General features: G+C 67.7%; 41 protein-coding genes and 1 pseudogene. 22 read left to right on the top strand and 20 right to left on the bottom strand.

The genetic code is table 11. The annotated features are described in order from the left end of the window. Window positions 1-17 precede the first annotated feature (17 nt). Genes OQ789_RS11255 through OQ789_RS11235 form a run of 5 tightly spaced genes read right to left on the bottom strand, consistent with a single transcriptional unit; the run spans window position 18 to window position 4695 of the window. Window positions 18-566, bottom strand: a complete 549-nt coding sequence (locus OQ789_RS11255) for a YbhB/YbcL family Raf kinase inhibitor-like protein (RefSeq protein ID WP_324685740.1) — start codon at window positions 564-566, stop codon at window positions 18-20. Beyond that, window positions 563-1132 (bottom strand): 3-isopropylmalate dehydratase, encoded by a 570-nt coding sequence (locus OQ789_RS11250; RefSeq protein WP_324685738.1) that lies wholly within the window; start codon window positions 1130-1132, stop codon window positions 563-565. Before OQ789_RS11250 ends, OQ789_RS11255 begins: the two co-directional genes overlap by 4 nt. Continuing rightward, window positions 1129-2376 carry an aconitase/3-isopropylmalate dehydratase large subunit family protein gene (locus OQ789_RS11245; protein ID WP_324685735.1) on the bottom strand — a complete coding sequence of 416 codons (1248 nt, stop codon included), beginning with the start codon at window positions 2374-2376 and terminating at the stop codon, window positions 1129-1131. The genes OQ789_RS11250 and OQ789_RS11245 overlap by 4 nt, the downstream gene beginning before the upstream one ends. Beyond that, on the bottom strand, window positions 2367-3254 hold the full coding sequence (locus OQ789_RS11240; RefSeq protein ID WP_324685733.1) for an isocitrate lyase/PEP mutase family protein: 888 nt from the start codon (window positions 3252-3254) through the stop codon (window positions 2367-2369). Before OQ789_RS11240 ends, OQ789_RS11245 begins: the two co-directional genes overlap by 10 nt. Window positions 3255-3264: 10 nt before the next feature. Further along, complete coding sequence (locus OQ789_RS11235) at window positions 3265-4695, bottom strand: MmgE/PrpD family protein (protein ID WP_324685732.1); 1431 nt, start codon at window positions 4693-4695, stop codon at window positions 3265-3267. Between the two features lie 74 nt (window positions 4696-4769). Here OQ789_RS11235 and OQ789_RS11230 point away from each other — a divergent pair, with 74 nt between their 5' ends. Then, a complete protein-coding gene (locus OQ789_RS11230) occupies window positions 4770-5591 on the top strand; it encodes a GntR family transcriptional regulator (protein ID WP_420716094.1) in 822 nt (273 codons plus the stop codon). Here OQ789_RS11230 and OQ789_RS11225 read toward each other — a convergent pair. Then, a complete protein-coding gene (locus OQ789_RS11225; protein ID WP_324685731.1) occupies window positions 5588-6466 on the bottom strand; it encodes a ribokinase in 879 nt (292 codons plus the stop codon). The two genes, OQ789_RS11230 and OQ789_RS11225, sit on opposite strands and share 4 nt — an antisense overlap. A 156-nt stretch (window positions 6467-6622) precedes the next feature. Here OQ789_RS11225 and OQ789_RS11220 point away from each other — a divergent pair, with 156 nt between their 5' ends. From OQ789_RS11220 to OQ789_RS11175, 10 genes are all read left to right on the top strand, one after another. Further along, window positions 6623-8815 carry an adenylate/guanylate cyclase domain-containing protein gene (locus tag OQ789_RS11220; RefSeq protein ID WP_420716093.1) on the top strand — a complete coding sequence of 731 codons (2193 nt, stop codon included), beginning with the start codon at window positions 6623-6625 and terminating at the stop codon, window positions 8813-8815. Then, window positions 8815-10311, top strand: a complete 1497-nt coding sequence (locus OQ789_RS11215) for a mechanosensitive ion channel family protein (RefSeq protein ID WP_324685730.1) — start codon at window positions 8815-8817, stop codon at window positions 10309-10311. The genes OQ789_RS11220 and OQ789_RS11215 overlap by 1 nt, the downstream gene beginning before the upstream one ends. Continuing rightward, window positions 10308-11567 carry a glutamate-5-semialdehyde dehydrogenase gene (locus OQ789_RS11210; RefSeq protein WP_324685729.1) on the top strand — a complete coding sequence of 420 codons (1260 nt, stop codon included), beginning with the start codon at window positions 10308-10310 and terminating at the stop codon, window positions 11565-11567. The genes OQ789_RS11215 and OQ789_RS11210 overlap by 4 nt, the downstream gene beginning before the upstream one ends. Window positions 11568-11603: 36 nt before the next feature. Next, on the top strand, window positions 11604-12479 hold the full coding sequence (locus OQ789_RS11205) for a MoxR family ATPase (RefSeq protein WP_324685728.1): 876 nt from the start codon (window positions 11604-11606) through the stop codon (window positions 12477-12479). Window positions 12480-12489: 10 nt separating this feature from the next. After that, window positions 12490-13938, top strand: a complete 1449-nt coding sequence (locus OQ789_RS11200; RefSeq protein ID WP_324685727.1) for a VWA domain-containing protein — start codon at window positions 12490-12492, stop codon at window positions 13936-13938. A 232-nt stretch (window positions 13939-14170) separates the two neighbouring features. Continuing rightward, on the top strand, window positions 14171-14839 hold the full coding sequence (gene nadD / locus OQ789_RS11195) for a nicotinate-nucleotide adenylyltransferase (protein ID WP_324685725.1): 669 nt from the start codon (window positions 14171-14173) through the stop codon (window positions 14837-14839). Next, window positions 14836-15231 carry a ribosome silencing factor gene (rsfS, locus tag OQ789_RS11190; RefSeq protein WP_324685723.1) on the top strand — a complete coding sequence of 132 codons (396 nt, stop codon included), beginning with the start codon at window positions 14836-14838 and terminating at the stop codon, window positions 15229-15231. Before nadD ends, rsfS begins: the two co-directional genes overlap by 4 nt. After that, window positions 15228-15902, top strand: coding sequence for a glucosyl-3-phosphoglycerate phosphatase (gene gpgP / locus OQ789_RS11185; protein WP_324685722.1), 675 nt, complete (start codon window positions 15228-15230; stop codon window positions 15900-15902). Before rsfS ends, gpgP begins: the two co-directional genes overlap by 4 nt. Next, window positions 15892-16701 carry a diglucosylglycerate octanoyltransferase gene (gene octT, locus OQ789_RS11180; protein ID WP_324685721.1) on the top strand — a complete coding sequence of 270 codons (810 nt, stop codon included), beginning with the start codon at window positions 15892-15894 and terminating at the stop codon, window positions 16699-16701. The genes gpgP and octT overlap by 11 nt, the downstream gene beginning before the upstream one ends. After that, on the top strand, window positions 16698-17531 hold the full coding sequence (locus OQ789_RS11175; RefSeq protein ID WP_324685719.1) for a DegV family protein: 834 nt from the start codon (window positions 16698-16700) through the stop codon (window positions 17529-17531). Before octT ends, OQ789_RS11175 begins: the two co-directional genes overlap by 4 nt. 12 nt (window positions 17532-17543) lie before the next feature. Here OQ789_RS11175 and OQ789_RS11170 read toward each other — a convergent pair whose 3' ends face one another. The 8 genes from OQ789_RS11170 to OQ789_RS11135 all read right to left on the bottom strand — a co-directional run bounded on the left by OQ789_RS11170 (window position 17544) and on the right by OQ789_RS11135 (window position 30343). After that, window positions 17544-20444 carry an MMPL family transporter gene (locus OQ789_RS11170; RefSeq protein ID WP_324685717.1) on the bottom strand — a complete coding sequence of 967 codons (2901 nt, stop codon included), beginning with the start codon at window positions 20442-20444 and terminating at the stop codon, window positions 17544-17546. After that, complete coding sequence (locus OQ789_RS11165) at window positions 20441-20908, bottom strand: MmpS family transport accessory protein (protein ID WP_324685715.1); 468 nt, start codon at window positions 20906-20908, stop codon at window positions 20441-20443. The genes OQ789_RS11170 and OQ789_RS11165 overlap by 4 nt, the downstream gene beginning before the upstream one ends. A 139-nt stretch (window positions 20909-21047) precedes the next feature. Then, the gene (locus OQ789_RS11160; protein ID WP_324685713.1) at window positions 21048-22106 is read right to left on the bottom strand and encodes a dihydrodipicolinate reductase; all 1059 of its coding nucleotides are present in this window, start codon (window positions 22104-22106) and stop codon (window positions 21048-21050) included. A 69-nt stretch (window positions 22107-22175) separates the two neighbouring features. After that, window positions 22176-22826, bottom strand: a complete 651-nt coding sequence (locus OQ789_RS11155) for a GAP family protein (RefSeq protein ID WP_324685712.1) — start codon at window positions 22824-22826, stop codon at window positions 22176-22178. Window positions 22827-22855: 29 nt separating this feature from the next. Next, complete coding sequence (locus OQ789_RS11150) at window positions 22856-24592, bottom strand: AMP-binding protein (RefSeq protein WP_324685711.1); 1737 nt, start codon at window positions 24590-24592, stop codon at window positions 22856-22858. A 10-nt stretch (window positions 24593-24602) separates the two neighbouring features. Then, the gene (gene pe, locus OQ789_RS11145) at window positions 24603-25721 is read right to left on the bottom strand and encodes an acyltransferase PE (RefSeq protein ID WP_324685710.1); all 1119 of its coding nucleotides are present in this window, start codon (window positions 25719-25721) and stop codon (window positions 24603-24605) included. 56 nt (window positions 25722-25777) lie between these two features. Continuing rightward, window positions 25778-28789 carry an MMPL family transporter gene (locus OQ789_RS11140; protein ID WP_324685709.1) on the bottom strand — a complete coding sequence of 1004 codons (3012 nt, stop codon included), beginning with the start codon at window positions 28787-28789 and terminating at the stop codon, window positions 25778-25780. Between the two features lie 132 nt (window positions 28790-28921). Then, window positions 28922-30343, bottom strand: a complete 1422-nt coding sequence (locus OQ789_RS11135) for a condensation domain-containing protein (protein WP_324685708.1) — start codon at window positions 30341-30343, stop codon at window positions 28922-28924. A 294-nt stretch (window positions 30344-30637) separates the two neighbouring features. On the opposite strand from OQ789_RS11135, the gene OQ789_RS11130 reads away from it, so the two are divergent. Beyond that, window positions 30638-41761, top strand: a complete 11124-nt coding sequence (locus OQ789_RS11130) for a type I polyketide synthase (RefSeq protein WP_420716092.1) — start codon at window positions 30638-30640, stop codon at window positions 41759-41761. On the opposite strand, the gene OQ789_RS11125 is transcribed toward OQ789_RS11130, so the two are convergent. From OQ789_RS11125 to OQ789_RS11115, 3 genes are read right to left on the bottom strand one after another with little or no spacing between them, the layout of a single operon-like run. Next, window positions 41751-42194, bottom strand: coding sequence for a PPOX class F420-dependent oxidoreductase (locus tag OQ789_RS11125; protein ID WP_324685707.1), 444 nt, complete (start codon window positions 42192-42194; stop codon window positions 41751-41753). The genes OQ789_RS11130 and OQ789_RS11125 overlap by 11 nt on opposite strands. A 3-nt stretch (window positions 42195-42197) precedes the next feature. Then, window positions 42198-43304 (bottom strand): acyl-CoA dehydrogenase family protein, encoded by a 1107-nt coding sequence (locus tag OQ789_RS11120; RefSeq protein ID WP_324685706.1) that lies wholly within the window; start codon window positions 43302-43304, stop codon window positions 42198-42200. A 7-nt stretch (window positions 43305-43311) separates the two neighbouring features. Further along, window positions 43312-44472, bottom strand: a complete 1161-nt coding sequence (locus tag OQ789_RS11115) for an acyl-CoA dehydrogenase family protein (protein ID WP_324685705.1) — start codon at window positions 44470-44472, stop codon at window positions 43312-43314. 194 nt (window positions 44473-44666) lie between these two features. Between OQ789_RS11115 and OQ789_RS11110 the strand changes: the two genes are divergently transcribed. From OQ789_RS11110 to holA, 3 genes are all read left to right on the top strand, one after another. Further along, window positions 44667-45530, top strand: coding sequence for a ComEA family DNA-binding protein (locus OQ789_RS11110; RefSeq protein WP_324685703.1), 864 nt, complete (start codon window positions 44667-44669; stop codon window positions 45528-45530). Between the two features lie 50 nt (window positions 45531-45580). Continuing rightward, window positions 45581-47077, top strand: a complete 1497-nt coding sequence (locus OQ789_RS11105; protein ID WP_324685791.1) for a ComEC/Rec2 family competence protein — start codon at window positions 45581-45583, stop codon at window positions 47075-47077. Window positions 47078-47158: 81 nt separating this feature from the next. Next, entirely contained in the window at window positions 47159-48118 is a 960-nt protein-coding gene (gene holA / locus OQ789_RS11100) for a DNA polymerase III subunit delta (RefSeq protein ID WP_420716098.1), read from the top strand. A 31-nt stretch (window positions 48119-48149) separates the two neighbouring features. Here the strand turns inward: holA and rpsT are convergent, their stop codons facing one another. Further along, entirely contained in the window at window positions 48150-48410 is a 261-nt protein-coding gene (rpsT, locus tag OQ789_RS11095) for a 30S ribosomal protein S20 (RefSeq protein WP_324685701.1), read from the bottom strand. A 144-nt stretch (window positions 48411-48554) separates the two neighbouring features. Between rpsT and OQ789_RS11090 the strand changes: the two genes are divergently transcribed. Genes OQ789_RS11090 through OQ789_RS11075 form a run of 4 tightly spaced genes read left to right on the top strand, consistent with a single transcriptional unit; the run spans window position 48555 to window position 52790 of the window. Next, window positions 48555-50240 (top strand): circularly permuted type 2 ATP-grasp protein, encoded by a 1686-nt coding sequence (locus OQ789_RS11090; protein WP_324685699.1) that lies wholly within the window; start codon window positions 48555-48557, stop codon window positions 50238-50240. Continuing rightward, window positions 50227-51204 (top strand): alpha-E domain-containing protein, encoded by a 978-nt coding sequence (locus OQ789_RS11085; protein ID WP_324685697.1) that lies wholly within the window; start codon window positions 50227-50229, stop codon window positions 51202-51204. Before OQ789_RS11090 ends, OQ789_RS11085 begins: the two co-directional genes overlap by 14 nt. Then, complete coding sequence (locus OQ789_RS11080; RefSeq protein ID WP_324685696.1) at window positions 51204-52043, top strand: transglutaminase family protein; 840 nt, start codon at window positions 51204-51206, stop codon at window positions 52041-52043. The genes OQ789_RS11085 and OQ789_RS11080 overlap by 1 nt, the downstream gene beginning before the upstream one ends. Before the next feature lie 51 nt (window positions 52044-52094). Next, window positions 52095-52790 carry a hypothetical protein gene (locus tag OQ789_RS11075; protein ID WP_324685695.1) on the top strand — a complete coding sequence of 232 codons (696 nt, stop codon included), beginning with the start codon at window positions 52095-52097 and terminating at the stop codon, window positions 52788-52790. Between the two features lie 6 nt (window positions 52791-52796). Here OQ789_RS11075 and OQ789_RS11070 read toward each other — a convergent pair whose 3' ends face one another. Next, window positions 52797-53639: a ribonuclease Z gene (locus tag OQ789_RS11070; RefSeq protein WP_324685693.1), complete on the bottom strand. Its 843-nt coding sequence runs from the start codon at window positions 53637-53639 to the stop codon at window positions 52797-52799. Between the two features lie 168 nt (window positions 53640-53807). Here OQ789_RS11070 and OQ789_RS11065 point away from each other — a divergent pair, with 168 nt between their 5' ends. Further along, window positions 53808-54236, top strand: a complete 429-nt coding sequence (locus tag OQ789_RS11065) for a CBS domain-containing protein (RefSeq protein WP_324685789.1) — start codon at window positions 53808-53810, stop codon at window positions 54234-54236. Between the two features lie 59 nt (window positions 54237-54295). Here the strand turns inward: OQ789_RS11065 and OQ789_RS11060 are convergent, their stop codons facing one another. Then, window positions 54296-54898, bottom strand: coding sequence for a type II toxin-antitoxin system PemK/MazF family toxin (locus OQ789_RS11060; protein WP_324685690.1), 603 nt, complete (start codon window positions 54896-54898; stop codon window positions 54296-54298). Here OQ789_RS11060 and lepA point away from each other — a divergent pair. Together lepA and OQ789_RS11050 are read left to right on the top strand one after the other, a co-directional pair. Next, a pseudogene (gene lepA, locus OQ789_RS11055) lies at window positions 54880-56900 on the top strand (translation elongation factor 4). The gene OQ789_RS11060 and the pseudogene lepA overlap by 19 nt on opposite strands. Window positions 56901-56902: 2 nt before the next feature. Beyond that, the gene (locus tag OQ789_RS11050; protein ID WP_324685688.1) at window positions 56903-57661 is read left to right on the top strand and encodes a sensor domain-containing protein; all 759 of its coding nucleotides are present in this window, start codon (window positions 56903-56905) and stop codon (window positions 57659-57661) included. Window positions 57662-57671: the final 10 nt, after the last annotated feature.

Below are 57671 nucleotides of genomic sequence, written 5' to 3'. Positions count from 1 at the left end.
GGGGTGACTCGCCGCGCTCAGCGCTCGTAGGTTCCGGTCAGCGTGCCCCGCGCCAGCACGTGCCCGCGCATCGCGGCCAGCAGACCCTTGGTGGTGGTCACGGTGTCAGGAAGGACGGCGTCGAGCGCGAGCACATGAAAGCGGTAGCGGTGTGGCCCATGCCCGCGGATCGGTCGTGGCCCGGCGTAGCCGTAATGGCCCAGGTCGGCCTGCAGGAAGCGGATTCCCGGGCATCCGGGCTGAAGTGCGCCTGCGGCAACGCCGTCCACGCTCGGATCGATCACCGCGGCGGTGTGCACGAGGGGACGGGGGAGCGGAACGTCGACGTCGTCGATGACGAGCACCAGCTGACGCGTCCCGGCCGGCGATGCCGCCCAGCGCAACGGCGGCGACGCGTTGTCACCGACGCCCTTTCCCGCGCTGGACGCCGGCATGACGCCGCCCTCGGCGAAGGCGGGACTGGTCACCGTGATGGTGGTGGGGGCCTCCAATGCGCCGTCGGCGAGCGGACTTCGGTGGGCGCCCGCGCGCACGCCGCGGAGCAGCTTGCCCAGTCGCTCGATCACGCGCCGCTGCCCGCACCGCGCATCGCCACCGCGGGTGAGCGCAGCAGGTCGCCCAATTCGCTGGGCAGGTAGCCCTGGCGGGCGAGCCGTGGCAACACGCCGCCGCTCTCGATGATGTCGAGGATGAGGTCGGGCAGCTTGGGAACCGAGCCCGAGGCGCCGGTGGTGTCGTTGCGCCAGCTGCCATCGGCGAGATCGAACGTTCCGGTGTCGCCGTCACTGAAGGCCGAGGTGGCGTCGGGGACGGTGATCGCCGGCAGCCCGGAGTTCACGGCATTGCGAAAGAACAGCGAGTTGAATTCCTCGGCGACCAGTCCGGCGACGCCGAGCTCGACGAACAGCGCCGCCACCGGCCGCGACGAACCGAGCCCGAAGTTCTTGCCGGCCAACACGATATCGCCCGGGGACACCTCGTCGGTCCAGCCCGGCCGCACCTCGTAGAAGACGTGCCTGGCGGCCTCGGCCGATTCCATCTTCATGGCGAACGCCGGATACATGGCGTCAGTGTTCAGGTTGTCGCCGAACACCCAGACTTTGCCTTGAAATGCAAGCGATCGCAGCGTCATTCGATCACGCTCCTCGGGTCGCTGATGTAGCCGGTGACCGCGGACGCGGCGACGGTCGCCGGGGAGGCCATGTAGATCTCGGCCTCGGTGCTGCCCATGCGCCCGGTGAAGTTGCGGGTGCTGGCCGTGATGCACACCTCGCCGGGGCCCACCACGCCCATGTGGTAGCCGAAACAGGCTCCGCAGGTGGAGTTGGTGACGACGGCGCCGGCGTCGGCGAGGTCCTGGAGGTAACCGCGCCGCATGGCCTCGCGGTATACGGCCTGCGAGGCGGGCGTCACCAGCAACCGCACGCCCGGCGCGACGGTTTTGCCGCGCAACACCTGCGCGGCGATCTGCAGGTCTTCGAGTTGCCCGTTGGCGCAGGAGCCGATGAAGGCCTGGTCGATTTTCTGTTTGGCCAGTTGCGATACCGGAGAGCCGTTGCGGCTGACGGTGCCCGGCCGCGCCACGTAGGGTTCCAGCGCCGCCAGGTCGATCCGCCGGATGTCGTGGTAGGCGGCGTCGGAATCCGGTGTGACGGCGTCGAATCCGGTGACCCCGCGTTCGTCGAGGAACGACGCCAACACATCGTCGGGATCGAATGTGCTGAAGTCGGCCGACACCTCCGCGCCCTGGGTCGCGATGGTCCGCCGGTCGTGCATCGGGATGCCGGCCAGGCCGGGCCCGCCGAACTCGAGGTTCTGATTGGGCGCATCGCCGTACTCGTTGGCGATGTGCAGGAAGATGTCCTTGCCGCTCACCACGTCCGGTTTGGCGCCGTGGAATTCGTAGCGGATCGTCGGTGCGACTTGGAACCAGGTAGAGCCGGTGCACATGATCGAATAGATCTCGGCGGGACCCAGCCCGCGGGCTGCGGTGTTGTATGCGCCGGCCGCGCAGGTGTGAGAGTCGGTGCAGGCCAGCACTTCTCCCGGGCGGGCGAGCCCGTTCTCCGCGATCACCTGGTGGCAGATGCCGTGCCGGCCGACGTCGTAGAAGCGCTCGATCCCGAAGTCCGCGACGAATTTGCGGGCGTGATTGCCGCCCTCGGCATCCTTGATGGTCGGCGCCGGCACGGCGTGATCCATGATCACCGCGAGCTTGTCGGGGTCGTGAATCCTGTTGGGCTGTATCCACATGGTGGCGAACTGCAGGTCGATCAGCACCGTCATGTCCACGTCGACTACGACGGTGTCACCCGGTGCGATCGAGTCCAGCCCGGCCTTGCGGGCGAAGGTCTTTTCGATGATGGTCATGCCCATGTGCGGTCCTCGGTGTGTGCGTACTTGTCGTCGAGCGCGCGCCAGTCCGCCATGCCCACCAGGTTGAAGAAGTCTGCCGGGGAGGTCGGTAGTTGGGCGGTGAGGTCGGTGCCGTTGAGTTCGCACAGGCTCTGCAGCATGGCGAACGTCGTCTGTATCAACAGGTTGCTGGGGTGGATGGCGATCGCGTATCCCAACTCCTGCAGCCGCGACGCGGACTGCAGCGGCGTCAGGCCGCCGAGCACCAGGTTGATCAGCAGGGGAGCGTCCACTTCGTGTGCGATGCGCTCGATTTCGCCGACGTCCTGCGGCGCCTCCACGAAGATGATGTCGGCGCCCGCCTGCGCGTAATGGTTGGCGCGCTCGATCGCGACGTCCAGGCCGAGCGGACCGCGCGCGTCGGTGCGGGCCACCACCAGCAGGTTGTCATCGGATCTGGCGTCCAGTGCTGCCGCCAGCGTCTGTTCGAACACCGCGGCGTCGACGAGCTGCTTGTCCGGGAGGTGACCGCAGCGTTTGGGGAACAGTTGGTCCTCCAGTTGGATGGCGGCCACCCCGGCCGCATCGTAGGAACGAACCGTGCGCACCACGTTCATCGGTCCGCCGTAGCCGGTGTCCGCGTCGGCGATCAGCGGGACATCACCGAGGGCGCCGGTGATCATCCCGACCCGATCGGCCATCTCGGTCGCGGTGACCAGACCGATGTCAGGCAATCCAAAACCCGACGCCGCCACACCGGCACCGGTCATGTATGCGGCGGCGTGCCCGGTCCTTCTGGTCAGGTGTGCGGATATTCCATCGAAAACGCCTGGTGCGACGATGAGTTCGCGCTTGTCGAGTAAATCTCTGAGCCTCCGACGGGCCGGTGTTGTTGGCATCTTGCTCCTTTCAATCCAGCGCGCCCGCGACGGGTTCGGCAAGCAGGTCGATCAGGGTGTTGACGTCGGTCTGGTCGTCGAGCCCGACCACCGCGCGCTCGATCGCCCCGGCGCGGTCGTGGTTCATGACCCGGTCGGCCAGCGCGTGGAACTTGGCCACCAGTTCGTCGTTGGTGACCGGATCGTTGGGTGCGCCATGCGGCAGGGCTACTCGCGCGCGGTGCACGGTTCCGTCCCGGGCGGTCACCGCGACATCGGTGCGGAATTTCTCGGTGATGCCGGCGTCGGCCAGCGATTCGTCGAGGTGCACGGTCGTGGCGGCGATCAGCGACCAGATGTCGTCGGAATCGAGTCGGGCCGGGGTGAATTGTTCGGGCAGCACGTTGCCGTCGAGCAGCGCGGCCGCGGTGGCGTATCCAATGTTCATCTGCGCCCCGATCGGGGTGAGCGGGCGCTCCGGCGTCCACCAGCCGTGCTTGTACACGGTCTCCCCGACGGTGATGTCGACCGACGAGATATCGCCCGGCGCAATCGAACTCCGGAGCTCCCGGGCGGCGTCGATGGCACCGTGCAGCCCACCCATGGCGGCGTACGACTTGACCATGATGACGGTGGTCTCCCAGCGGTGGCCGAGTTCACCGCTCAGCAGCGCGGCATCCGGATCGTGACCCTCGCCGAAAACGCTGAGGAAGCCACCATATTCGCGCTCGAACACGCGCTTGATGCCGGTGTAGCCCGCTTGCGCCAGACCCGCCGCGTAGAACCCATTGCGCGCGGCCAGGCCGTGGTGCATGCGCTTACTCATGGCTTCGTACTGCGCGGCCATCAGACCCGCCGACTGGGTTGCGGCCAGACCCAGTGCGTCCTCCAGTTGCGCCGGAGGCAGGCCCCGCAGCTTGCCGGACGCCATTGCCGCCGAATGGGTGCCGAAGACCGGGCCCGAATGCCAGCCGCGGTCCAGCATCTGGGTGCCGTGCAGGGTGTAGCCCACGCGGGGTCCGACTTCGAACCCGGCTATGGCCGCGAGCAGCAGGTCGGCGCCGGTCGTTGGTACCGGGCGTTTTGACGCCGTCGACAGCAGCGCCGGGATGAGCAGCGAGCAGCTGTGCAGCGGGGCGAGCGGATGGAAGTCGTCGAGTTCGAAGCCCTGGATGAACGTGCCGTTGAGCACAGCGGCCGCGGGCGCGCTGGTCCGCTGACCGGTGCCGATGACGATGCTGTCGCCGGGGCCCTCGAGTCCCAAGACGGCGCCGGTGGCCACGCGTGACCACGGCAGTTGAGCTCCCACCAGCGCGCAGCCGATGCCGTCCAGCAGGAGGTGTTTGGCGCGGTCGACGACGCTGGCGGGCACGTCGTCGAGCGTCAGCTCGGCGACCCAGGTGGCGAGGCGCCCGGTCGGGCCGGCCGGATCGGTGGCGGCCGACTGATGCACCGCGATCATCACGACTCCCTGTCCACCGTTGACTAGTTGTTATATGTTTATAACAACTAGTCGGATCGCGCAAGGGAGGCGGTGTGAAAGCATTGATCACCGTGCAGCAGCGCAGCGACAAGGCCGGCCCGGTGTCCACGGCCGCCGGTGTGCCGTTGCACCGGCAGCTGTTCTTGGTGCTGCACGACGAGATCGATCGCGGGGTCATCGCCCCCGGCGACGCGTTGCCCACCGAGCAGACCCTGTGCGATCAGTTCGGGGTTTCTCGCATCACCGTGCGCCGCGCGCTGGCCGATCTCGCCGACCAGGGTTACATCGAGCGTCGGCACGGCGTTGGTTCGTTTGTGCGCCAACATGATCCGGCCGACGTGCCAGCCGGCCGCTCGTACTTGCAAGGACTGCGCCAGACCCAATTCGAAACCGAGGTCGAAGTGGTTGAACTGGGCACGCGGACGCCCGCACGGGTCATTGCCGAAACCCTCGGGCGCACCGGCGAGTTGCTGCACATCGTGCGGGTGCGGCGGCAACGCAGGACGGGCGAGCCGTTGATGGTGACCGACGCCTGGCTGCCCCCGGAACTGGCCCCGGTGCTCACCAAGTCCGCATTGCGGCGCGCGCCGCTCTACGATCTGCTGTCCGACAGTGGAATCACCGCGAACGGGGTGCGGCACGAAATCACGGCCGAAATCGCGGGACCGCGCAACGCGCACCTGCTCGACATCCCGATCGGTGCCGCCCTGTTGCGGGTCAACCGGCTCGTGTACGCGGCCGGCGCACCGCATCACTATTTGTCGGCGCTCCTATCGCCGAGCCGAAGTCGCGTGCTGCTCAGCCAGACAGCGGAGGAGATGGAGACCGGCGACGGGCTGAGAATCGCCCACGACGTCGGCGGGCAGGGCGGCTAGGGCGCGCCGCGGAGCGCCTTGTCGATGGCATCGACGTCCGGTGCGCAGTCACCCGCGCCGGCGACCAACGTCGCCAGCGCGCCCGCCGCGCAGGCCCGCTGTACCGCCAGGCGCCGCTGGTCCGGCGAGCCCGGATGGGGCGGCCAACTCGCGGCCAGCACGCCGGCGAACACGTCACCGGCCCCGGTGGTGTCCACCGCATCCACGGCCGGAGCCGCCACGGTGTACTCGCCGTCCGCGCCCTCGTAGCGGGCGCCGCGCGCACCCAGCGTGACCACCAAATGCTCTGGACGCCATGGCCATTCGACGGCCTCGTCTTGGTTGGTGATCACCACGTCCGCGGCGGCGGCCAACTCGCTCAACGGGCCGGGGTCCTGACCTGCCGGGGATGCGTTCACGACGACCACCGCCCCCGCCGAACGGGCGTGTCGCGCCGCCGCGACGGCCGTGGCCACCGGAATCTCCAACTGGGTCAGCATCACGTCGCAGCGGGCGACGACCGCGCGCGCACGATCATCGGTCAGCGTCAAACGGCCGTTGGCGCCCGGCACGACCACGATGGTGTTCTCGGCATTCGCGTCGACCACCACCACGGCCGTGCCGCTGGGGCCGGAAATTTCGGCGACGCCGTCCAGCCCGACGCCGTTCGCCTCGAGGTGTGCGCGCAATCGTCCGGCGGCCGCGTCGTCGCCCACCGCACCGACGAACTGCACCTGTGCGCCGGCCCGGGCCGCCGCCACGGCTTGATTGCCGCCCTTGCCGCCGGGGGCGTGCGTGAGCGACGACGCCAAAACCGTTTCGCCGGGCCGCGGAAGGGCCTCGACGGCCAACGACAGATCGAGATTCACGCTACCCACGACACAGACCCCAGCCATCACGCCGACGTTAGTCGGACCGCGATGCTAAAGCACACCAGGGCAACCGGCACTTTCGACGCGGAATCGCGTTCACGGCAAACCCCGAATATCTCGATGTCTGCGCGATATTCTGCTGCGTTAGCGGTGCTGGATCCCAGGTAAAGGGGCGGGCGATTGACCACGAGCGAGCTGACAGACGCTGCACCCCATACCGATCCCGAACCGGATGCACCGCCCACCGGAGGCCCGCGTCGGCCGGTGCTGGCCCGATTCCGGTTCGGCATCCAGTCCAAAATCCTGTTGACCATGCTGCTGTCGAGCATCCTGGGCGTGGCGGTGATCGGCGCCATCGGGGCGGCGTCCGGGCGCAACGCCTTGCGGCAGGTCGAGTCCGAACGGCTGATCGAGCTGCGGGAGTCCCAAAAGCGCGCGGTGCAGGCGCTGTTTCGTGAGGTGTCGAATTCGCTGATCACCTGGAGTGGCGGGTTCGGCATCAACCAGGCCGTAACGGCTCTGACGGCCGACTTCGCGCAGTTGAACAATGCGACGATCGCGCCGGCCCAACAGCAGGCACTGGTCGATTACTACGACAACGACATGATCAAACCGATCAAGCGCATCACCGGGGACACCATCGACATTAGGGCAGTACTGCCGAGTTCCAACGCGCAGAAGTACATTCAGGCCTATTACACCGCCGGTCCCCGGACCGGCCCCGACACGCTGCCGGTCGCGGACGCCGGCGACGGCAGCGCCTGGTCGGCGACCAACGCGCGCTTCGACTTCTACATGCGCGGCATCGTGACCCGTTTCGACTATCGCGATGCGCTGTTGTTGGACATGCAGGGCAACGTGGTCTACAGCGTGCTGAAGGGTCCCGATCTCGGGACTAACATCCTGACCGGGCCGTACCGGGAATCGAAGCTGCGCGATGCCTACCGGAAAGCTCTGGCGTCCAACGATCTCGACTTCGTCTGGATCACCGACTTCCAGCCGTACCAGCCGCAACTCGACACGCCCACGGCCTGGGTGGTGTCACCGATCGGCATGAACGGCAAGTTCGAGGGGGTGATGGCGCTGCCGGTGCCGGTCGCGAAGATCAACAAGATCATGACCGCCGACAAGCGCTGGGAGGCCGCCGGCATGGGGCCAGCGACCGAGACATACCTGGCCGGCCCCGATGACCTGATGCGCTCCGATTCACGGGATTTCATCGAGGCACCGACGGAGTACCGGCGCTCGGCGATCGATGGCGGCACGCCACCCGACGTGGCCGACCGGGCGATCCGGCTGGGCACCACCACCCTGGTGCAGCCGGTGGACACCGCCGGTCTGCGCGCCGCCAAACGCGGCGAGACAGGCGTGGTCAGCGCCACTGACTACATGGGCAACAAGGAGCTGGAAGCCTATGCCCCGCTGGACATCCCGAACTCGGACCTGCACTGGTCGATCCTCGCGACGCGCGACAACTCCGATGCGTTTGCCAGACTCGGCCGGTTCAGCAGGACGCTGGTGGTGGCCGTCGCCGCGATGGTCTTCGTGATCTGTGTGGCCTCGATGCTGGTCGCACAGGCCGCGGTGCGACCCGTCCGGCGCCTCGAAGAGGGCACCCGCAAGATCAGCTCCGGTGACTACGAGATCAACATCCCGGTCCGGCGGCGTGACGAAATCGGCGATCTCACAGCGGCTTTCAACGAGATGAGTCGCAACTTGGCGATCAAGGAGGAGTTGCTGAACGAACAGCGGCGGGAAAACGACCGCGTGCTGCTGGCTTTGATGCCCGAATCGGTGCTGCAGCGGTATCGCGGGGGCGAGGAGAACGTCGCTCAGAAACATCGCGACGTGGCCATCATCTACGCCGACATCGTCGGCTTGGACGAGATCTCCAGCACCGTGCCTGAAGACGAGTTGGTTGCCACCGTCGGCGATCTGTTCCGGCAATTCGACTCGGCCGCCGAAACCCTTGGCGTCGAACGCATTCGCACCTTCCACAACGGCTATCTGGCCAGCTGTGGGGTAGTCACCCCCCGGCTGGACAGCATCCACCGCGCGGTCGACTTCGCCCTGGCGATCGGCCGCATCATCGACCGATTCAACAGCCAGACCGGGCACCAGCTGGGCCTGCGGGTCGGGGTGAACACGGGCAACGTGGTGAGCGGGCTGGTCGGCCGCTCCAGCCTGGTGTATGACATGTGGGGCGGCGCGGTCAGCCTGGCCTATCAAATGCACAGTGGCGCACCCCAGCCCGGCGTCTACGTCAGTTCGCAGGTGTACGAGGCGATGCGGGACATCCGGCAGTTCACCCCCGCAGGTACCATCTCGGTCGGCGGTGCCGACCAGGCCATCTACCGGTTGCTGGAGCGCTGATGAATCTCTTCAGCTCGACGTGGTTCTACTGGGCGATCGGCATCGCGGTCGGACTGCCGCTCGGGTTGATCGCGCTCACCGAGTTGCAGGACGCGCTGCGGCGCAGGAACAGCCCGCTGGCCCGGCAGGTCGGCCTGGTGCGCAATTACCTGCTGCCCCTCGGTGCGCTGTTGCTGCTGTTGGTCCAGGCCTCCCAGGTACAGGCCGGCGATGTTCCGGTGCGCCTGCTGACCACGGTGTTCGGCGTGCTGGTGCTGGTGCTCGTGCTGTCGGGTCTCAACGCGACGATGTTCGAAGGCGCACCCGAAAAGAGTTGGCGCAAAAGGCTACCCACCATCTTTCTGGACTGCGCCCGGTTGGTCGTGATCGGTGTCGGTCTGGCGGTGATGTCCTCCTACATCTGGGGCGTGCGCATCGGCGGTATCTTCACCGCGCTGGGCGTCACGTCGGTCGTCATCGGCCTGATGCTGCAGAACTCCGTCGGCCAGATCGTGTCGGGCCTGTTCATGTTGTTCGAGCAGCCGTTCCGCATCGACGACTGGCTGGACACCGGCACCGCTCGCGGGCGCGTGGTCGAGGTGAACTGGCGGGCCGTGCACATCGACACCGGCAGCGGTATTCGGGTGATGCCGAACTCGATGCTCGCGGGCACCGCGTTCACCAACCTTTCCCGCCCGCCTGGCGCGTACAAGCTGGCGATGACGACCACGTTCTCCAGTGTCGACCCGCCGGACCGGGTGTGTGCGCTGCTGTCGCGCATCGCCCGGGAGTTGCCGCAGCTCAAACCCGGCAGCGTGGCGCGCACGGTGCCGAAAGGTGCGGGCGAGTACCGCACCACCGTCGGCGTGGACTCACCGGCGGCCGCCGGCGCCGCCGAGGCCACCTTCCTGCGCTGGGCCTGGTACGCGGCGCGGCGAGAGGGCCTGCACCTCGACGACGCCGACGACGACTTCTGCACCGTCGAACGAGTGGAGCATGCGCTGCACACCGTGGTGGCGCCGGCGTTGCGGATCGGCGCCGAGGACCAGCGGTCGCTGCGGTCCATGTCGAGGATCGTCCGCTACGGCACCGACGAGGTGGTGGAGTATGCCGGCCAGGTGCCGACGACCATGACGTTCTTGGTCTCGGGTCGCGTGCAATTGGCAGCGACCGCCGACGACGGCTCGCTGGTCCCGATCAGCACGCTGGACGAGGGGTCGTTCCTGGGGCTGACGGCGCTGACTCGGCAACCAAACCTGGCCAGCGCGTACGCGATCGAGGAGGTCACGGCGCTCGAGATCGATCGCGAACACATCGAGCATCTGGTGGCGCGTGCCCCGATGCTGCTGCAGAACTTCGGCCACATCATCGAAGAGCGGCGCAGCAGGGTGCGTAGTGCGCGGCAAGGTGTGGCGATCGCGAGCGCGGCGGTGCCGGGCGAAGCGGGTCGCCACCATCGGGCTAGCGATCGGGTCGGCTCACCCGGGGTTTTGCCGCCCGATACGCTGGTTCAATGAGTCTGCAAGCACCATCGCTTCCTGACTTGCGCCAGGAGGTGCACAACGCCGCACGCCGCGCGCGGGTGGCGTCACGTGTCCTGGCGTTGCTGCCGACGGTTGCCAAGGACCAGGCACTGCGCTCTGCGGCCGACGCGATTTCCGCCCACACCGAGCTGATCCTGTCGGCCAACGCCGAAGACCTCGACGCCGCCCGCGCGGCCGGCACGCCGACCGCGATGCTCGACCGGCTGGCACTGGACGCCACCCGGGTCGAGGGCATCGCCGCCGGCCTGCGCCAGGTCGCCGGGCTGCCCGACCCGGTCGGGGAGGTGTTGCGCGGTTACACGCTGCCCAATGGGTTGCAGCTGCGCCAGCAGCGGGTTCCGCTGGGCGTCGTCGGCATGATCTACGAGGGCAGGCCCAACGTGACCGTCGATGCCTTCGGGCTGGCCCTGAAGTCCGGCAACGCCGTGCTGCTGCGCGGGAGTTCGTCGGCGACGCGGTCCAACCAGACGCTGGTGCAGGTGCTGCGTGCCGCGCTGGTCGGTGAGGATCTACCGACCGATGCGGTCCAACTGCTTTCGGCCGATGACCGCTCGACGGTGACCCATCTGATCCAGGCCCGCGGCCTGGTGGACGTGGTGATTCCGCGCGGCGGGGCCAGCCTGATCAACGCGGTGGTCCGCGACGCGCAGGTGCCCACCATCGAGACCGGTGTCGGGAACTGTCACGTCTACGTGCACGACGGCGCCGATTTGGATGTGGCCGAACGAATCCTGCTGAATTCCAAGACCCGCCGGCCCAGTGTGTGCAACGCGGCCGAGACACTGTTGATCGACGCCGGGATCGCCGAAAAGGCGGTACCCCGGCTGGTGACGGCCCTGCAACAGGCCGGCGTGACCGTGCACGGTGGATTGTCCGGGGACGCACATGAGGATGACCTGCGTCGCGAATATTTGTCGATGGACATCGCGGTGGCGGTGGTCGACGGCATCGACGCCGCGATCGCGCACATCAACGAGTACGGCACCGGACACACCGAGGCCATCGTGACCACCAATATGGCCGCGGCGCAAAAGTTTACGGACGGCGTTGACGCCGCGGCGGTGATGGTGAACGCGTCCACGGCGTTCACCGACGGTGAGCAGTTCGGCTTCGGTGCCGAGATCGGGATCTCCACCCAGAAACTGCATGCCCGCGGTCCGATGGGGCTCTCCGAATTGACCTCGACCAAATGGATCGCGTGGGGAGACGGGCAAACTCGCCCGGCCTGATTCCCGCGTGACGACAGAGTCTTAGGAGAACCGATTGTGAGCGTGCCCGCCCGGTCCAGGCCGTTGTTCGACGACATCGACGATGTCTCATGGCGGCTGGCCGAGACCGGCTACCTGCCCGACACCGCCACCGCGACGGCTGTGTTCCTGGCCGACCGGCTCGGCAAGCCCTTGTTGGTGGAAGGCCCGGCCGGCGTGGGCAAGACCGAGTTGGCCCGCGCCATCGCCCAGGCCACCGGCTCGGGCCTGGTGCGCCTGCAGTGCTACGAGGGGGTCGACGAGGCCCGCGCGCTCTACGAGTGGAACCACGCCAAGCAGATACTTCGTATTCAGGCCGGTTCGGGGGACTGGGATCAGACCAAGGACGACGTGTTCAGCGAGGAGTTCTTGCTGCAGCGCCCGCTACTGACCGCCATCCGGCGCACCGATCCGACGGTGCTGCTGATCGACGAGACCGACAAGGCGGACATCGAGATCGAGGGCCTGCTGCTCGAGGTGCTGTCCGACTTCGCGGTGACCGTTCCCGAACTGGGCACGATCACCGCCGAGCGGACGCCGCTGGTGGTGCTGACCTCGAATGCCACCCGCGAGCTGTCCGAGGCGCTCAAGCGTCGCTGCCTGTTCTTGCACATCGACTTTCCCAGTCCCGACCTGGAACGCCGCATCCTGTTGTCCCGGGTCCCCGAGCTGCCCGGGCACCTGGCCGAGGAACTCGTTCGCATCATCGGCGTGCTGCGCGGCATGCAACTCAAGAAGGTGCCGTCCATCGCCGAGACCATCGACTGGGGCCGCACCCTGCTGGCGCTGGGCCTGGACACCATCGATGACGCCGTCGTCGCGGCTACGCTGGGCGTGGTGCTCAAGCATCAATCCGACCAGCAGCGCGCGACCGGCGAGCTGCGGCTGAACTAGGACGACTGCGATGCCCGCCCGCCGTATCCGGCCCTCCCGACCGCTCGCCCCGCACGGGCTGCCCGGTCACTTGGTGGGATTCGTGGAAGCGCTTCGCGGGGCCGGGATTTCGGTCGGTCCGTCCGAGACGGTGGATGCCGGCCGGGTGATGGCGACGCTCGGCCTGACCGACCGCAAGGTGCTGCGCGAGGGCCTGGCGTGCGCCGTGTTGCGCCGGCCCGATCACCGCGAGACCTATGACGCCATGTTCGACCTGTGGTTCCCCACGGCGCTGGGCGCCCGCGCAGTGGTCACCGACGACGACGCCGACGGCTCGCCCGACGACAGCGCGTTGCCGGCCGACGACGTCGAGGCGATGCGGCAGATGCTCGCGGATCTGCTGACCGAGAACCCCGACCTCGCCGACATGGATGAGCGCCTGGTCGCGATGATCGCCCGGATCGTCGAGGCTTACGGCAAATACAGCTCCAGCCGCGGCCCCTCGTTCTCGTCGTATCAGGCCCTCAAAGCGATGGCGCTGGACGAGCTCGAGGGTAAGCTGCTGGCCGGGTTGCTCGCCTCGTACGGCGACGAGCCCACCCCCAGCCAGGAGGAGATTGCCAAAGCTCTTGCTGCGCAGCGGATTTCCCAGCTGCGCAAGATGGTCGACTCGGAGACGAAGCGTCGCACCGCGGAGCAGCTGGGTCGCGATCACGTCCAGATGTACGGCATTCCACAGCTTTCCGAGAACGTGGAATTCCTGCGCGCCTCCGGTGAGCAGCTGCGCCAGATGCGCCGCGTGGTGGCCCCACTGGCCCGAACGCTGGCGACCCGCTTGGCGGCCCGCCGCCGGCGCACCAGGGCGGGGACGATAGATCTGCGCAAGACGCTGCGCAAGTCGATGTCCACCGGCGGGGTGCCGATCGACGTGGTGCTGGCCAAGCCGCGCCCCGCGCGGCCGGAGCTGGTGGTGTTGTGCGACGTGTCCGGTTCGGTCGCCGGTTTCAGCCATTTCACCCTGCTCCTGGTACATGCTCTGCGCCAACAGTTTTCACGGGTGCGGGTGTTCGCGTTCATCGACACCACCGACGAGGTGACGCACATGTTCGGCCCCGAGGCCGACTTGGCCGTGGCCATCCAGCGGATCACCCGGGAGTCGGGTGTTTACAGTCGCGACGGGCATTCCGATTACGGCAACGCGTTCGCGTCTTTCGTGCAGGCGTTCCCCAATGTGCTCTCACCGCGCACGTCGCTGCTGGTGCTGGGGGATGGCCGCACGAATTACCGCAACCCGGAGATCGAGCTGCTGACCCACATGGTGACCGCCAGTCGCCACGCGCACTGGCTCAATCCCGAACCCAGGCACCTGTGGGGCAGCGGCGACTCGGCCGCGCCGCGCTATCAAGAGGTCATCCCGATGCACGAGTGCCGGTCTGCCAAACAACTGGCCGCGGTGATCGACCAGTTGCTGCCCGTGTAGGGGTGCGGTCGCGTTTCACATCGGCCACACGCGTCACCGGCGGCGGCGATGTGCTTGGTGCCCGCCTCATAGCGACAATTGCGGGCCGTGGGGTGTCACGGCGTATTCGCCGGCCGTTTGTCGCTCTGAGGCGGGCACAACACATGCCACCCGGCGCAGAGGCTGGTGTGGCGCCTGTGATCAACGGCTGGGAAATCGGACCGTAACACCGGCTCAAGTAAGCTGGCACATCGTGCAAAAGCAGCTTCGCAGGTTAGGAGTGATGGGTGGGACGTTCGACCCCATCCATTACGGCCACCTGGTTGCCGCGAGTGAGGTGGCCGACCTGTTCGACCTCGACCAAGTGGTGTTCGTGCCCAGCGGTCAGCCCTGGCAGAAGGATCGGCATGTCTCTGCCGCCGAGGACCGGTACCTGATGACGGTGATCGCCACGGCGTCCAATCCGCGCTTCTCGGTCAGCCGGGTCGACATCGACCGCGCCGGGCCCACCTACACCAAGGACACTCTGCGCGATCTGAGCGCTCTGAACCCCGACTCCGAGCTGTACTTCATCACCGGGGCCGACGCGCTGGCCTCCATCCTGTCGTGGCAGGGCTGGGAGACGGTGTTCGAGCTGGCGCGCTTCGTCGGGGTCAGCCGGCCCGGCTACGAGTTGCGCCGCGAACACGTCACCGGTGTGCTGGGCGAGCTGCCCGAGGACGCGCTGACCCTCGTCGAGATCCCGGCGCTGGCCATCTCGTCGACCGATTGCCGCCGCCGCGCGGCGCAGCGCCGGCCGCTGTGGTACCTGATGCCCGATGGCGTCGTGCAGTACGTCTCCAAGCGTCGTCTCTACCGCAACAATGAGGGGCCGCCGGTGACGGTGAACGAAAAACGCCTTGCCACAGGGGAACACCCATGAGCGCCACCCAGGAGGCCATCGACATGGCGGCGGTGGCGGCCGGCGCCGCCGCCGGAAAGCTGGCCGACGACGTCGTCGTCATCGACGTCTCGGCGCAGCTCGCCATCACGGACTGCTTCGTGATCGCGTCGGCGTCCAACGAGCGGCAGGTCAACGCCATCGTTGACGAGGTCGAGGAGAAGATGCGCAAGGCCGGCTACAAGCCGGCCCGGCGCGAGGGCACCCGGGAAGGCCGCTGGACGCTGCTGGACTACCGCGACATCGTCGTGCACATCCAGCATCAGGACGAGCGGGACTTCTATGCCCTGGACCGGTTGTGGAGCGACTGCCCGGTGGTCCCGGTGGACCTGGACGAGGGTCGCGAGGACTCCGGCGAGTCGGGCGCGCCATGAGAATTCGTCGTCTGATCATGTTGCGGCACGGGCAAACCGAGTTCAACGCCGGTAGCCGGATGCAGGGCCAGCTGGATTCTGAACTCAGCGAACTCGGCCGGGCACAGGCGGTGGCCGCGGCCGAGGTGCTGGGCAAGCTGCAGCCGTTGCTGATCGTGTCCTCGGATTTGCATCGCGCCTACGACACGGCGGTCAGGCTGGGTGAGTTGACAGGCCTTCCGATTCGGGTGGACCGGCGGTTGCGGGAGACTCACCTCGGCGACTGGCAGGGACTGACCCACACCGAGGTCGACGCGCAGGCCCCGGGCGCGCGGCTGGCTTGGCGTGAAGACGCCACCTGGGCGCCGCATGGGGGCGAGAGCAGGGTCGACGTCGCGGCGCGCAGCGTGCCGTTGGTGGCCGAATTGGTCTCTGGCGACCCGGAATGGGGTGACCCCGACGGGCCGGATCGCCCGGTGGTGCTGGTGGCCCACGGCGGCCTGATCGCCGCGCTGTCGGCCGCGCTGCTGAAGCTTCCGGTTGCCAACTGGCCGATTTTGGGTGGCATGGGCAACGCCAGCTGGGTGCAACTTTCCGGGCACAGCGACGATCGCGCCGACGAATTCGACAGCATCCGTTGGCGTCTGGACGTATGGAACGCTTCGGCCCAGGTGTCCAACGATGTCCTCTGAGCAGCCGTCGCAGCCGACGCTGCTGATTTTCGCCGACTCCTTGGCCTATTACGGCCCCACCGGGGGGCTGCCCGCCAATGATCCCCGGATCTGGCCGAATATCGTTGCGGCACAACTTGGTTGGGACGTCGAGCTGATTGGGCGAATCGGTTGGACGTGCCGCGACATCTGGTGGGCAGCGACCCAGGACCCGCGGGCCTGGGCGGCGCTGCCCAGGGCCGGAGCGGTCATCTTCGCCACCGGCGGCATGGATTCGCTGCCGTCGGTGCTGCCCACCGCGCTGCGTGAGCTGATCCGCTACGTCCGGCCGCCCCGGCTGCGGCGCTGGGTCCGCGACGGCTATGGCTGGCTGCAGCCGAGGCTCTCACCGGTGGCCAGATCGGCACTGCCCCCGCACCTCAGTGCCGAATACCTCGAACAGACGCGTGGTGCAATCGATTTCAACCGCCCCGGCATCCCCATAGTGGCCTCGCTGCCGTCGGTGCATATCGCCGACACCTATGGCAGGGCCCACCATGGACGGGCGGGAACGGTGGCGGCGATCACCGAATGGGCGCAGAACTACGATGTGCCGCTGGTGGACCTGAAAGCCGCTGTCGGCGAACAGATTATGAATGGCCGGGGGAACCCCGACGGCATTCACTGGAATTTCGAGGCGCATCAGGCGGTGGCGGAGTTGATGCTCAAGGCGCTCGCTCAGGCCGGCGTGGCGACGATGCAGAGCGCGCAGCGCGATGAGGAGGAGCCGCGCAATCAGGCCGGCGTGGCGACCGAGAAACCCCGCGGGCCGCGCTCGTGACCGTCGTGGTGTTGACCGACTCGTCGGCACGTCTTCCGGCCGACCTGCGCGAAAAGTGGGGCATCCGCGTCGTTCCGCTGCATATCCTGCTCGACGGCCACGATCTGCGTGACGGGGTCGACGACATTCCCGGCGACATCTACAAACTCGCGGCCACCACCGCGGCGGCCACTCCGGCCGAACTGGCCGACGCGTACCAGCAGGCGCTGGCCGACAGCGGCGCCGACGGTGTTGTGGCCGTCCATATTTCGTCGGCACTGTCGGGAACCTGCCGGGCCGCCGAACGCACCGCAGCCGATCTGGATCCGAATGTGCGCGTCGTCGATTCCAAGTCGGCCGCGATGGGCCTCGGCTTCGTCGCGTTGGCCGCGGCGCGGGCCGCCGCCGACGGCGCGGACGTCAATACCGTCGCGGCCGCCGCGCGGGCCGCCGTCGACCGCGCACATGCCTTCATCGTGGTGCACCGGCTGGACAACCTGCGCCGCAGCGGACGGATCGGTGGGGCCAAGGCGTGGCTGGGCACCGCGCTGGCCCTCAAGCCGCTGCTACGCATTGATGACGGCAAACTCGTTCTGGCGCAACGGGTCCGCACGGTCAGCCACGCGACGGAGACGATGGTCGACCGGGTCTGCGGGGTCGTCGGCCACCACGCCGCGGCCTTGGCGGTGCATCACGTCGACAACCCGGACGGCGCCCACGACGTGGCGACGGCGCTGGGCGAGCGGCTGCCGGCGTGCGAGCCGGCGATCGTCACCGAGCTGGGTCCGGTGCTCGCGCTGCACGTCGGCGCGGGCGCGGTCGCGGTGAGCGTGGAGCTGCCGGCAACGTAGCGGCGGGTCGATTCAGGCGTGGACCGGGCGCCGGGCGTGGTCACCGCGCGGGTGCACGACTTGCGGCCACCAGAACCAGCGCCCGAGCAGCGTGGCGATCGAGGGCATCAGCAGAGTGCGCACGATCAGCGTGTCGAGCAGCAGACCGATGCACACGGTCGACCCGAACTGACCCAGCACCCGCAGATCGCTGCCCAGCATGGACGCCATGGTGAAGGCGAACACCAGGCCCGCGGCCGTCACCACGCCGCCGGTGCCGGCCATCGACCGGATGATCCCCGTCTTGAGCCCGCGGTGGATCTCCTCGCGGAATCGGGAGACCAGCAGCAGGTTGTAGTCGGATCCGACGGCCAGCAGGATGATGACCGACAGCGCCATCACGATCCAGTGGATCCTGATGCCGAACAGATCCTGCCAAATCAACACGGACAGCCCGAATGACGCCGCGATCGAGCTGGCCGCGGTGCCGACGATCACCAGCGCGGCCACCACACTTCGGGTCAGCAGCAGCATGATCATGAAGATCAGCGTCAGGGCCGACACCACGGCGATCATCAGGTCGTACTTCTCGCCGTCGGCCATGTCCTTGAATGTCGCGGCGGTTCCGCCCAGATACACGCGGGCATCCGACAGCGAGGACTGCTTGAGCGCCTCCTGCGCGGCGGTGCGTTCGGCGTCGACACGCGCGATGCCGTCGGGCGACATCGGATCGCCCTGATGGGTGATGAAGAACCGCGCCGACTTACCGTCGGGCGACAAGAACATCCGCAGGCCCGTCTGGAAGTCGGGGTTGTCGAAGGCTTCCGGTGGCAGGTAGAAGAAGTCGTCGTTCTTCGATGCGTCGAAGCTCTGACCCATCACGATCGCGGTGTTGCTCATCGCTTCCATCTGGTCGATCATCGCCTTGAACGTCTGGTAGAGCGTCAGCGTGATGCCCCTGGTGTTCTTCAGCGTGTTGATCAGTATGGGGAACAGCGCATTCAGGTCGTGTGTGGCTTTGGCGGTGTGCGCGATATCGGTGGTGAGGTAGTGGAACTGCTCGGCGAGCTGGTCGAACCCGTCGAACGTGTCGAAGAGAGACCGCAGCCCGATGCACAACGGGATGTCGTAGCAGTGCTTCTCCCAGTAGAAGTAGGTGCGCACCGGCCGGAAGGTGTCGTCGAAATCGGCGATGTGGTCGCGCAAGTTGTCGGTGATTTGTGACGTCACCGCCGTGGTCTTTGCGCTGTCGTCGGCGGCGCCGGCCAGGTCTAGCGACACCTCATACTGGCGCTGCGTGGTGTCGATCTGGGTCTGCAGGTCGTCGGCCATCTTGAGGATGTCCTTCATGCGCTCCTTGAGAAAGCCCATGTTCTGCATCGTGGTCTGGCTTTGGATGCTGTTCTGGAACGGAATCGAGCTGTGCTGGATCGGAATGCCCAGCGGCCTGGTGATGTCCTGGACCATGGCGATGCCGAGCGTGCGCATCTCGTTCTTCGCCACCCGGTCCAGCACCAGCATATCGGCGGGATTTCGCATGTCGTGGTCGGATTCGACCATCAACAAGTCGGGATTCATCCGGGCCTCGGAGAAATGACGATTCGCGGCCTCTTGCCCTTGATTGGATGGGGCCGACAACGGCAGGTAATGGCGGTCGTTGTAGCTCGTCTTGAAGCTCGGCAGGGCGACCATACCGACCAGCACGACGGCTGCACTGACGACCAAAATGGCTGCGGGCCAACGCACCACGGCGGTGCCCACCCGGCGCCACAGCCGCCCTCGCTTCGCCTGCTTTTCGAAGAGGTGGAAGCGACTGCCGAGAAAAACGACCGCGGGGCCCAGGCTGAGTCCGGCCAGCACCACGACCAGCATGCCGATCGCTACCGGCGCACCCATCGTGTTGAACCAGGGCAGCCGAGCAAAACTCAGACAGTAGGTGGCTCCCGCGATCGTCAGGCCGGAGCCCAAGACGACCGGGGCGACTCCCTTGAATGTGGTGTAGTACGCGGTTTCTCGGTCCTCGCCGGCGGCCAAGGCCTCCTGGTATCGGCCGACGAGGAAGATGCCGTAGTCGGTTCCCGCGGCGATCGCCAACATGGTGAGGATGTTGGCGGCGAACGTGGTGAGTCCGAATGCGTTGTTATACGCCAGAACCGCGACGACACCCCGCGCGCACGCCAGCGCCACAAAGGTCATGAACAGCTGGATCAGCGTGGTGACGATCGACCGGTAGACCAGCAGCAACATGATCGCGATCGCGCCCAAGGTGAACAGTGTGATCTTGGCCAGGCTGGCGTTACCGATGATGTGCATGTCGTCGGACAGCGCGGCGGGACCGGTGACGTAGGCCTTCACGCCGGGTGGCGCCTTGTTCTCGTCGATCACCTTGCGGACGGCGTCCACGGAGTTGTTGGCCTGTGTGGTGCCCTGATTACCGGCGAGGTTGACCTGTACGTACGCGGCCTTGGCGTCGGCGCTCTGCGCACCCGCGGCGGTCAGCCGGTCTCCCCAGAAGTCCTGGATGTGCTGGATGTGCGCGGGATCCTGGCGGAGTTGCCGAATCAGGTTGTCGTAGTACTTATGTGCGTCCGGGCCCAGCGGGTGCTGACCCTCCAGGACGATCATGACGGTGCTGTTGGAGTCGAATTCGTGGAAGTTGTGGCCCAGGCGCATCATCGCCTTCATCGACGGCGCGTCCAGCGGTGCCATCGGCGCCGAGTGCGCCTCTCCGACAACTTCCAGGCTGGGGACCAGCATATTCACCAGGACGGTCACCACCACCCAGCCCAAAATGATCGGTATCGCGAAGATGCGAATCGCATGGGGCAGGTAGGGCCGGTGGCCCCGCTCGGCCTTGGACAGGCCCACCGTTTTGATCGGGCCGGTGTCGGCGGCGCTCAGGTCGCGCTCGGTCTTGCTGTTCACATCGCTCATGCGGACTTCACCAGGCAGAAGGTCTGGGCGTTATGGCCGTCGGAGTTCTGGTCGTCGCGGACCACGCCGTCCACGGTGATCTTGCAGGTGATCCTGCTGCCATCGCTCTGCGCCATGATGTTGGCGCTCACCGAGGGCAGCGTGGTCGAGATCGTCGTGGACCAGGGCAGCGGGGCGTTGTTGACCTGGTGCGTGTTGGCGTTCTCGTCCCAGTAGTTGATGTTCGCCGTGGTGCCCGGGGATCCGGAGATTTCATAGACGACGACCTTCGGGTTGAACTGCACGATTTCGATCCCCTTGCCGGCGTTTGCGTTGAGATCCTCCGACCCGAAGATCTTGTGCAGTCGCGACACGATGAGCGCCGACAGCGACAGAACGATCACCAGCAGAAGTGGGATCCACCCCCGTTTCAGCAGGCGGGTCAAGATGCCGTGGCGGGGACCTGAATGTGGATTAGCCACCACCTGACCACCTTCCGCAAAGCTCATCAACCGTCGCCGGGCGACCCCGATGCCAACGGAACTTTTGCTCGGTTAGGAATACTAACCTTAGTGCACGCAAGCGTTCCTCCTGGGGCCGACAGGTGTGCCGAACGGCATACCGCTAGGAAGCCAGCCGACCCGTGACCGGCGGCAGATCCGCCAGCGTCACGATCCCGGGCGGGGCGGCCACCACCGCCGGGACGGCATTGGTAACGGGCATCGCGGTGTAGATCATTCCTAATCCCATGAATCCGGGCTCCGTCCAGTCCTTGGGCGGCAGGCAGTGCAACACCGTGCGCATGTTGGGCAGCCCGAACACCTGGATGACGTGGCCGTGCTCCAGCGGCTTGGGCGGCACGACGTGGGTGCCCATGGTCCAGTTGAACCCGACACTGACCGCGTTGCGCCCGCCGACCCAGCCGCGGTGGTAGCCGTAGACGCCGCCGACCGTTCCGGCGGGGATCTTCATGAAGCCCAGATCGGAGTCGCCGGTGGCCGCGGTGAAGGTGACGTCGAAGGTCATCTTGTCCAGCTTCGCCCCGATCGCGTCGGCCATCATCGCCGCCGACTCGGCGAAGACCTCGCTTTCCCGCCGGACGTTCTCGGCCAGCCCCGGGGTGTCGGGATCCTGCGAAAAGCCCATGGCCGTTTGGGTTTCCGCCGACTCGTAGGTCGAGCAGTCGACCGACTCCGTGATCCGGATCTCGTCGACGCGCTCGCACGATCCGGACAGCGCCATGCCCACCATGTTCGTCATGCCCGGGTGCGCGCCGCTGCCGAAGATCGTCGCATTGCCCCTGTGGCAGGCGTCCTCGATGCGCCGGCGATCCTGCGGTGTCTGCTTGCCGCCGGTGATCCACGCGGCGCTGGTGCACACGTTGACTCCCGATTCCAGCAGCCGCACCAGCTCGTCGACGCTGGGCCACAGCGGGTTGTAGCAGCACGCGTCGGCACCGAGGGCCAACAGCGCGTCGATGTCGTTCGTCGCCCGCACGCCGGTTGGCTCCGGCCAGCCCGCCAGGTCGGCGGCGTCGACCCCGACCTTGTCGGCGCCGTGCGCGTACACCCCGGCCAGTTCGAAGTCAGGCCGGCCGATGATGGCGTGCAGCGAACGCCGTCCGATGTTCCCGGTCGTCCACTGGATCACTCGCAGCGGGCGGTCGGTGCTTGCCTTACTCATCGCGGCTCCTTTGCCGGGGGCGGGTGGGACCCATTATCGATCAGCGGTGACGCGACATTGGGGAAGGGGTCAAAGCCCGGCCACCCCGACCGCCAGGAAAGTGCAGCCCGCCGCGGCCAGCAGGAATGCGACTTCGGCGCGGCGACGCGATCGGAGCCAGTCGTGTAGGGCCGTCACCCGGGCCGCGGTTTTCTCAGGCGCCAGCAGATACGCCAGCAACGGAACTTCTATCAGCGCGAAGGCCACCGCGTTGAACATCACCAGCACGGCGACTTGCGTCGGGGCCGTCGCGCCCGAGGCCAGAATGACGGCGAGCGCGGCGAGGTAGTCGACCGACGGCAACGCGATCCCGAGGCCGGCGATCCCCGCCACCGACAGCGAATGCCGGCTCAGCAATCGCTGCACCGGTGTCGCCAACTTCGTCGGGCTCCTGCCCAGCCGCGCGGGAAGGTTCACCGCCACCGCCACCGCGACCGCCAGCGCCAGGAGACCGACCAGAATCTGAACCGTGGGCAACGCGAAGTGGGAAGAGACCAGCACGCTGCGCCGCAACGCGAACAAGACGACCAGACCCACCGCCATTCCCATGGCGAAACCGCCGGCGAGAAACGCCAGCAGCTGCAGCGCCGGTCTGGGTCTGTTCAGCATGAGCACGGTCATGCCGATCCGGAACGGTTCGACACTGACGGCGAGGGCCATGACCAGGACGGTGACCAACATGGGCATTGTGGTGGCGGTCGCCGGCAGGCTCAGGCGTCCAACCGGGCGAATTCGTCGTGGCGGTACCGCTCGACGCAGGCGGCGCGCCGGATCTTGCCGCTCGTGGTGGTGGGGATCGTGCCGGGCGGCACCAGGACGAGGTCTCCGACGCTCACGCCGTGCTCGTTGGAGATGGCCGAGGTGACATCGGCTTTGATCGAGGTGAACCAGCGCGTCGCATCCTCGGTGGAATCGCCGCGCTTCTTGAGCTCGATGACCGTGACGAGCTTTTCGGTGCTGTTCACCGGAACCGATATCGCCGCGACCCGCCCGCCGGTGATCTCTTGCACCGTGGCCTCGATGTCCTCGGGATGGTGATTGCGCCCGCGGATGATCAGCAGATCCTTGATGCGGCCGACGATGAACAGATCACCGCGGTAGACGAAACCCAGGTCGCCGGTCTTCAGCCAGGGTCCGCTGGGCGTGCCCGGCGAGGGGTCGACCAGTGTTGCGCCGAAGCATTGCTGCTCGGATGGCGGCTTGCGCCAATAGCCGTCGGCGACGTTCTCGCCATGCACCCAGATTTCGCCGATGGTGTCCGGTGGGCACTCGCGGTTGGTGTCGCGGTCGACGATGCGCACCGCGGGGGTTCGCGGCACTTGGTATTTGACCAGCGATGAGCCGGTTCCGGGCGCGCATGGCCGGGCGCGACCCGCGGACAGCTCGTCGATATCGAAGTGCACGGTCGACGACTCACCCCAGGTGCCGCTCGCCACGAAGACGGTTGCCTCCGCCAAGCCGTAGGACGGGCGCATCATCTGGCCCCGAAAGTTGAAGTGGGCGAACCGATCTACGAAGCGGTGCAGAGTGGCCGCTTCGACGCGTTCGGCACCGCTGATGATGCCCAGCACCCCGCCGAGGTCGAGCCCGGCCAGGTCGCGGTCACTGGTTTTGCGGGCCGCCAAGTCGAAGGCGAAGTTGGGCGCCGCCGACCACGACGAAGGATTCGCCGCCAACGACCGCACCCATCTGGCCGGTCGTTCCAAGAACGCGACCGGGCTCATCAGCTCGCCGCGGTAGCCGCTCAGGATCGGTGCGCATACCCCCAGCACCAAACCCATGTCGTGGTAAAACGGCAACCACGACACCATCGTCGCGTTCGGCGGGGCCTTCAGGTGGGCCTCCGCGAAGAAGCTGCGCATCAGCTGCTCGAAATTCACTTGCAGGTTCCGGTGCGAGATCATCACCCCGGCCGGCGTCCGCGTCGAACCCGAGCTGTACTGCAGGTACGCGACGCTGGGCAAATCCGCTGGCGGAACAGGTGTTTGGCCCTCGGCGTCGAGGTTCGTCGAACCGATTTCGACGATCTCCGGAACGTGGTCCATGCGCGCGTGCTTGACGTAGCCGGCCACTTCGTCGGCGGCCGCGGACGTCGTGAGGACAACCGCGGGCGACGTATCGGCGAGGACCGCGGTCACCCGCTCATGGCTCGAGCCGCGATGCGGCAGCGGGAGCGGGACCGCGATGAGGCCGGCTTGCATGGATCCTAGGAACGCCGCGATGTAATCGAGGCTCTGGGGTGCCAGGATCACCGCCCTGTCGCCGACCGACCCGTGCCGGCCGAGGTCACGCGCTACGTTCAGGGTCCGGCGGGACAGCTGCGACCACGTCAGGCTCTCGGGCACGCCCTCCCAGTCGCCCTGGTAATCGGTGAACGTGTATGCGACGTCGTCAGGCCGCAAGCTGGCGCGTCCATGCAACATGGACAGAATTGATGACTGAGGCATAGGTCAGTGGTCAGCCCGCGCCATGCGACAAGACGGACGAGGCACCGGCGAGGATCTGCGCGAACGGGTCGGCGCCACCGCCGAAGGTCGCCTGGTTGGCCGGCGCGGTGACTTCGGCGGGGTCGAAGCCGTGCACGGGATCGACCTGAACCGGAGCCGTCGACGGGTCGTCGTTGCGCGAGTAGCCCGCGTTCACCCGGGGGATCAGGATGGCGTCGAGCTTGTTCAGCGTGTCTTCCGGGATCCCGATGTAGGCCAGCGGCATGACGAGCGGAAGGTGCTTTTCCGGGACCATGATCGTCGTCTCCTTGGCGCCCCGGGAGTTGATCGTGGTTCTGATGTTCTGCGGCGGCACCATACTCGGGTTCGTGAAGGCCACCGCGGTGTGACCGGTGGCCAAGCCCATGAGGGTGTTGGCGAACGCGAACATGTTGTCCGGCCGGTCGGGGAAGTCGGCGATCGAGTCGTAGGCGGCGACGAACTTGTTGGTGTCGTACTGACTCTCGTACGGCGGTGGCATGCGGTAGTCGAGGGCCGGAACGACGCTGCCGACGGGGAACATGGCGGTCAGGAAGCTCTGGCCGAAGGCGTGACGCCCGATCGGGTCGCCGAACGTGGCGAAGTTCAGCGTGCCGGGCGGGGGAGCGGCCGGGTCGGTCGCCAGCCGGGCCTGCTCGCCGTCGACCACGAACCCGCCCTCCGACAAGCCGATCGCGGTGCCGGGGCGGCCGGTCTTGATCGCCGCGTCGAGGTTGTTCACTCCCACGTCGACCGACTCGCCGACGCTGGGGCCGTCCAGACCCAGGCCGGGGAACAGGTCCTCGCCGATCTTGCCGATCCCCGGGAAGAGCCGCTCCAGCACGTGCCCCTGAACCTGGCCGGCCGGGTAGCGGACGATCTCGCGCTTCTGGCCGGGGAACCATTGGGCCCCCTCCTCGCGGATGTACTCGTCGTACGGGATGCCGAGGACGTGAGCGCCGCCGAGGGCGAACGCGGTCTGATCGCCCGGCGCCCCCGGGGTCGGCGGCCCGCCGATCGGCGTGTCATCGGCCGCCGCGGGTCCGACGCCGAAATACCCTGTGGCGCTGACAGCTAACAGCGCCGTCACTCTTGCGAGTAGCTTTTTCATTCCTGATCCTGCCCGCCGCGTTCGCCTCGTAGTCTCACACACCTCATATGTCATGGCTAACCGGGTTGCGTCTCGCCGTGTCGTGTCGGGGTCAGCCGCGGGCCCCCGCGCGCGGCCGCCCGGGAAGGCCACCAGTTGGCCCGGCCGACCAGTGCGGCGATGGCGGGAACCGTGACGGTGCGCACCAGGAAGGTGTCCAGCAAAATTCCCGCGCCGATCACGAAACCGCCCTGCACCACGGTGCCGATGTTGGAGAACAACAGGCCGCACATCGAGGCGGCGAAAATCAAACCCGCGGCGGTGATCACACCCCCGGTGGAACCCAGGGTGCGAATGATGCCGTAACGCACGCTATTCGGCGACTCGTCACGCATCCGCGAAATGAGCAGCATGTTGTAGTCGGCTCCCACCGCGACCAATACCACGAAGGCCAGCGGGGGCACGCTCCAATGCAATTGCTGGCCCAACAAGTATTGGAAAACGAGCACGCCGATGCCCACCGCGGACAAATACGAAATGACCACGGAGGCGACCAGATACAGCGGGGCGACGATCGCGCGCAGCAGCGCGATCAAGGTCACCAGCACGACGAGGAGGGTCACGGCGATGATGAACCGGATGTCGTGTTGGTAATAGTCGCGGGTGTCCTTCAGGCCGACTGTGAATCCCGCCATCGAGACCGTGGCGTCCGCCAACGTGGTGTTCGGCTGGGCCCCCCGGGCGGCGGCCGTGATCGCGTTGACCTGATTCATCGCCTCCGGGCTGAACGGATTCAGTTTGGTTTGCACCAGATATCGCACCGAGTGGCCGTCGGGCGAGATGAACACCTTGGCCGCTTTCTGGAACTCCTGCAGCTGCAGCAGTTGGGGCGGAATGTTGAATCCCGCCATCGCCGGTTGCGCCGCGTCACGCTTCAGTGACAACAGAAATGCCGCCGACTCACTCAGACCGGACCCGAGTCGTTTGACTTGGTCGACGAGTTGGGCCACCGCGTCGGCGACTTGCCTGCTGCCGCCGGCGAATCGGTTGGCGCCGTCTTGCAGATTGTTCAAATTCGACTGCAGGCCACCGGGTTTGTCCATTCCCATGGAGTGCAGCACTTTGGTGAGCTTTCCCAACGCGGTACGCAGGCGCTCGGTCGACGCCTTCAGCGCGCCCTTGTCCGGATAGTCCTGCAGCTGGTGGGCCAGGTCGTTGATCGCGTCCAGGTCTGCCTGATCGCGTGAGCCCACCAACTGCTCGAATGCCCCGCGGGTGTTGCTGCATGACGGATCGGCGTCGCAGACCGGGTTGCCCTGCAGCGCCGTCAGCACCGGGCCTATCCAGGCGAACATGTTCTTGGCGGCGGTGAAGTTCCACCCCATGGCATTGCTGAGCGCGTTGACATGGTCGACGAGCTGGGCGGCGATATCGACCTGCCTGACCAGCGCGTCGCCGGTGTACTGGTTCTTCGCCGACGAAAACGCGTTGTTGAGATCCTGCACGCTGGCGGCGAGTTGGGCGACCTGGCCCTGCACATCGCCGAGGCTGTTGGCCAGCGTGCCCGCCCCCGCGGCCAGCCGGTTGAGGTCGCCCGTGTGGTCGTTGATCAGGGTGGACCCGCCGGCCAGCAGGGTACCGATGGCCCCCGCCTGGTAGGTGGCTCTGAATTGCTCCGGCACGTTTCCGGTGGGACGCGTAATACCGCTGACCGCAGCGATATTCGGCAGTTGACTGACGCGGTCCGCCATCTGTTCCAGGTCCGCGAGGGCTTTCGGTGTCCGAAGGTCATGCGGCGACTGGACGAAGATGTATTCCGGGATCGACTGATTCACCGGGAAATGCCGGTCCAGGGCGGCATATCCGACAGAGCTCGGCGCCGATGACCGCAGGGCTTTGCGGTCATCGTAGTTGTAGCGCACCAGGCCGGCGCAACTGGCCAGGATGATCAACACCAGCACACTGGCGACGAGATTGACCATGGGCCGGCGCACGATGCGAATGCCCGAACGCCGCCAGAACCCTGCGGTCAGCTCGCGCCGTGGCTTGACCCAGCCACGCGATCCCGCGAGCACCAGGATCGCCGGCAGCAACGTCACCGCGGCGAGGAACGCGACGCCGATCCCGATCGCCGACGCCGCCCCGACGGTCTTGAATATGCCCATTCGGGCAAAGCTGATGAGCAGGAACGTGATTCCGACGGTGGCGGCCGATGCGCCGATCACCTTTCCGATCGACATCAGCGCGTGCCTGACCGCCTGATCGGAATTCGTACCCGAACGCACGAAGTCGTGGTAGCGGCTGATCAGAAATACCGCGTAATCGGTTCCCGCGCCGGCCATGATGGCGCTCAGAAAGACGATCGACTGATTCGACACGCCCGAGCCGGTGAGCAGTGAGTAGCCGGCGACCGTCGCCTGCGCGATAACCAGTGATACCCCGATCGTCAGCAGGGGCAACAGCATGGTGACCGCGCTGCGGTAGATCACCAGCAGGACGACGAGCACCAGAACGGCGATCGCCAGCTCGATCGGCATGCGATCCCGGTCGCCCTCGACGGTGAGGTCGGCGACGGTGGCCGCGGGGCCGGTGAGGTTCGCCGTCAGCGCGGTCCCGGTGACGGCGCGTTTGACGATGTCGCTGATCCGGTTGAAAGCGTCGTATGACCGTGGCGTGCCCAACTCGCCGGCAACGCCGACCGGCAGCACCCACGCCTTGCGATCCTTACTGGTCACGACCGGTCGAAGCGGCGGGGCGCTGAGGAAATCCTGCACCATCAACACGTCTCGCGTGTCCTGGTGCAGCGCGTCCACCACCTTGCGGTAGACGGCCTCGTCCGCGGGGCCGAGTCCCTTGTCGTTGGTCAAGACCACCAGCAGGAGGTCTTCGGAGCCCGACTCGTGGAACGCTTGCGTCATCTCTCGCGCGGTGACGTTCGACGGCGCGTCGCGGGGCAACAGCGCCAGCGGATGCTTCTGCGCCATCTCACCCAGCGATGGCAACGTCAGCGGGAGCGCGACCGCGATCGCGACCCAGAGCCCGATGACCACCCAGGGCCACCGCACCACGAAATCAGCTAACCGGCGCATAGCGGGCCTGTCCGGGTGGGGCGGTGGCATGCTCGATGGCCCCCGCCTGCGCTCTGCCGAGCCACGCGGGTTGGTGGTGTGCGATCGCGAGCCGCGCTGTGTGGATGGCCCTAGCCATTGAGGAACTCCACGCTAGGCGACGCGTCCCCAATGTCCACTACCGGCGACCCGCCCGCACACGGACTTCATCGCCGTCATGTAACGGCGCACTGACTTCTCGGCGACGGGATTGTCGGGATGCATGATCGCCATCACCGTACCCTCCCCGTATCGGAACACATAGATGGTCAGTTGATAGGAAGAGCGGGCATCGGGATAGATTCCGATATTGTCGGCAAGGCCCAGGTCGGCGGCGGCGAGAATTGCGTTGAGTGGGGCGGCGCCGCCATGGAAGAAGTTCGACACCGGAAAGTTCGGCCGAGGCCAGTTCAACCACGGCGCCAATTCCAATACGCGGTAGTACGGCACCTTCGCCATGTCCAGACTCGAATCGAACGAGTCCTGCGCCGCCCACGCGGCGTCGCCGAAAGAGGCCGCGGCAATGGGTACGGTGATCGGGATCAAGCCGGTGAACCAGCCCTGCGTCATGAAATTGTCGGCGGCTGTGCGCGAATCACGGGGCGTGAGCCCGTAATACGTGAGGGCGCCAGTGAATTCGTGCTCCAGCAGGGCGAAGCAGGCAAACAGGCCGCCGACGAAACGCGCGCCCGCGGCCGCGCAGGCTGATTCGAATCGCTCGGTCTGCGCCGGGTCCATCAGGAGTTCGGAGGTCATGCCGGAGCCGCACGACTCCAATGGGTTACCCAGGGGGAGTGGGAATTCGGGAAAACCGGAGTTATTGTTTTCCGCGAATTCGATCCATGCGCGCACTTCGGGTGAATCCGCGGTCAACGTCGACGTGTATTCGCGCTCGCGGGTGCAGAAATCATCGAAGCTGCCGGCGTCGGGAAGTGCGAGGGCGTCACCACCCCCGCTCAACGCCGTATACATCCCGTTGGCCTCCATCATCGTGGTGCCGATCAGTGTCGCGTCCCCGTGCACGTGATCCATCGCGGCGAAGAAAGTGAAATGGCCGTCGTGCTGCACGATCCCGAACGTGAAGCAGCCCCATTCCAGGGGATCGGGAATGGCCTGAACGTGAGCGTGTATCTCGTCAACCGACATCTGACCGTGCTCGATCGCCGTGAATTCGATATCGGCGGGATCGCTGATGGTATGCCTGACGAACTCTCCGTCATCGGTGCGCTCGAACCAGCTGCGGAAGGTGTCATGCCGGCGCAGGTATGCGTTGACGGCGTGGTCCATCGCTTCGACATCGCACGTCCCGGACACGTCACAGGTGGCGATGATCTGCCGGGAAAAGGTCAGTCCCGCGGCAGCCCGCTCCCAGTAGTTGCGAAGATGTTGACTCTGCATGTAGCTGATCGGCACCGAGCTGACAGGCGCTCGTCGGGCCTTCGCGCCGGCCGCGGCCGTCGGATGCCACGAGGTGACCGAACCCGGCGTCGCGGTCCATTCGTCGAGCGAGCCGATCGTAATTTTACCGATGCGCAAAAACACGTCCTCCTCGATCTGAACGGCTCAGGTACCGCCGCGGTCCGGCGAGACCAAGATAACGCCCCCGGCGATTGCAGTCGCAGGCGTGCACGGGCGACCGCCTACACTCAGTCACGGAGCTGAACGGCCGTTGTCACGAACGGTTGGGCGAGCGAGGCAGGACGGGGGCCGCATCGGCCGTCGTGCGCGGTGCGGGCGCTGCGATTGGGGCGCCGGCGTTCGGACATGATTCTGAAGCGGTAACCGGCCTCGCGCCTCATCAGCTCTTGACCGGGCAAGGAAGGCAGGACCATGGCATCCGTCGAAGACTTGCACGAGCGGGCACCTGGTTTTGCGATCGTAGGCTACGCGGCGCGCTTTCCGGGTGCGGCCGATGCGGACGAGTTCTGGGAGGTGCTACGGCACGGCCGGGACGCGATATCGGAGGTGCCGCGGGACCGTTGGGATGTCGACGAGTTCTTCGACCCGGAACCCGGGGCGCCTGGCAAGGTCGTGACCCGTCGCGCGGGCTTCATCGATGACGTGACCGGGTTTGACGCGCCGTTCTTCGGAATGTCGGCGCGCGAGGTCAGGTTGATGGACCCGCAACATCGGCTGCTGCTGGAGACGGCGTGGCGGGCCGTCGAGCATTCGGGAACCGCGCCAACGGCCCTGGCTGACAGCAACACCGGTGTCTTCGTCGGCCTGGCCACCCACGACTATCTGGGCATGGCGTCCGACGAGCTGACCTACCCCGAGATCGAGGCCTACATGGCCATCGGCACGTCAAACGCCGCCGCGGCCGGCCGGATCAGCCACCGGCTGGGGCTGCAGGGTCCGGCGGTGGCCGTCGACACCGCCTGCAGCTCGTCGCTGGTCGCGATCCACCAGGCCTGCCAGGCGCTGCGGTTGGGCGAATGCGACCTCGCGCTGGCCGGCGGCGCCAACGTGCTGCTCACCCCGGCGACCATGATCACGTTCTCCAGCGCACACATGCTCGCCCCCGACGGCCGGTGCAAGACGTTCGACGCGGCCGCGGACGGATACGTACGCGGTGAGGGATGCGGCGTCATCGTGATCAAGCGCCTCGGGGACGCGATCCGCGACGGCGACCGGATCCGGGCCGTGATCCGGGGTAGCGCCATCAACCAGGACGGTGCGTCGGGCGGATTGACGGTGCCCAATGGCGTTGCGCAGCAACGGGTTATCGCCGACGCACTCAAGCGTGCCGACCTCGAACCCCGTGATGTCGGTTACCTGGAGGCGCACGGCACCGGGACATCGCTGGGTGACCCGATCGAGGCCCAGGCCGCGGGCGAGGTGCTCGGTGCCGGGCGAGAACCCAACCATCCGCTGCTGATCGGTTCGGTGAAGACCAACATCGGTCACCTCGAAGCGGCCGCGGGAATCGCGGGCGTGATCAAAGTGATCTTGGCACTCGAGCACGAGATCCTGCCGCAGCACCTGCACTTTCAGAATCCGTCGCCCCACATCCCCTGGGACCGACTCCCGGTGGAAGTGGTCACCGAGCCCAGGCCCTGGGAACGCAACGGCACGCCGCGCATCGCGGGAGTCAGCTCGTTCGGGTTCGCCGGCACGAACGCGCACGTCATCCTCGGGGAGGCGCCCGAACCGGCGGCGCCGCCGACCGCCGCACCGGTTCCGGCCCCACGGCGCGGCGACCGGCGCTTCAGCATCCTGCCCCTGTCGGCGCGAACGCCCGCCGCGCTCGTGCGGCTCGCCGACGAATATCGCGACTGGTTGAGCGCGCACCCGGAGGCCACCCTGGCCGACGTGTGCTTCACCGCGGGGGCGGGGCGAGCGCACCTGGAGCAGCGGGCGGCGTTGGTGGTCAATTCGAGAGAGTCCGCCGTCGAGCTTCTCGGCGCGCTCGCGCAAGACCGCCCGGCACCCGGTTTGTTCCGCGGCGAATCCCACGACGTGCCGAAGGCGGCGTGGCTGTTCACCGGCCAGGGCAGCCAGTACCCCGGCATGGCACAGGAGTTGTACGACACCGAGCCGGTGTTCGCCGAGACGCTGAACCGATGCGCTGAGGCGGTCGCGGAAATCCTCGAAAAGCCTTTGCTGCAAGTGATATTCGATGTGGACGGCCCGGACTGTGACGCAACGCTGCGACAAACCTCGTATGCGCAGCCGGCGCTGTTCGCGGTGGAGATGGGCCTGGCCCGGCTCTGGCAGTCGTGGGGTTTCGAGCCTGACGTGGTGCTGGGCCACAGCGTCGGCCAGTATTCGGCGGCCTGTGTCGCGGGAGTGTTCGGCCTCGAGGACGGTGCGCTGCTGATCACCGAACGTGGTCGTCTCTTCGCCAGCCTGCCTTCCGGTGGCCGCATGGCTGCGGTGTTCGCCCCCGCCGAGCGGGTCGAGCGCCTGACCGACGAGTTTCCCGCGCTGTCGGTGGCCGCCTACAACGGTGCCAACACCGTATTGTCCGGCCCCGCAGCGGATCTGGAGCGGGCGGTAAGCCGGTTGACGGCCGAGGGCGTCAGGTGCGACTGGCTGGAAACCAGTCACGCGTTCCACTCGGCGCTCTTGGACCCGATCCTCGACGAATTCGAGTCGTATGCGGGGAGATTCGAGTTCGCGACGCCGCAACGAATGCTGGTCGACAACCGCACCGGGGCCACGCTCGGCCGCAGCGTCAAGCTGGACGGCGCCTACTGGCGCCGTCACGCGCGTCAGCCGGTGCAGTTCGTCAAGAGCGTTCGCACCCTTGCCGAGCTGAACTGCAAGGTGTTGCTCGAGATCGGTCCGCGGCCGGTGCTCACCGCTGCGGCCCTCGGCGCATGGCCCGACCCGGCCACCCTGCCGCGAGCGATCGCGTCGCTGCGCGAAAACACGGCCGACCACCGACAAGTCATCGAAGCCGTTGCCGAAGGGTACGTCTTGGGCCACGCGCCGGACTTCGGCGCGCTGAGTGACGCGCAGGCCCGGAAACTGGACCTGCCCACCTATCCCTTCGAGCGTCGTCAGTACTGGTTCCGGGACGGCCGGACGGACAGTGGCGACGACCAGAATGGGGCCGGCGCCGCCACCACCGAGGCGATCCGCCTGCTCGAGGACGGCCGGATCGAGGAACTCGCGACTCTGCTCGACGGCACCAGCGGTAATCGTCAGACCCTGAATGTGCTCAGCAAGCTCGCGGCTCAGCACAACCAGCAGCGCACGACCCGCTCCATCGCGGATGACCGCTACGAAATCTGCTGGGAGGCATCGACTGTCGCCCCTCGACCCACGGAAGCGGGCCAGGGAGGCACCTGGCTTCTCGTCGGTGCCGAGTCCCCCGCGCTGCAGCCGCTGGTCGATGCACTTGCCGCCCGCGGACAGGACTATCGGTTCATCGGCCTGCCGGCGTCCGACGCCGACGAAGAGCGGCTCGCAGATCTGTTGCGCGCCACCGATTCTGAGGGTTCGTTTCTGGGTATCGTCGACGTCGCGGCGGTGGACTCCGAACCGGCGCCGGCGATGCAGTCGCTGCTGCGGATCCAACACCGCGTCCTGGGCGGCACGCGGCGACTCTTCCGGGCGGCGGTCGCCGCCGACCTGCGCGCCCCCATCTGGATCGTGACCCGTGGCGCGCAGCGCGTCACCGGAGCGGACAGCGTCAGGCCCGACCAGAGCTGCCTGTGGGGCTTCGGACGCGCCGCGTCGCTGGAGCATCCACAGGTGTGGGGCGGCCTGGCCGACCTGTCGCAAGGCGACGCCGACGAGTGGACCCCATTCGTCGGGCGGATCACGGCGTCGCGCGACGGGGACTTGCGGGAAGACCAAGTCGCCCTGCGTGATCAGACCGTCTACGTGCCTCGGCTGGTCCGGCGTAGCGAGCCCCCGAGCGGGACATCGCTGCGACTGCGCGACGACGCGACGTACCTGGTGACCGGTGGGCTCGGCGCGATCGGGCTCGAGATCGCCGGATACCTGGCCGCGCACGGCGCCGGGCATCTGCTGCTGACCGGCAGGCGCGCGCCGAGCGAGGCCGTGCAGCAGCGCATCGATGGGCTGAGCGAACAGCACGGTTGCCAAATCCGGGTTGTCGCCGCCGATGTCGCCGATGCGCATGACGTCGCGCGCCTGCTGGCCGGCGTGCCGGCGGAACTGCCGCTGGCCGGCATCGTGCACGCCGCGGGTGAGATCGGCACCACCCCGCTGAGCAACCTGGACGATGCCGAGGTCGATCGTGTGTTCGCTGGGAAGGTTTGGGGCGCTTGGCATTTGAGCGAAGCCGCGGCCGCCCTGCAGCTGGACTTCTTCGTCAGTACCTCGTCAATCGCCTCGGTATGGGGCGGATTCGGTCAGACCGCCTACGGCGCGGCGAACGCCTTCCTCGACGGACTGGCCTGCCGGCTGCGCGAGCGCGGCATCTGCGCGACCAGCGTCAACTTCGGGCCGTGGGCGGCGGGCATGGCCGACGCGGAGTCCCGCGCACGACTCGAGCAGCGTGGGGTCCGGACGTTGTCGCCCGCCGATGCGCTGGCGGGCCTGGTCGACGCGGTGACGGCGCCCGGGGCGAAGGAGCTCGTGCAAGGAGTTGTGGCGCGGATCGACTGGGCCCGCTTCCTGCCGCTGTACGAGCAAGCGGGCAGGCGCGCGTTCCTGAGCGAGTTGGCACACGAGGTGGCCCGCTCGTCGGGCACGGCGGCGCCGGCACTTACGCCGTCGGGGAAGACCCCGCTGGTCGAGCGGCTCACGAACGCCCCTGTGCGGCAACGCAAGAAGCTGCTGACCGACTACCTGCGTGACGCGGTCGCCGAGGTGACACGGACCGATGTCGCCGAGATCCGGGACGACGCCGGGTTTTTCGATCTCGGTATGGATTCACTGATGGCCGTCGAAATGCGGCGCCGCATCGAACAAGGGGTGGGCGCGGAGATTCCGATCACCATGGTGATGGATCATCCGCGGCTGTCCGACGTGGCCGACTATCTGCTCGGCGACGTGCTCGGGCTCGGTGAGTCGGCCGCATCGGTGGCCCAGCCGGTGGCGACCGCGACGACACGCACGGACGAACCGATCGCGATCGTCGCGGTGTCGTGCCGGTTCCCCGGCGCGCCGGACCCCGACGCGTTCTGGGACCTGCTCTCCGACGGTGTCGACGCGATCCGCGAGGTGCCCGAGGAGCGCTTCGACATCGACGAGTTCTACGACCCGGACCCGGACGCACCCGGCAAGACGTACACCCGGTTCGGCGGGTTCCTGGACGAAATCGAGGGTTTCGACCCCGAATTCTTCGGCATCTCCCCGCGTGAGGCGGTCTGGATCGAGCCGCAACAGCGCCTGACGCTGGAGACGGTGTGGGAGAGCCTGGAACGCGCCGGATATTCGCCGGCGGCGTTGCGCGGCAGCCGAACCGCCGTCTTCATGGGAGTCGCGGCCAACGAGTACGCGCAACTGCTGTCGTCGGAGCCGATCGACAAGATCGAACCGCACTTCATCACCGGCAATGCGCTGAACGCCATTTCCGGTCGCGTTGCCTTCGCGCTGGGCCTGGAAGGACCGGCGGTGGCAGTCGACACCGCTTGCAGCTCGGCGCTGGTGGCGGTCCACCAGGCCTGCCAGGCGTTGCACGCCGGGGACTGCGACATGGCGTTGGCCGGCGGGGTGAACGTCTTGCTGAGCCCGGTCACGATCGTCGCCGCCTCCCGCGCGCGGATGCTTTCCCCCGTCGGGCGATGCAAGACGTTCGATGCCTCGGCCGACGGTTACGTGCGCAGTGAAGGCTGCGGAATTCTCGTGCTCAAGAGGCTCAGCGATGCCGAGCGCGATGGTGACCTGATCTGCGCGGTCATCCCCGGCAGCGCGGTCAACCAGGACGGTGCGTCGAGCGGTTTGACCGTACCCAATGGTGGTGCGCAGCAACGCCTTATCGGGACCGCCCTGGCCCGGGCCGGCCTGCAGGGTGGCGATGTCGACTACCTCGAGGCGCACGGGACGGGCACCCCGCTGGGGGATCCGATCGAGGTGGCCGCGGCCGCGGCCGCCTACGGCGCCTCGCGCGACGCGGACCGGCCGCTGCTGATGGGATCGGTGAAGACCAACATCGGTCACACCGAATCCGCCTCCGGCGCAGCCGGTCTGATCAAGGTGGTGTTGTCGCTCCAACACGCGCTGCTGCCGCAGAGCCTGCATTTCGATTCACCCTCACCGCACATCCCGTGGGATGTGCTGCCGGTGCGCGTCGTGGGCGAGCCGACACCGTGGCCCGCCAACGGCAGGCCGCGACGCGCGGGGGTAAGTTCCTTCGGTTTCACCGGGACCAACGCCCACGTGCTGGTCGAGGAGGCACCGGTTCGGCCCGAGGCCGCGGCCGGGGACTTCGAAGACCCGGCGAGCGATGTCGTGTTGGCGGACAAGGACACCCAGGCGCAGTGCGTCGGTGTGCTTCCGCTGTCGGCGCGATCGCCAGAAGGGCTGGTGGCGTTGGCGCGGCGGTACGAGGCCTGGCTGGGCGCCCATCCGCATGTCGATCTCGCCGAGGTATGCCTCACCGCCGGTGCCGGCCGGTCGCACTTCGAGCATCGCGCCGCGCTGGTGGTGGACTCGATCGAGAGTGCCCGTGTCGGTCTGGCCGACCTGGTCGAGGACCGTCCGCGGCCCGGTGTCGTCCGGGGCGAACAGACCAACCATCCGACGACGGCATGGTTGTTCACCGGACAGGGCAGCCAGTATCCGGGCATGGCGCGCGAGTTGTTCAACGCCGAGCCGGTTTTCGCGGAAACCGTAACGCGGTGCGCCGACGCGATCGGCGACATCCTGCCCCGCCCGCTGCTCGAGGTCATGTTCGCGACCGACCGCGAAACCGGTGGCAAAGCGGGAGAAGTGTTGCGGCACACGTCGTTCGCGCAGCCTGCGCTGTTCGCCGTCGAGATGGGTCTGGCCCGGCTGTGGCAGTCGTGGGGCATCGAGCCCGACGTCGTGCTCGGGCACAGCGTGGGTCAGTATGCGGCCGCGTGCGTGGCCGGGGTGTTCAGCCTCGAGGACGGCGCCCGGCTGATCGCCGAGCGCGGCCGGCTGTTCGGCAGCCTGCCCGAGGGCGGCCGCATGGTCGCGGTCTTCGCCGGCCCCAAGCAGGTCGAGGAGATCGCGGGCGAGTTCCCGCGCGTCTCGGTCGCCGCCTACAACGGTCCCAACACCGTGCTGTCGGGACCGGGTGAGGACTTGGAGAAGATCGTCCCCCGCTTCGAGGAGGAGGCGATCCGTTGCACGTGGCTGGATACCAGCCACGCCTTCCACTCGGAGCTGCTGGAGCCGGTGCTCGACGAATTCGAGTCCTGCGCGGCGCAAGTGCAGTTCGCGACGCCCTCGCTGTCGCTGGTCTGCAACCGCACCGGCGCCGTGCTCACGCCGCAGACGCCGCTCGACGCGCAGTACTGGCGGCGGCACGCGCGCCAGCCGGTGCAGTTCGCCGAAAGCGTGCACACGATTGCGGCGCTGGGGTGCTCGGTGCTGATGGAGATCGGCCCGCAACCGGTGCTGGCCGGCGCCGCGATGCAGGTCTGGCCGGAGCACCTGGCCGCGCCGCGGGCGATCGTCTCGCTGCGCAAGGGCGTCGACGACCGGCGGCAGATCGCCGAAGCGCTGGCCGCGGCCTATGTCGCCGGACACCGGCCCGATTTCGCGGCGTTGCATCGCCGGCCGCGACGCGTGCTCGAACTGCCGACGTATCCGTTCCAGCGACGCCGCTTCTGGCCCAGGACGGGAGCGATCGCCATGGAAGGCGGGTTCGGCCAAGCGGTGTGCGGAATCCTGGGCAGCGGCAAGGAGCTTGCCTGCGGCGACTCCGTCTACACCAGCAGGCTGTCGGTGAAGTCGCAGCCGTGGCTCTGCGACCACGTCATCTACGGTACTGTCGTTGTGCCCGGCGCGACGTATGCGGCCATGGCGCTGGCCGCGGCCGGGACTCCGGCACACGCGAAGGACGTCTTCTTCTACGAGCCGATCATCCTGCCCGAGAAGAGCTCTCGCGAGGTACAGCTGACCCTTCATCCGCTGGCCACCGACGGTGAGCAGCGCTTCCAGGTGCACAGCCGCCCGTACGGCGAACGCGGTGCCGAGTGGTCGCTGAACGCCGAGGGCACGGTCGTCACCGGCGCCGGCGAGGAGGTGGCGCCCGAGAGCGAGCCGGTCGACGAGGCGGTCGAACGCCTGGAACGCATGCGTCCGCAGGAGCTGTTCGAGACCTTTGCCGATCTGGAATTAGTTTGGGGCCCAACGTGGTCCGGTTCGCTGAAGTCGGTGTGGCTGGGCGACGGCGAGGCGATCGGCGACATTTTGGTCGGCGAGGAGCTCGCCGAGCAGCTCGGCACCGAGCCGATGCATCCGGTGCTGATGGACCTGTGCACCGGTGTCGCATTCCCCGCGTTCCCGGCCCTGCTCGCGGCCGAGCAGGGGGTGCACGATCTGTTCCTGCCGCTGCGGTACGGGCAGGTGACGCTGCGCGAGAAGATGCCGCGGCGGTTCTACTGCCGCGCGCGGTGGCATCGGGCCCCGCTCGACAACGAAACACAGGTCTTCGACATCGACTACCTCGACCGAGACGGCCAGCACCTCGGCGGGATTCGCGAGTTCACGGTGAAGCGCGCGCCGCGCGAGGCGCTGCTGCGCGGCCTTGGCGGTAACGCCACTCGGCTGCTCTACACGCTCGGGTGGCACGAGGTGCCGGTGTCGGGTGAGGAAACCCCGGCGGTGAGCGGCACCTGGCTGATCGCCGGTTTCGATAAGCTGGCCGCCGGGGTGCCCGGCTGCATTCCGTTCGATCGAAGCGTCGATGCCGAGCCGCTTGGTCAGGTGCTGGCGCAGGCGCACGAGCGCGGTCTCGGGTTCTCCGGCGTCGTCTGGCGCAGCAGCGCAATCGCCGGGGACGAGTCGGCCGCCGAAGCCGAGGCCCGGCTCGCGACCGAGATCGCCAACCTGCTCAGTGCCGTACACACGGTGCAAGGCGGCGAGGTGAAGCTGCCCGGGGGACTGTGGATCGTCACGGAGCGGGCCGTGGCCACCGAATCCGGCGAGCAGGTCGATCCGGTGCAGGCCTCGCTGTGGGGTTTCGGTCGGACCGCGATCAACGAAGAACCCGGGCTGCGTGCCAGGCTCGTCGACTGCGACGGGTCGCCAGAGGCCGTGCGCGTGGTGGCCAGGCTGCTGGCGACTCCGGTCGATGAGCCCGAACTTGCGGTGCGCCAAGGAAAGTTGCTGGCTTCGCGGTTGTTGCCGTGGTCGCGCAGTGGTCATCTCGCCGTGCCGCGCGCGGGCGACTACGTGTTGGCGCCCACCGAACGCGGTGCGATCGACAACCTGCGGCTGACCGAAAAGGACGTGCCCGCACCGGATGAGGGCTACGTGCAGGTCCGGGTGGAGGCCGCGGGCCTGAATTTCCGCGACGTGCTCAACGTCCTCGGCCTCTACCCTGGCGACCCCGGGCCGATCGGCGGCGATTTTGCCGGCGTCGTAACCCAATTGGGCGAGGGCGTCACCGGAGTCGAGGTGGGACAACGGGTTTACGGCTTTATGCAGGGGGCGTTCTCCAGCCGGTTCAACGTGCCCGCGCAGCTGCTGGCGCCGATCCCCGGTGGGGTGAGTGCGGTCGAGGCGGCGACGATCCCCGCCGCGGCGCTGACGGTCCGGCTCGCGTTCGACTGGGCGCAGCTCAAGCCCGGCGACCGCGTGCTGATCCACGCCGCCAGCGGTGGCGTCGGCCTGGCAGCCATCCAGATGGCCCAGCGGTGCGGTGCCGTCGTCTTCGCCACCGCCAGCACCTACAAGCGCGCCACCCTGCGCAAGCTGGGTGTGAAATACGTCTATGACTCGCGCACAACCGATTTCGCCGACCAGATCCTGGCGGACACCGACGGTGCGGGCGTGGACGTGGTGCTCAACAACCTGACCAACGAGGGCTTCCTCGAGGCGACCGTGCGGGCCACCGCCCAGAACGGTCGCTTCGCCGAGATCGCCAAGCGCGACATCTGGACACCCGAGCAGATGGCCGCGGTGCGTCCCGACATCGCCTACGAGGTCGTGGCGCTGGACACGGTGACCTTCCAGGATCCCGAGCGCATTCGCGCCCTGTTGACCGAGGTGTCGGAGGGCCTGGCCGAGGGCGTCTGGACGCCGCTGCCCGCCGAGATCTACCCGCTGACCGAGGCCAGGGCCGCCTTTCGGCGCATGCAGCAGGCGCGGCACATCGGCAAGATCGTCGTGCAGATACCGAACCCCCTGCAGCCGCGCCCCGACCGCAGCTACCTCGTCACCGGCGGGCTCGGCGCGATCGGACTGCACACGGCGTCATATCTGGCCCGGCTCGGTGCCGGTGACATCGTGCTGACCGGCCGGCACGCGCCCGATGCGGACGCGCAGCGGGTGATCGACGAGATCACCGAGCGCTTCAAGACACGCATCCATGTGTTCACCGCCGACGTCGGCGAGGAGACCGAGGTCGCGAAGCTGCTGGGCAGGATTCGTGCCGAGCTGCCACCGCTCGCCGGCGTCGCCCACCTGGCCGGCGTGCTGGACGACGCACTGCTGTCGCAGCAGAGCCTGGACCGGTTCCGAACGACGTTGGCGCCCAAAGCATTCGGCGCACTCCATCTCGACCGGTTGACCAGCGACGACGCGCTGGACTTCTTCATCGTGTCGTCGTCCGTGTCGAGCCTGTTCGGGTCGCCGGGACAGTCGAACTACGCGACGGCCAACGCGTTGCTCGACGGGCTGATGGCACGCAGACGAGCCCAAGGCCTGCCGGCCACCGGCGTCAATTTCGGTCCCTGGGCACAGGGCGGGATGGCCTCCTCGGACGCGGCGGTCGCGAATATCACTGCGCAGGGCCTGATTCCGCTGGATCCCTCGGCGGCGCTCGGTGCGCTTGCCGAGGTCGTCGCCAACGGCGCCGGGCAGGCCGCGGTGCTCCAGGCCAACTGGCAGCGAGCGGCCAAGGTGCTGGGTAGTTCGCGCCCGCCGATCCTCGACCTCGTGTTGCCGAGTGTCGTCGGCGAGGTGACCGGCGACAGCGAGTTGCTCAAGCAGCTGATGGAGATCCCGGTGCCGCAGCGGGCCGGATTCGTGACCGAATTCCTGCAGCGCGAGGTGCAGAACTTCTTGCGTCTGGCCTCGCCGCCGCCGGCCACCAGCCGGTTCCTGGATTTGGGGACGGACTCGCTGATGGCGATCGAACTGCGCAACAGGCTGCACAGCCAGTTCGGGGGCAAGTTCACGATCAACGCGACCGCGGTGTTCGACTATCCCACCATCGGCGGTCTCGCCCAGTACCTGGTGGACCAGCTGCCCGACGCGGAGTCAGGGTCGACGGAATCCGTTGCGGCACCGGAGCCGGAATCCGTTGCGACACCGGAGCCGGAATCCGTTGCGACACCGGAGGCGGAATCCGTTGCGACACCGGAGGCGGATAGCTCCCCCCAGGTCACTGGCTGATATCGAATCCGGCATTGACCTTGGTCGGTCGCACCCGCACCACCAATTCGCCGGGAACGGCGTTGCGGCGGCCGAATTCGTCGGCGCGGTCGGCGCCCATGTAACGGCGACCGGTGCGGGTGGCGACGTCCAGCACGTCGCGCATATCCTCGCCGAGGGTGGCAATGCCTTGCACTTGGACGAACGAATACGGCGGACGCGGGTCGTCGACGCAGATCACCACACGTGGATCACGAACCAGGGCACGGCCTTTCGCCGTGTCGCGCCCGGTGTTGAACGCCAGCTCGGCGCCATCGTGCCCGACGTCGACCACGAACCACACCGGCGCGACTAGCGGTCTGCCGTCGGCGGCCAGGTAGCCCAGCATCCCGGTGCGGGTGCCGGCCGACAGAAACTCGATGACCTGCTCGCTCAGTTCCGCGGACCCGGCCATGCGCTAGAGGCGGGCCAGGTCGTAGTCGCCGAGGTGGTCGATCAGGTTGTGCAGGTGTTCACCCGAGGTGCCCAGAGTGTTTTCGATTGCGGTGAGCCGGGCGGCATAGTGGCTGATCGGGTATTCGGCCGTCACGCCGATGCCGCCGTGCATCTGGACCGACTCCTGCGCGATGTGCCGGCCCGACCGGCCGATCTGCAGCTTGGCCCGCGACGCGATCACCGGGTCGATGTTGCCGTCGGCGATCGACATGGCCGCGTACAGCGTCATGCTGCGGGCCATTTCCAGCGACACGTACATGTCCGACGCGCGCTGAGTGAGCGCCTGAAATTTGTTCAGCGTGACGCCGAACTGCTTGCGGGCCTTGAGGTAATCGGTGGTCAGGCGCAGCGATTCCTCCATCGCCCCCAGCGCTTCGGCGCACAGCCCCGATTGCGCGCGCACGACGGCGTCGCGGATGGCGCCCGATGCATCGGCCGCCTCGCCGAGCGGTTCGGCGGCGGTGGAATCCAGATCGATCTGGGCGCCGCGCTGACCGTCGAACGTCCGGTACGGGTGCCTGGTCACCGATGCAGCATCGACCAGGAACAGCCCGGTGCCGCCGTCCGGCAAGGCGGCGCTGACCACCAACGTGTCGGCGCAATCCCCGGCGAGCACCGGGTTCTTCCGGCCGCTCAAGGTCCACGAATCACCTTGCTGCGCAGCCTTTGTGCCCACCGCGGCGGACGGGTCGCGCTGGCCCGGCTCGAGGTGCGCGAACGCCAGCAGCCGCTGTCCGCCCGCGACGTCGTCGAGCAGTTGCGTCTGCTCGTCGCTGCCCAGCTCGGCGATCAGCGCGCCGGGACCCAGCGCGGCGTGCAGCACCGGTTCGGGGGCCAGCCGGCGCCCCACCTCCTGCAGCACCACCATGATCTCGATCTGGCCGGCCTCCTCCGGATCGAAGCCGAGACCGAGAATCCCGGTGTCGGCGAGCTGATTCCAGACGTCGCGGCTCCAGCCGAGATCGGAGCCGATGATCTTGTTGCGGGTTTCCGGGTCATAGGTGCGCGACAACAGGTCGCGGGTGGTGTCGCGGAGCAGGGCCTGCTCGTCGCTCAACTGAAAGTCCATGGTTGCCTCACAATCCCAGAATCGTCGACGCGATGATGTTGCGCTGCACCTCGCTGCTGCCGCCGTAGATGGAGGTCTTGCGGTAGTTCAGGTAATGCGGCGCACTGTGTTGCGCCCACAACGGCGATGAAATGTCCTCGCCGTTGGCCGGAAGCGCATCCGGCCCGGCCACCTCGACGAGCAGCTCGGTGGCGGCCTGTTGCAATTGGCTGCCGCGCAGCTTGAGCACGGACGACGCCGGGTTGGGCTGTCCGTCCACGGAGTCGCTCACCACCCGGGCCTGCGTGAGTTCCAGTGCCAGCAGCTCGTTTTCGGCCTCGGCCAGCCGCGCCGCGAACAGCGGGTCGTGGAGCACCCCGGCGGCCGCGGCGTGCTTCTTCACCTCGGCCAGGCGTACCTTGGTCCGCCCCACACCGGCGATGCCCGTGCGTTCGTTGCCAAGCAGGAATTTCGCGTACGTCCAGCCTTGATTCTCTTCTCCGACAAGCTGATCGGTAGGCACACGGACGTCTTCGAAGAACACCTCGTTGATCTCGTGTCCGCCGTCGATCGTCTTGATGGGCCGCAGGGTGACACCGGGCGTCTTCATGTCGAACAGCAGGAACGAGATGCCTGCCTGCCGCTTGGGTGCCTGCGGGTCGGTGCGGACCAGGCAGAAAATCCAGTCCGCGTACTGGCCGAGCGTGGTCCAGGTCTTCTGGCCGTTGACGACGTAGTCGTCGCCGTCGCGGACCGCGGTGGTGCGCAGCGACGCCAGGTCGGAGCCAGCCTCGGGCTCCGAAAAGCCTTGGCACCACCAGATATCGAGGCTGGCCGTCGGGGGCAGGAAGCGTTGTTTGACCTCCTCCGAACCGAATTCGGCGATCACCGGGCCCACCATTTTGGTGTTGAAGTTCAGTGGCTCCGGGACGCACGCCAGCTGCATCTCGTCGGCCCAGATCTGATGCTGGGTCGGCGTCCAGTCCTTACCGCCCCACTCGACCGGCCAGTTCGGCACCGCCAGCCCGTGTTCGTGCAGGATCTTGTGACTGGTGGCGATGTCCTCGTGGTTCACTTCCGCCGAGCCCTGGCGGATCCGCTCGCGCAGCTCCTTCGGGATCTTGGTCGTGTAAATGTTGCGAAGTTCGTCGCGGAACGCGGCTTCCTGGGGCGTCAGCGCCAGTTGCATGGCAGCCTCCTGTCGTTTCTCCGGTGACCGTGGCGACGCGGCGCGTGCTTCTGGGGATGCCGGTCGTTCGCTCGACTTCCATCTTGACCCATCCTGCGCCGGCTCTGTGCACAGCCTCGGGTTAATCCACAGATCGGCCCGGCGACACGGGCGGGCGGTGCCGTCGTGGCGGTCCGCGGACCTACCGTCGGCCCATGCGAACAGAACTTCCGGCGGTGCGCCTGCAGCGACGGCTCAACGCCGAACCGCAGATCGATTCCCACGCCGAGCCTGAGGATCCGCCCTCGGCGGCGACGGAGGACACCGCCGCCGACGACCAGAACTCGCTGCTGCCGCGCTGGCTTCCCGACGCGTCGCAAGACCGCGGATGGGTGGCCAGGGTGCGTGCCGACCCCGGACGCGCCGGCGCCATCGGGTTGGCGGTCGTGGCGGCGTTGGCGGTGCTGGTCACGCTGTTCACCTTGCTGCGCGACCGGCCGGCGCCGGTGATGTCGGCCAGGCTTCCACCGGTGGAGAAGGCATCGACGGCCGGCCCCAGGTCTTCGGCGAGTGCCACACAGCCGACGGGCCCTGACCGCCCGGTGGTGGTCAGCGTGGTCGGCCTGGTGCACACGCCGGGTCTGGTGACCCTGGCACCGGGTGCCCGCGTCGCCGATGCGCTGCAGGCCGCCGGCGGGCCGGTGAACGGCGCGGACACCATCGGACTGAACATGGCCCGCCCGCTCGATGACGGCGAACAGATCGTGGTCGGACTCGCTCCCGCGCCCGGCCAGCCGGCCGCGCTCGGCAGCTCGGTGGCGAGCGGGACCACACCGACATCGAAGGCGCCGCCGGCTACGCCAGGATCGGCCAAACCCAAGCCCGGCCAGCCCGTCGACCTGAACACCGCGACCGTTCAGGAACTCGACACCCTGCCCGGAGTCGGCCCGGTCACCGCCGCCGCGATCGTGGCGTGGCGGCAATCCAACGGCAAATTCACCAGCGTTGATCAGCTCGCCGACGTCGAGGGGATCGGGCCGGCGCGGTTGGAAAAGCTGCGCGCCCTCGTCCGTGTCTGATCACGGTGGTCCATTCCGGGCCGGGGCAGTCGCCTTCCGGGCACGTCGATGTGCGCCTGGTGCCGGCCGCGGTGACCTGTTGGGCGGTGACCGCCGGCGGGATCTGGTGGCAGGACGGCCGCCTGTGGGCCTGGTGCTCCGTTGCGTTGATCGCCGCGGCCGCTGCGCTGGCGTGGCGAGCGGTGCGCCGGCCTGGTCAACCCGGGCGGTGGCGGACGATCAGCGCCGGCCTCGCCGCGATCGGGGTGGTGGGGGCGGGTTACGGCTTTGCCATCGCGCTGCGCACCGACGCTGTCGTTCGCCACCCGATCACCACGGCCTTCGGCAGCAGCGCCCCGGTCACGGTCACCCCCTCCGAGAGCCCGGCGTCGCTGGGCAGCAGCCGGCTGATGTTTCGGGCCACCCTGCAACGTTTGCGCGACGCACAGACGTCGGGCCGGGTCATCGTTTTCGCGCGCGCCTCGGACTTCGGCGCGGTGACGGTCGGCCAGCCGGTCCAGTTCCGCGCGCGCATCACCCGGCCGGCCCGTCACGACCTGACGGTTGCGGTGCTCAACGCGTCGGGGCGGCCGACCCTGGGTACCGCGAGCGCCGTACAGCAGGCGGCGCACGGGGTACGCAGCCGATTCGCCGCCGCCGTCCGCGACACGCTGCCCGGCGGGCAGGCAGCGCTGCTGCCCGCGCTGGTGCTCGGTGACACCTCGGCGGTGCCGGGCGACACCAGCCGTGACTTTCGCGCGGCCGGCATGACGCACCTGATGGCCGTGTCGGGCGCCAACGTGATGATTGTGTGTGCCGCCGTGCTGTTCTCGGGGCGGTTGATCGGTCCCCGCGCGGCCGTCGCGCTTGCTGCGCTGGCGCTGGTCGCCTTCGTCGTGGTCGTGCAGCCGACGGCGAGCGTGTTGCGGGCGGCGGTGATGAGTGCCATCGCACTGGGCGGAATGTTGTCTTCGCGCCGGCGCCAAGCCATTCCCGCCCTCGCGGCCACCGTGCTGGTGCTGCTGGCGGTTGCGCCCGCGCTGGCCGTCGACGTCGGGTTCGCGCTGTCGGTGGCCGCCACCGCCGCGCTGATCGTCATCGCGCCGGTCTGGTCGCGGCGCCTGGTTGCGAAGGGCTGGCCCAAGCCGCTGGCCGACGCGCTGGCCGTCGCCTGGGCCGCGCAGGTGGTGACCGCGCCGCTGGTCGCGGCGATCTCGGGCCGGTTCAGCATGGTCGCCGTGCTCGCGAATCTCGTCGTGGCCGCCGTGATCGCGCCGATCACGGTTCTCGGCACCGCCGCGGCCGCGCTGTGTCCGGTGTGGCCGGCCGCCGCGCGGTTGCTGATCCGGTTCACCGGCCCCGAGGTGTGGTGGGTGGACGCGGTGGCTCGCCGGGCGGCCGCGGCGCCGGGCGCGACCCTGCCCGTCCCCGAGGGTGTGCCCGGCACGCTGATCGTCGGCGGTGTCACGGTGCTGGCGGTGGTGTTGTGGCGGTGGCGGCCGTTCCGTATCGCGGGGGCGGTGGCAGCGCTGGCGGGACTGGCCTGGGCGCTGTCCGGGCTGGCGTAGGACGATCGCTACGCCGTCGGATCCGCAGGCCGCGCAGTCGGTGGGACGTGACACCATCGTGGGGTGAGCGAGGTTTCGCCGTTGCACCTGGTCCTGGGAGACGAGGAACTGCTGGTTGAGCGGGCGGTGGCGGACGTGCTGCGGGCGGCGCGAAAACGGGCCGGCGCCTCGACGAACGCAGACATTCCGGTCAACCGGATGCGGGCCGGCGACGTCAGCACCTATGAGCTCGCCGAGCTGCTGAGTCCGTCGCTGTTCGCCGACGAGCGCATCGTCGTGCTGGAGGCCGCAGGCGAAGCCGGCAAGGACGCCGCCGCAGTGATTGTTTCGGCCGCGAGCGACATGCCGGCCGGTGTGGTGCTGGTGGTGGTGCACTCGGGCGGTGGGCGGGCCAAGGCGCTGGCCACCGAGCTGCAGTCCCTCGGCGCCGAGGTGCATGCGTGCGCGCGGATCACCAAACCCAGCGAACGCATCGACTTCGTCCGCAAGGAGTTTCGCGGACTGCGGGTCAAGGCCGACGAACAGACGGTGACCGCGTTGCTGGATGCGGTCGGTTCGGATCTGCGGGAGCTGGCCTCGGCCTGCTCCCAATTGGTCGCCGACACCGGCGGGGTGGTCGACGCCGCCGCCGTGCGCCGCTATCACAGCGGCAAGGCCGAGGTGAAGGGCTTCGACATCGCGGACAAGGCGGTAACCGGCGACATCGCCGGAGCTGCCGAGGCGTTGCGGTGGGCGATGATGCGGGGAGAGCCGCTGGTGGTGCTGGCCGACGCGCTGGCCGAGGCGATCCACATGATCGGCCGGGTCGGCCCCCTGTCGGGCGATCCCTATCGGCTCGCGTCACAGCTGGGGATGCCGCCCTGGCGGGTCCAGAAGGCCCAGAAACAGGCCCGGCGGTGGTCGCGTGACTCGGTGGCGTCGGCGATGAAGGTGGTGGCGGCGCTCAATGCGAACGTCAAGGGCGCGATGGTGGACGCCGACTACGCCCTGGAATCCGCGGTCAGACAGGTTGCCGAACTGGCCGCACAGCGCGGCCACTGACGACGAGCGGGCATGCCCGCCCGGAAGCGCCTCAGATCTTGTTGAGAGCCTGCGCCAGCGCCGACTTCTTGTTGGCGGCCTGGTTCTTGTGGATCACGCCCTTGCTGGCCGCCTTGTCCAGCTTGCGGTTGGTCGCCACCAGCAACTCGGCGGCCTTCTTCTTGTCGCCGGCGTGGGCGGCCTCGCGGAACGCGCGGACGGCGGTACGCAGCGACGACTTCACCGACTTGTTGCGCAGGCGAGCGCGCTCGTTCGTCTTGTTGCGCTTCTGCTGCGACTTGATGTTGGCCACGCTGGAGTTCCTTCTTCGATTGGACGTTTGGTGGGGCGCCGGATATCACCACAGCGACTGCCCAGGTTATCAGTGAGTTACGTTTTCTCCCAAAATGGGAACACGTGGCCTGCCAGAACGTCGACTTGAGGCAGCATCTGAAAAGTGAGTCTTACGAACCAGCTTGACGAGGCCAGGCGGGGTTTTCGCGCTGTGCGTTCTGAGCGCATATTCGGTGGATACAACGGGTCCTCGGACGCCTATGAGCTGGCGTTCGACGAGATGTTCGACGCCCAGGGCGCCGTCCGCGGCCCCTACAAGGGCATCTACGCCGAGCTTGCGCCGTCGGACGCCTCGGAGCTGAAAGCTCGCGCCGAGGCGCTTTCCCGCGCCTTCCTCGACCAGGGCATCACCTTCTCGCTGTCCGGCCAGGAGCGGCCGTTTCCGCTGGACCTGGTGCCGCGGGTGATCTCGGCCGCCGAGTGGACGCGCCTGGAGCGCGGCATCACCCAGCGCGTCAAGGCACTCGAGATGTACCTCGACGACATCTACGGTGACCAGGAAATACTGAACGACGGCGTCATCCCGCGCCGGCTGATCACCTCGTGTGAACATTTCCACCGCCAGGCGATGGGCATCGTCCCGCCCAACGGCGTGCGGATCCACGTGGCCGGCATCGATCTGATCCGCGACGAAAAGGGTGTCTGGCGGGTTCTGGAGGACAACCTGCGCTCGCCGTCGGGCGTGTCCTACGTCATGGAGAACCGGCGCACCATGGCGCGCGTCTTCCCCAACCTGTTCGCCTCCCACCGGGTGCGCGCGGTCGACGACTACGCCTCGCACCTGCTGCGGGCGCTGCGCAACTCCGCGGCCACCAACGAGGCGGACCCGACGGTGGTGGTGCTGACCCCGGGCGTCTACAACTCCGCGTATTTCGAGCATTCACTGCTGGCCCGCCAGATGGGTGTCGAGCTGGTCGAGGGCCGCGACCTGTTCTGCCGCGACAACCAGGTGTACATGCGCACCACCGAGGGCGAGCGTCAGGTCGACGTCATCTATCGGCGCATCGACGACGCGTTCCTGGACCCCCTGCAGTTCCGCGCCGACTCGGTGCTGGGGGTGGCCGGCCTGGTCAATGCCGCCCGCGCCGGCAATGTCTCCATCTCGAGCGCGATCGGCAACGGCGTCGGCGACGACAAACTCGTCTACACCTACGTCCCCACGATGATCGAGTACTACCTGGGCGAGAAGCCCCTGCTGGCCAACGTGGAAACGCTGCGTTGCTGGCTCGACGACGAGCGCGAAGAGGTGCTGGACCGCATCGACGAGCTTGTGCTCAAACCGGTGGAGGGGTCCGGCGGGTACGGCATCGTGTTCGGCCCGGACGCCTCGGAGAAGGAGTTGGCGGCCGCCGCCAGGAAGGTGCGCGACGATCCCCGGAGCTGGATCGCGCAGCCGATGATGGAGCTGTCGACGGTGCCGACGCAGATCGGTAACACCTTGGCGCCCCGCTACGTGGATCTGCGCCCGTTCGCGGTGAACGACGGCAACGACGTGTGGGTGCTGCCCGGCGGGCTGACCCGGGTGGCACTGGTCGAGGGGTCGCGCGTGGTCAACTCCAGTCAGGGCGGCGGCTCGAAGGACACCTGGGTGCTGGCCTCGCGGGCGGCGGCCGGTGACCACGAGCTCGAGGCGGCGGAGGTGGTGCGCTCGTTGCCCACCTCGATGCCGGACCCGTTGGTCGACGCGGCGTCGCGGCAGACGTCTCAGCAGGCACAACCCACCGAACTGCCCCGGCGCGAACAGCGCGAGCAGCAGCAACAACAGGCGGTGCACAATGCTGGCACGTAACGCTGAGGCGCTCTACTGGATTGGCCGCTATGTCGAGCGCGCCGACGACACGGCCCGTATCCTGGACGTGGCGCTGCACCAGTTGCTCGAGGATTCCAGCGTCGACCCGGACCAGGCTTCGCGCCTGCTGCTCAGAGTGCTGGGCATCGACCCGCCGGATCACCATCTGGACGTGTGGTCGTTGACCGACCTGGTCGCCTACAGCACCAACGCCCAGGGTGGCTGCTCGATCGTCGATGCCATCACCGCGGCGCGGGAGAACGCGAAGTCGGCGCGCGAGGTGACCTCCAGCGAGATCTGGGAGTGTCTCAACACCACATACCATGCCCTTCCCGAACGCGAACGTGCCGCCAAACGCCTTGGGCCACATGACTTCTTGTCGTTCATCGAACGACGGGCGGCGATGTTCGCCGGCCTGGCCGATTCGACGCTATCCCGCGATGACGGGTACCGGTTCATGGTGCTGGGCCGGGCGATCGAACGGGTCGACATGACGGTGCGGCTGTTGCTGTCGCGGGTCGGCGACAGCGCCTCGTCCCCGGCATGGGTGACGCTGTTGCGTTCGGCGGGCGCCCACGATACCTACCTGCGCACCTACCGCGGCGTGCTGGACGCGGGCCGAGTCGTGGAATTCATGATGCTGGACCGGCTGTTTCCGCGTTCGGTGTTCTACTCGCTGCGGCTGGCCGAGCACAACCTGGACGAACTGGTCCGCAACCGGGAGAGCCGGATCGGGGCCACCGCGGAGGCCCAACGACTGCTCGGTCAGGCGCGCAGCGAATTGGAGTTCGTCCAGCCCGGCGTGCTGCTGGAATCGTTGGAAACCCGGCTGGCCGGGCTGCAGCGAACCTGTCGTGAAGTCGGAGAAGCGTTGGCGGTGCAGTACTTCCATGTGACGCCCTGGGTGGCGTGGTCGGACGCGGGCCAGCGCGCCCGGTTGGTCGGCAGGAAGCGGAACGGCTGATGTGGCGGTTGCGGGTGGTGCACACCACGGGATACGCCTATCAGTCGCCGGTGACCGCGTCCTACAACGAGGCCCGGCTGACCCCGCGGTCGAACTCCCGGCAGAACGTCATCCTCAACCGCGTCGAGACCATCCCCGCGACACGGTCCTACCGTTACATCGACTACTGGGGCACCGCGGTCACGGCCTTCGACCTGCACGCCCCGCACACCGATCTCACGGTGATGTCGTCCTCGGTCGTCGAAACCGAGCGGGCCGAACCACTTCCGACGGAGGCCGGCTGGAGCGACCTGCGGTCGGAGGCCGTGATCGATCAATACGACGACCTGCTGCGCCCCACCGAGCACACGCCGGCCAGCAAGCGGGTGGCGTCGGTGGGCAAGAAGATCAGCAAGACCCACGAGCCGGCCGAAGCCGTTGTCGCCGCGGCCAATTGGGTGCGCAACGAACTCGAGTACCTGCCCGGGACCACAAGTGTGGCGTCCTCGGGGCTGGACGCGCTCAAGGAAGGCAAGGGCGTCTGTCAGGACTTCGTTCATCTGTCGCTGATGTTGTTGCGCAGCATGGGAATTCCGGCGCACTACGTCTCGGGCTACCTGCATCCCAAACGTGACGCCGTCGTCGGCGACACCGTGGACGGGCGCAGCCACGCCTGGATCGAGGCGTGGACGGGTGCGTGGTGGGGCTATGACCCCACCAACGACACCGAGATCACCGAGCAGTACGTGGGCGTGGGCGCGGGCCGCGACTACGCCGACGTCTCGCCGTTGAAGGGCATCTACTCCGGCGAGGGCGCCACCGACCTCGACGTGATCGTGGAGGTGACCCGGCTCGCGTAGCCGGCATGCGGGTCTTCGCCACCGAGCGCACCCAGCGATACCGTTGCAGGAATGAACGATTCAGCCGAGGGCGCGGCGCGGTCCGATCGCAACCGACTCGGGTGGCCCCTGGCGCCGCTGGCCCTGGTCTGCATCGGACTGCTCGTCGGGGGCGTCGCCGTCGGGGTCGCCGTCGGCGGTGTCATGCCGTTGCCCTACGGCCCGGCCAACGCCGTCGCAACCTACGTCCGCGCCCAGTCGGCGGCCGTGCGGGTCATCGCCGTCGCGACGTTCGGGTCGTCGGTGCCACTGGTGCTCTACGCGGCGATCGCCGCCGCCCGGTTGCGCCGACTGGGGGCGGGTGCCGGGTCCGCCGCGATCGCCCTGACCGGTGGCGCGCTGGCCTCGGGGTCGCTCGGCCTGGCCGGACTGCTGGGCTGGACCTTGTCGATACCGGATGTCGGGGCGGACGCGGCATCGGTGCGGGCGCTGTACTTGCTGGTGTTTCTCACCGGCGGCCCCGGGCACCTGGTGGCGCTGGGGTTGCTGGTCGGCGCAATCGCCGCGTCCGGTACGGGGGTGCTGCCCGCCCCCGTCGCGCGGGTCGGGTTGGCGACGGCCATTCTCGGCGAGGCGACGGCGGTGGTGTTGATCTGGCCGGCGCTGGGCGTCATCCTGCCGATCGCCCGCGTCCTGGCGCTGACCTGGCTGATGGTGGCGGGCGTTGCGCTATCGCCTGCGGCGCAACGAGTTTCGGTGACACACTGAACGCCGTCACGACGGTGCGTCGACCTGGACCCGGTGCAGATCGTCACCGAGTTCGATGCGCCCGCCGAAGTGCGCGGCCGCCAGCTCCCGCCACTGTTCTTCCTGGCCCGGCACCAATGCCGGCACGTAATGCGTCATGACCAAGGTGCCCACCCCCGCGCGCGCTGCGGTCGCCGCCGCTTCCTCTACCGACGAGTGGTAGTCACAGATGTCCCGCAGCCGCTGTTGGGGGATGGCGGTGACGATGTCCTTGCGGATCACGGTGTGCACCAGCGCGCCGGCACCCGCTGCCAGCTCGTCGAGGCCGGCGCATGGGACGGTGTCACCTGCCAGCACCACCGAGGCGCCCCGGTAATGGATGCGAAAGCCGATGGTCGGGGCCACCGGCCGGTGATCCGTCGCGGCCGCGCGGATGGCCACCCCGTCGCGGTCCCACACCGGGCCGTCGGTGAATTCGTGGACGTCCACCGCCGGTGGCTCGTTGATGTCGCTGTGATGGGCGATCCGGTACCCGATGTCGTGCCGGAACGCGTTCAGCGTCGCCGCCACCACCTCGGCCGTGCCGGGCGGTCCGATGATGGGCAGTGGCGCGGGATCGGGGGCGAAGGTACTGATCCACCGCGTGATGAGGACGTCGCCGAGGTCGCCGATGTGGTCGCTGTGCAGGTGGGTGAGTAGCAACGCCGACAATCCGGCCGCCCCCACCCCGACCGCGGCCGCCCGCTGCAGCACGCCACGTCCGCAATCGATGAGGAATGCCTGTCCACCTGCCCGCACCAGGGTGGCCGGCCCGGCACGGTTCGGGTCGGGGATCGGACTTCCGGTGCCCAGCAGCGTGACCTCGATCATGGCCCCTATCTTGCAGGGGCACGGGTGCCCACGGTGGCCCGACCGGCCGATCGCGGTGCTTTCACCGATTGGACACGATCTGTCTGCAGGTTCCCTCGGCGGCTTTTCCGCCATGCAACTTAGCCGTAACCTGATGTGAAGCGGATCACAATTCGGCTGGAGGCCTCGATGCGGATAGCGGACGTCTTGCGGAACAAGGGCGCGGCAGTGGTAACTATCAACCCGGACGCGACGGTTCGCGAGTTGCTTGCGGGGCTGAGCGACCAGAACATCGGCGCCATGGTTGTGGTCGGCGACGACGGCGTGGTCGGCATCGTGTCGGAGCGCGACGTGGTGCGCCAGCTGCACACGCACGGCGCCAGCGTGCTGACGCGGCCGGTGTCCAAGATCATGACGTCGATGCTGGCCACGTGCACCAAGTCCGACGAGGTCGACGCCATCAGCGCGTTGATGACCAAGAACCGGGTGCGGCACGTGCCGGTGCTGGACGGCAAGAAGCTGATCGGCATCGTCAGCATCGGTGACGTGGTGAAGACCCGGATGGAAGAACTCGAGGCCGGGCAGCGCCAGCTGCAGTCCTACATCACCCAGGGCTGATTGGCCGGCGGTCGTCCCGCTCGCCCAGCGCTCACCGTGGTTGCACCCTCGGTGACCGATCAGCGCCAGGAGTAATCGGCGCGCAGGCGGGCGGCCACCACATCGAAGATCTCGCGATCCAGGATGGCACCCTCACGGCGAATGCCCTCTTCGGGCACGTCGAGCACCCGGTCCAGCCGCACCCAGCTTGGCCTGCCCTCGTAATCCCACGGGCCCGAACCGATTCCGACCCACCCGGGATCCGCCGCGTGGCGGTCCTGGCTGGACACCACCAACCCCAGCAGGACGCTGCGGTCCCGTCCCACGACCAGGACGGGTCGGTCCTTGCCGCGGGTGGGGTCATCCTCATAGACCACCCACGTCCAGACGATCTCGCCGGGATCGGCCCGGCCGTCCAGGCTGGGCGCGTACACCAACTTGCGAGCCCGCTGCGCGGTCGGCCAGCTGCCGCTGGTCACCGGGCGACCGGTGACGGGCGCCTCGGATGGCGGGGGCGCGACCGCGGCGATGACGTTCGCGGTGATGCGCACCGCCTGCTGCAGCTCTCGCAGCACGGTCTGGGAATTCTGCACCTGCCGGACCAGGCGCGGGGCGCCGTTGAACACCAGATTCTCGGCAAATCGCTGAAACGTCTTCCACTGGGATTTCCGGGGAGACGCCATATTCGCAGCATAGACGTGAGCGGCGGGTGCGATTGTGTCCAAGTAGGTCCCGGCGGCCCTGTCTGGATACGCTGGACACACCCGCGAACCGCTTCAGAAACGGCCGCGATGCGCCCCGTCAGCTTGCACGCACCAGGAGATCCCCATCAGCAGTTTCGCCGACAAGACTTTCACCGCGCCGGCGCAGATTCGGAACTTCTGCATCATCGCCCACATCGACCACGGCAAGTCCACGCTGGCCGACCGGATGCTCCAGCTCACCGGTGTCGTCGACGAGCGTTCTATGCGCGCCCAGTACCTGGACCGGATGGACATCGAGCGCGAGCGCGGGATCACCATCAAGGCCCAGAACGTGCGCCTGCCGTGGCAAATGACCGACGACAGCGGTGTCGAAACGAACTACGTGCTGCACCTGATCGACACCCCGGGCCACGTCGACTTCACCTACGAGGTGTCGCGCGCGCTCGAGGCGTGCGAGGGCGCGGTGCTGCTTGTCGACGCCGCGCAGGGCATCGAGGCGCAAACCCTGGCCAACCTCTACCTGGCGCTGGATCGCGACCTGCACATCATCCCGGTGCTGAACAAGATCGACCTGCCCGCGGCCGACCCGGACCGCTACGCCGCGGAGATCGCCCACATCATCGGGTGCGAGCCGGACGACGTCCTGCGCGTGTCCGGCAAGACCGGAGACGGCGTCGCCGACCTGTTAGATCACGTGGTGCGCGAGGTGCCGCCCCCGCAGGGCGACGCCGACGCGCCGCTACGGGCGATGATCTTCGACTCGGTCTACGACATCTACCGCGGCGTGGTGACCTACGTGCGCGTGGTCGACGGCCGGATCACCCCGCGCGAACGCATCGCGATGATGTCCACCGGCGCCACCCACGAACTGCTCGAGGTCGGCATCGTCTCGCCCGAGCCGAAGGCCAGCGACGGCCTGGGCGTGGGGGAGGTGGGCTACCTGATCACCGGCGTCAAGGACGTCCGCCAGTCCAAGGTGGGTGACACCGTGACGACGGCACGCCGCGGCGCCGCCCAGGCACTGACGGGATACCGCGAACCCAAGCCGATGGTGTACTCCGGCCTGTATCCGGTGGACGGTTCGGACTACCCGGATCTGCGCGACGCCCTGGACCGGCTGCAACTCAACGACGCCGCCCTGACCTACGAGCCCGAGACATCGGTGGCGCTCGGCTTCGGATTCCGTTGCGGCTTCTTGGGTTTGCTGCACATGGAGATCACCCGCGAGCGCCTGGAGCGCGAGTTCAACCTGGACCTGATCTCGACGTCGCCCAATGTCGTCTATCGGGTGATCAAAGAGGACAACACGGAGATCCGGGTGACCAATCCGTCGGACTGGCCGGAGGGCAAGATCCGCGAGGTCTACGAGCCGGTGGTCAAGACCACGATCATCGCGCCGAGCGAATTCATCGGCACCATCATGGAATTGTGCCAGTCGCGCCGCGGCGAGCTGGGCGGCATGGATTACCTGTCGCCCGAACGCGTCGAGCTTCGCTACACCATGCCGCTGGGTGAGATCATCTTCGACTTCTTCGACTCGCTGAAGTCACGCACCCGCGGCTACGCCAGCCTCGACTACGAGGAGGCCGGCGAGCAGGAGGCTCAATTGGTCAAGGTCGACATTCTGTTGCAGGGCGAGCCCGTCGACGCGTTCAGCGCGATCGTCCATAAGGACGGGGCGTCGGCCTACGGCAACAAGATGACCACCAAGCTCAAAGAGCTCATCCCACGCCAGCAGTTCGAGGTACCCGTGCAGGCCGCGATCGGATCGAAAATCATTGCGCGCGAGAACATTCGCGCAATTCGTAAGGACGTGCTGTCCAAGTGCTATGGCGGTGATATCACCCGTAAGCGCAAACTTTTGGAAAAGCAGAAAGAGGGCAAGAAGCGGATGAAGACGATCGGGCGCGTCGACGTGCCCCAGGAGGCGTTCGTCGCGGCGCTGTCCGCCGACGCCGCGGGGGATAAGGGCAAGAAGTAGCCATGCGAAGAAGGGCGGTGGCGACGGCGCTGACGGCGGTCGCCGCGTTGGCGACGGGCTGCGGTGGGGTAGTGGCGGGCACGGCGCAGCCGGCGCCGAACCTGAAGCCGCAACCGCTCAGCGGCGCGACGGTCAAGCAGGTGCTTCTCGACGGCGCGACGCTGTCGCGGATGCTCAATCAGCCCTTCGTGTCCCGGAATCCGGCCGTATTCGGCGGACCCGACAAGCTGTATCAGGTCCAGCGGTCGATGTCGCAGGCCGGTTGCCTGGGCGTGACGGCGATGTTGCAGCAGGGCGTGTACGCGTCCGCTGACGTGAAAGACGTTGCGTCAGAGTCGTGGTGGAACAACGGTGAGCCGGCACAGGTGATCGTGGTCGAGGAAGGCGTGGTCACCCTTCCGTCGGTCGCGCAGGCCCGGGCGCTGTTCGCGCAGTTCTCCCGGCAGTGGCAGCAGTGCAGCGGCATGACGACATCCGAACAGACCGGTCCGATCAGCACCACGAACGTCATCAGCGACGTCCGCACCACGGACACCACCATCGCGGCCACCAAGACCGCGACATCGACACTGCCCAACATGCCGCCGTTGCGGCCAACCCCCCAGGCCCGCGCCATCGGCATCCGGTCGAACTGCCTCGTCGAGGTTCAGGTGGTGTTCTTCGGCGGCCGACGGTCCTCGGACCCGGGATCGGCCGACATCAACTCCAGCGCCATTGACGTCGCGCGCGCCCTGATGGACAGGGTCAGCGCGCTGGGCTGAAGCGTCGCGC

The organism is Mycobacterium sp. 94-17 (assembly GCF_035617725.1).
Lineage (GTDB): Bacteria > Actinomycetota > Actinomycetes > Mycobacteriales > Mycobacteriaceae > Mycobacterium.
The sequence above is the reverse complement of the archived record's forward strand: the minus strand, read 5'-3'. Positions and strand labels throughout refer to the sequence as shown.

What these genes read in the sequence shown, in the direction of transcription:
- OQ789_RS11225 (WP_324685731.1), bottom strand. Translation starts at nt 6,466, where the DNA reads ATGGCTGGGGTCTGTGTCGTGGGTAGCGTGAATCTCGATCTGTCGTTG.
- OQ789_RS11065 (WP_324685789.1), top strand. Translation starts at nt 53,808, where the DNA reads ATGCGGATAGCGGACGTCTTGCGGAACAAGGGCGCGGCAGTGGTAACT.
- OQ789_RS11085 (WP_324685697.1), top strand. Translation starts at nt 50,227, where the DNA reads ATGCTGGCACGTAACGCTGAGGCGCTCTACTGGATTGGCCGCTATGTC.
- gpgP (WP_324685722.1), top strand. Translation starts at nt 15,228, where the DNA reads ATGAGAATTCGTCGTCTGATCATGTTGCGGCACGGGCAAACCGAGTTC.
- rsfS (WP_324685723.1), top strand. Translation starts at nt 14,836, where the DNA reads ATGAGCGCCACCCAGGAGGCCATCGACATGGCGGCGGTGGCGGCCGGC.
- OQ789_RS11245 (WP_324685735.1), bottom strand. Translation starts at nt 2,376, where the DNA reads ATGGGCATGACCATCATCGAAAAGACCTTCGCCCGCAAGGCCGGGCTG.
- OQ789_RS11170 (WP_324685717.1), bottom strand. Translation starts at nt 20,444, where the DNA reads ATGAGCGATGTGAACAGCAAGACCGAGCGCGACCTGAGCGCCGCCGAC.
- OQ789_RS11200 (WP_324685727.1), top strand. Translation starts at nt 12,490, where the DNA reads ATGCCCGCCCGCCGTATCCGGCCCTCCCGACCGCTCGCCCCGCACGGG.
- OQ789_RS11160 (WP_324685713.1), bottom strand. Translation starts at nt 22,106, where the DNA reads ATGAGTAAGGCAAGCACCGACCGCCCGCTGCGAGTGATCCAGTGGACG.
- OQ789_RS11070 (WP_324685693.1), bottom strand. Translation starts at nt 53,639, where the DNA reads ATGATCGAGGTCACGCTGCTGGGCACCGGAAGTCCGATCCCCGACCCG.
- OQ789_RS11075 (WP_324685695.1), top strand. Translation starts at nt 52,095, where the DNA reads ATGAACGATTCAGCCGAGGGCGCGGCGCGGTCCGATCGCAACCGACTC.
- OQ789_RS11115 (WP_324685705.1), bottom strand. Translation starts at nt 44,472, where the DNA reads ATGCAACTGGCGCTGACGCCCCAGGAAGCCGCGTTCCGCGACGAACTT.
- OQ789_RS11140 (WP_324685709.1), bottom strand. Translation starts at nt 28,789, where the DNA reads ATGCGCCGGTTAGCTGATTTCGTGGTGCGGTGGCCCTGGGTGGTCATC.
- OQ789_RS11110 (WP_324685703.1), top strand. Translation starts at nt 44,667, where the DNA reads ATGCGAACAGAACTTCCGGCGGTGCGCCTGCAGCGACGGCTCAACGCC.
- OQ789_RS11250 (WP_324685738.1), bottom strand. Translation starts at nt 1,132, where the DNA reads ATGACGCTGCGATCGCTTGCATTTCAAGGCAAAGTCTGGGTGTTCGGC.
- OQ789_RS11155 (WP_324685712.1), bottom strand. Translation starts at nt 22,826, where the DNA reads ATGTTGGTCACCGTCCTGGTCATGGCCCTCGCCGTCAGTGTCGAACCG.
- OQ789_RS11210 (WP_324685729.1), top strand. Translation starts at nt 10,308, where the DNA reads ATGAGTCTGCAAGCACCATCGCTTCCTGACTTGCGCCAGGAGGTGCAC.
- octT (WP_324685721.1), top strand. Translation starts at nt 15,892, where the DNA reads ATGTCCTCTGAGCAGCCGTCGCAGCCGACGCTGCTGATTTTCGCCGAC.
- OQ789_RS11120 (WP_324685706.1), bottom strand. Translation starts at nt 43,304, where the DNA reads ATGGACTTTCAGTTGAGCGACGAGCAGGCCCTGCTCCGCGACACCACC.
- OQ789_RS11235 (WP_324685732.1), bottom strand. Translation starts at nt 4,695, where the DNA reads ATGATCGCGGTGCATCAGTCGGCCGCCACCGATCCGGCCGGCCCGACC.
- OQ789_RS11150 (WP_324685711.1), bottom strand. Translation starts at nt 24,592, where the DNA reads ATGCCTCAGTCATCAATTCTGTCCATGTTGCATGGACGCGCCAGCTTG.
- pe (WP_324685710.1), bottom strand. Translation starts at nt 25,721, where the DNA reads ATGAAAAAGCTACTCGCAAGAGTGACGGCGCTGTTAGCTGTCAGCGCC.
- OQ789_RS11125 (WP_324685707.1), bottom strand. Translation starts at nt 42,194, where the DNA reads ATGGCCGGGTCCGCGGAACTGAGCGAGCAGGTCATCGAGTTTCTGTCG.
- OQ789_RS11050 (WP_324685688.1), top strand. Translation starts at nt 56,903, where the DNA reads ATGCGAAGAAGGGCGGTGGCGACGGCGCTGACGGCGGTCGCCGCGTTG.
- OQ789_RS11130 (WP_420716092.1), top strand. Translation starts at nt 30,638, where the DNA reads ATGGCATCCGTCGAAGACTTGCACGAGCGGGCACCTGGTTTTGCGATC.
- OQ789_RS11215 (WP_324685730.1), top strand. Translation starts at nt 8,815, where the DNA reads ATGAATCTCTTCAGCTCGACGTGGTTCTACTGGGCGATCGGCATCGCG.
- OQ789_RS11080 (WP_324685696.1), top strand. Translation starts at nt 51,204, where the DNA reads ATGTGGCGGTTGCGGGTGGTGCACACCACGGGATACGCCTATCAGTCG.
- OQ789_RS11060 (WP_324685690.1), bottom strand. Translation starts at nt 54,898, where the DNA reads ATGGCGTCTCCCCGGAAATCCCAGTGGAAGACGTTTCAGCGATTTGCC.
- OQ789_RS11240 (WP_324685733.1), bottom strand. Translation starts at nt 3,254, where the DNA reads ATGCCAACAACACCGGCCCGTCGGAGGCTCAGAGATTTACTCGACAAG.